Here is a 57,671-nt window from a genome sequence, read left to right as displayed (position 1 = left end):
AAGTTCAGCATCTGTTGGTGTTATTGGAGGGTTTTTTCTTGATCTCCAATCGTGATCTTCTAAATCAATCACCATAAACATTGCTCTGTTTAAGCCTAAATTTGCTGGATCTTGTATACTTTCTTTACGTATTTGATTTACCAATTTTCCATCATAATAAATATCGATTGTAAATGCATCTTTCCAATAAGCACCATAGGTGTGAAATTCGTTTCTCCAAGGAGAGCCATCTGCTAATTTGCTTTTTACAGATTTATTGATGTCTTTTATAATTGAGTTATCACTATCATTTCTTAAAAAAACGTGGGTGTTAGAAGCTGCATTTGCTGCAAACCATTTTTCGCTTTCTCTGTCTCCACCATAAATCTCTAAAACATCTAATTCTCTTTTATCGTCTTTGCTTAAAAACCAAAAGTTTGATGATAAAACCTGATTCGCAACTTTAGCTCTTACTTCTGTATAAACAGGGTATTTTAATTCTTGTTTTGATGTAACTACACCACAATAGACTCTATTTGTATTTGGTTTTCTTGAAGCTGAAATAATTAAATTTCCTTCTTTCACATCAGAATTATTGGATGTCCATTCTGTTAAACCAGGTCCTCTCCAACCATTAAAATAGCTGTCATTCCAGTTCTTTTTAAACTCATCATTTTTGCCTTCGTAATTAAATTCGTCTGAAAAATTGGCTTCTAATTCCCAAGTTTGATTTAATTCTGGGTAACTCTCTGCAATTGCTTTTGCGATAATTCCACGATTAAAATTGGTTTCTAATTTTTGTTTTATTCCGTTTTTTACTGATGTAGATTTTGCTACCTCTTTTTTTTCTGATGTTTCTTTTTTTGCGACTGCACAAGCAGCAAAAAATAGACTTATAGTAGCAAAGAGTAATATATTTTTAAGTTTCATATTTATTGAATATTTATTGTTATCGTTTGTGATGGCAAGTCTTTTGAAGTTGCCGTAATTTTAACTTTCCCTTTTTTGTTTTTTGCTTGGATAATTAATAAGGTTCTACCTTTATATGTTGTTCCTGAATTAGATTGAAATTTCTCAACACTCTTTTTCCAACCATTATCTATTCCTAATAATTTTGCTTCTCCTTCTATGTTAAAAGTAATTTCTCTGTTGTCTGTTTTTACAGGGTTTCCATTATCATCCGTAAGTTGAAGAATGATATGTGCAACATCATAATTATTGGCATTGATATTTTTTTCTTCAGATGAAAGCTGAATTTGAGTTGCTTTTCTTGCAGTGATTAATTCTGATGTAATTTTTTTTCCGTCTTTAATACCTTTAGCAACTAACTTTCCATCAGCAAAAGGAACTCCCCATTTGTAAATGTGATCTTCAAAATCGGATAGTTTCTTTTTTCCTAAAGATGTATCATTTAAAAACAGTTCAATTTCATCACAATTCGAATAGATTTCTACTGAAATCATTTCATTATTATTGTAATTCCAATGCTCATTTACATCTTGCCAAACCCACAACGCTTGTTTCCATTGTTCAGGATTTTTTGCAACAATATTTCCTTTTTTATCAATTATATTTAAAGATTTTTCAATGTTTTGTGTTGCAATATGGATGTGAGGTTCGTCATTCCACAATGTTTTCATCATATGATAAGAACCTTTTTTGAAACCTGCTGAATTCAGCATTCCAGAAGGTTGCACTCTCACTGGCCAAGGATCTCTAATTTCTCCCATATAATCAATTCCTGTCCAGAGAAAAGTTCCTGCAATATGAGGACGTTCCATAATGGCTTTCCATTCGTGAAACTGTGCTAAATTTTCAGTTCCCATAATGGGTTTATCAGGATAATTTTTGTGTCCATAATCGTATAAAACACGTCTATAACTGTACCCTACAACATCTAAAGGATCTGTATAACCAGATAAATGGCTTGCAGAAGGCAAAATTAAATTAGCAGTTACAGGTCTTGTTTTGTCTAATTCTTTTGTCCATTTTGATAGTTTATTGGCAGTTTTTCCAATATCATATTTCCCTTTTGGTAAGGTTTCTAATTGCTTTTTAATTTGGGCAGTTGTAAAAGGTGGTTCAGACCAAAAGTAGTTTCCATCCCAACTCATATTATCGAAAAAGCCTGTTGCTTGAGCGTTTCTAGGATAAGTCCATTCAATCTCATTACCAATACTCCATTGAAAAATCGATGGATGATTTCTATGGCTCAACATCACATTTGTTAAATCTGCTTTTGCCCATTTTTGAAAATGCTCTCCATAACCTCTTGTGATGTAATCTTTACTTTTCGATTCATTTTGATTGAAACGCTTGTCTTTTGGATTGTCCCATTCATCAAAAAATTCATCTTGCACTAAAAATCCCATTTCATCACAGAGTTCTAAAAATTCTTTGGATGCAGGATTATGAGAAACACGAATTGCATTTGCACCTCCATCTTTTAAAATTTGTAAACGCCTTTTCCATACTCCTTTTGGAACTGCAGCACCAACCAAACCACCATCATGATGTAAACAGATACCTTTTATTTTCATATTTTTTCCGTTCAAATAAAAACCTGTGTTTGCATCAAAACGTATGGTTCTTATCCCAAATGTTGTGGTGTAATTTTGAATGGTTTTGTTATTTTTTTGAATAGAAGTGATAGCTTTGTATAAATGAGGATTCTCAACATCCCATAAATCTGGGTTTGCTATATTGATGTTTTGCGTAACTTCTATTGATGAATTTGCTTCGATATTAATTTCGCTTTCTAACTCTGCAACTTGATGGTTATTGTCATCAATAATTATTGTTTTCAGCGTTGCTTTTTCATCCGAAGAAAAATTATTTTGAGCGTTTATTTTTAAATTTACAGTAGCATTCTCTTCTGTGATTTTTGGAGTGGTTATAAAAGTTCCCCAAATAGGAATATGTAATTTATTTACGGTAAATAATTTTACATTTCTATAAATCCCTGCTCCTGTGTACCATCTTGAATCTGCATAACGTGAATGATCAACTTTTACAGAAATGGTATTTTCTTTTCCGTTTTTGTGTAAATACGGAATTAAATTGTAGTAAAAAGGAGAATATCCATAAGGATGAAATCCTAGTTTTTTTCCGTTGATAAACGTTTCTGAATTGTTATAAACTCCATCAAATAGAATGTAGGTTTCTTTGTTTTCATCAGTAGGAACATTAAAAGTTTTCTTGTAAAAACCATATCCTTTACTTGCCAAATAACCAGTTGCATAAGCATCGTTTACTAAAGTAGAGTCAAAAGGTTGTGCTATAACCCAATCGTGAGGTAAATTTACTTTTTTATATTGATTTTCTGAAACTTCATCAATTTCTTTATTTTCTTGAGATAAATAAAACTGCCAATTTTGATTAAAATCTGTTTTGTATTCTTTAATTGCATCATTTTTTGAAGTACAATTTACAAGAAGAAAAGAAGCTAATAGTAAGGTCAATAATATTCTCATTTATACAAATTTGAAACGGAAATTTTTTGATTAAATATCTATTCCAAAATTCGTTTTAAATGAGTAGAAGAAGTGTAACTTATGGATTTTTAAACGTAATAAATGATTTAAATTAAGTTTTTTATCCTGCAAGGTTTCTAAAACCTTGTAGGTATTTATTCTCTTATTACTTTAAAATCCACAAGGAATCCTTGTTCCTCGGAAATACCTTGCAGGATTAGTTCGCATTTGCGTTAGGGATTGAGCGGTTTGTTTGAGCTCTTTTTTCTTTTTCAGAAAAAAAGCGAGTAGCGAAAGCCCGACCTTTTTAGGGAACGCCCAAATAATATTTAAAAAACTACTCTTTATCTTTATCAGATTGATTAGTTTCTGTTTTTCGCCCTTTTAAGACCCAACCATTATCTGTAGTTTCAATATTTGGTTGCACGTACGCATTTTGAGTAATTATAGTGCTAATGTTTCCTCCATAATCTAAAACACCTTCTTTACTGGAACTGTGATACATAGCGTTTTGAGAAATTACACAACCTTCTAAATCTTTAACAATGATGCCATAATATGGATAAGGTGCACTAAATTTTGCTTCTTTTCTACCAAACCAACCCCATAAACTATTACCTGTAACTGAAGTACCTTTGCAGTTTTTTAGAATCAACTGGCTACACATATCTCCATCATTTTCACGTTCTACACCATTAGATCTAAAAATGTTTCCAGTAATTGTGTTGGATGTTGAATTTTTTAACTCAATTCCTGGCCCAAAATTATGATCGATAGAACAACCTGTTATTTGCATAGAATTAGAACCATTTAATACAATTCCACCAGTTTTATTCCACTCTACTCTGTTGGCTGTAAACATAATAGATGCAGTACCAAAAAAACGGATGGCATCAATTTCTGATTGTGGCATATCTTCTGGTGCTGAACCTTTAGCATATAATCCATTTAATTTATTGGCAGTTAATTGACAATCGATAATCCAACCATCATAACCTCCTGTTGCATCAATTCCATGTTGGTTATTAAACATAATTAAACATTTACGGATAGAAAAAACCCAACTGCGTTCAAGTTTAATTCCTGAACCTGAAAAGTAATTAATTCTGCAATCCTCTATACAAATATATTGTTCTGAACCTCTGTTTCTAGCATAAACTCCGTGCATCGATTTTCCTAAATTTTTACCATCTAAAGTCAAACCTAAAATTCTTGTTCCTCTTGAATCGTCTAAATCTAAAAAAGCTCTTGCGTTTCCAGAAAGTGCAGTAATGGTAGTTTTCCCTTTAAAATCTTTGTCTTTACCTCCTTTGTTTTCATAAGACCAAGCAGAATATCCTAAAAGTGTAATATGCGAAGGTAATTTTATAGGATGAATTGCGTAATTTCCGTGAGGAAAATAAACAGTTCCTTCTGTTTTCTGTGCTTTTTTTATGGCTTTTAAAACTGCATTTGTATCGTCTGTTTTACCATCGCCAACTGCTCCAAAATCTTTTACATTTAAAAAAGTTGATGTTTTTATTTCATTAACATAAACATCTTTTAAAATTGTTGCACTTGTATTTATAATCATTAAAAAACTGATTAAAAGTACTAACCTAAAACGATTCATATTTTATTTTTTATTGTGGTTATTAATCATCCCAGTGTTCATCAATCACTTTTTGAATGTGTGGATATTTTGCACCATCTTCTTCATTAATTTCTTTTCTTTTTGCTTTTAGTTGCGTTTTTAAATTGGCAATAGTTTCCTTGTATTCAGGGTTGTTATAGATATTATTCATTTCTTTTGGGTCTTTAGTTAAATCATAAAACTCCCAAGCAACTGGTGTATCCATTGTAAACTTATTACCCCAACTATTCTTATTCCATTTTGCATTTGGATCTTTGGTGTCTACCCAGTATTTTCCATAGAAAAAGATGAGTTTGTATTCTTTGGTTCTGATGCCAAAATGAGCAGGATTTGCATGCTTATGCGCCATATGCATCCAATATCTATAATAGGTAGCTTGTTGCCAATTTTCTGGTTCTTTGCCAGTTTCTAAAATATGTTTAAAGCTATTTCCCTGCATTTTTGCAGGTGCTTTTCCTCCAGCTAAATCTATTAAAGTGGGTGCAAAATCAGTATTATTTATAATAGCATCTGTGTAAGACCCTTTTTTAATAGTTTCTGGGTAACGTACAAAAAATGGCATTCTCATAGATTCATCATACATCCAACGTTTGTCTATATAATCGTGTTCACCCAACATAAAACCTTGGTCTCCTGTATAAACGATTATTGTATTATCATACAAATTTTCTTTTTTCAAATAGGCAATTAATTTGGCAACATTATCGTCTATACCTTTTACACAGCGTAAATATCTTTTTAAATATTCTTGATACGTTTTGTGGGTATATGCTTTATCACTTAAACCTTCAACTTGAGTTATATCAAAATCTGGATTATTTCTTTTGATATACTCATCACTCCAAATTCGCATTCCCATATTTCTGATGGAATTTCTTTTGGAAACTGATGAACCAATTTCATTAATTAATGAATTATTTTTTCCACGAGTTGCAATAGAACCGTTGTTTTCATTATCATATAAACTTGATGGTTCAGGAATTTCGACATCTTTTAAATAATCTTTGTAACGAGGTGCATATTCAAAATCGTCATGTGGTGCTTTAAATTGATGCATTAAAAAAAACGGTTTATTTTTGTCTCTTTTATTCTTTAACCAATCTAAAGTGATGTCTGTAATTACATCAGAACTGTGTCCTTCATACTTTTTTCCTTCGTATTCTGGTGTTCCATATTTTGCATATTTCATTCCAGTTTCTGTTAAATTTGGATCGAAATAAGAACCTTGTTGATGGTGTTCTGTAAAAATATTATAGTAATCGAAATTTGGTTGATATTCTAAATGCCATTTCCCAACCAAGGCTGTTTGGTAGCCCAATTTTTTCATTTCAATTGGTAAATATTGATGTTCCGTTTTAATACTTCCTTCTAAATCTATTACACCATTTGTTTGGCTATATTGGCCAGTAATTATGGTTGCTCTGCTTGGTGTACAAATAGAATTTGTAACAAAACAATTGTTAAAAATCATTCCTTCCTTTGCAACTGCATCTAAAGTAGGAGTGGGATTTAAACTGGATAATCTGCTACCATAGATTCCAAACGCCTGTGTAGTATGATCATCGGACATTATATAAATAATATTCGGTTGTTTTGATGTTGTTTTAGTCTCTTCCTTTTTTGAAGTACAGGAAAAAATAGTTAAAATTATAAAACTAAAAAAAATGTTTTTTTTATTGATGATGATGCTTTTCATTAATCGGTTTTAAGAATATAAAGTTGATGCTTTTTTGAGTAGAAAACTACCACGTATGTTTTTTTTTTAATCAAAGATGTTTTTTTGACCCTTTATTTTTATTCTTATGTGGCTTTAAAAAAAACATTTGTTCTATTTCTTTAATAAGAAAACGTATAATTTTAACTTATAAATAATTGTTTAAAATATGGCATTAAAAAGTAAAGCAGCAATTGCAAAAGGAGATGGTTCATTTAGTATTGACACTATCGAAATTCAAAAACCTAAAGAAGATGAAGTTTTAGTTGCTGTAAAAGCAGCAGGCTTGTGTCATACAGACCACGATTCTTTAAATTGGGGTAAACCAATTGTAATGGGACATGAAGGATCAGGAATTGTAAAAGAAATTGGTGCGAATGTAACTAGCGTAAAAGTAGGAGATTCAGTTATTTTAAACTGGGCAACACCTTGTGGAACTTGCTTTCAATGCGAACACGAAAACGAACATATTTGCGAAAATAATTCGCCAGTAGTTGCTGGTGCAAATGGTTATACACCTGGTCATGCGCATAAAGAAGGTACAACTTGGAATGGAAAACCCATTGAACTTTCTTTTAATATAGGAACTTTATCAGAATATACGTTAGTAAAAGAGTCTGCAGTTGTAAAAAACACCATAAAAGATATGCCTTTTCCTGCTGCAAGTATTGTAAGCTGTGGAGTGATGACAGGTTTTGGTTCAGCTGTAAATACAGCTAAAGTTGTAGAAAATTCTTCTGCTGTTGTTATTGGAACTGGTGGTGTAGGCTTAAATGTTATTCAAGGAATTAAAGTTTCTAAAGCATCAAAAATTATTGCAATTGATATCAATCAAACAAGATTAGATATGGCAATTCAATTTGGTGCAACACACACTATTTTAGCAGATAAAGATGATGAAGGTTTGCTAAAAGCTGCTGAAAAAGTAAAAGAAATGACGAATGGAAGAGGTGCAGATTATGCTTTTGAATGTACTGCAATTCCAGCTTTAGGAGTGGCGCCTTTGGCAATGATTAGAAATGCAGGAACAGCTGTTCAAGTTAGTGGAATTGAAGAAAAAGTACTTGTAGATATGGCTTTGTTTGAATGGGATAAAATATATATCAATCCTTTATATGGCAAATGTAATCCGCAAAAAGATTTTCCAATCATTTTAAATTATTATAAAAATGGAGAGATTATGTTAGATGAAATGATTACAAGAACTTATCCTTTAGACAATTTACAACAAGCTTTTGATGATATGTTATCTGGCAAAAATGCAAAAGGTGTAATTGTTTTTGAATAGAGTTAGTACACAAAGATGCACAGAGAATTTCTGTGAAATCTTTGTGAAGATCTACGAAAAAACACTGCGAATCTCCGTGTAAAAACAAATAAAATAAAATGTCAAAATTTAGAACTACAGAAATATCAGACCCACGTTTTGAGTCTAACAACTTAAGACATATTACTGTAAAAAGTAAATACTTAAAAAACAGAGGAGATATAACTGTATTTGTTCCAGATGGAGAAAGTTTAAACAACTTACCAATTGTAACTCTATTACATGGAGTATATGGAAGTCACTGGATTTGGTCTCAAAAAACAGGAATTCATTTGCAACTGAAAACTTGGATAGAAAATGGAGAAATTGAGCCAATGATTATTGCAATGCCTTCTGATGGACTTTGGGGAGATGGAAGTGGATATGTGCCACATCTAAATGCCAATTTTGAAAAATGGATTGTTGATGATGTTCCAAATGCTGTTATAGAATTGATTCCGCAAGCAAACGAACAATCTAAATTATGTATTGCTGGTTTGTCAATGGGTGGTTTTGGTGCTTTACGATTAGGAATAAAGTATTTTACTAAATTTTCAGCAGTTTCTGGATTGTCTTCCATTACAGTTATAGATGAAATGAAATTGTTTGTTGAAGAAGAATTAGAGAATTATCATCAAAAGGATAAAGAAAACGAATCTGTTTTCGAAACAATTTTAAAAAATCAAGAAAATTTACCCCCTTTTCGATTTGATTGTGGTAAAGATGATGTACTTATCGAAGGAAATAGAAAGTTGCATCAACAATTAAAAAATTTAAAAATCAATCATATTTATAAAGAAAACGAAGGGAAACACGAATGGATGTATTGGGAAACTCATATTAAAGAAACCATTTTGTTTTTTAACGATACTTTAAAAAACTAAAAACACAACTTATGAAAAAAAGTAAACTTCCAGATCCTTTTGCAGCAGCAAGACAAACAACTGGCCTTGGTAAAATGGATGATCAAAATGATCCTGTAACAATGGTTTTAGGTTTAAAAGATGTGCGTAAATGCGCACATGCTTGGAAAGCTTTTCAATCTGGAGCAACTCCAGGACGAATTGTAGTACCCTCCGAAGTTGCCATTCGAACAACACGTCAAATTCCTTTTGAAGTAGACCCTCCTGAACATAAAGACTACAGGAATCTGGTAGAACCTTGGTTTAAAAGACCTTTGGAAGAGGAATATTCTGCAATATTATCACAACAAATAAATGACATTGTAGATGAAGTGCTAACTAAAGATTCAGTAGAAGTTGTAGAAGGTTTTTCTTTACGCCTACAATCTCGAGCGTTAACTTTATTGCTAAACACACCTTTTGAAGAAGCCGAAACTTGGATTTCTTGGGGAACACACGTTTTTAGAAGTCATGGAAATGATTTAGATGGAGATAAAGCAAATATTTTATACGATTATATTGATAAAAGAATTACACAAGCCATCAAAAATCCAAGTAACGATTTGTATTCTATGCTGTTACAAGCAGAAAAAGATGGGAAAAAATTAACTCGTGAAGAAGTAAAAGGTGTAATGATTTTAACTTTTGCTGGTGGTAGAGATACAGTTATTAATGCAGTTACAAATTCAATCGCTTATTTCGCAGAACATCCAAAATCTTTAGAGCAGTTAAAAGAAAGTCCAGAAATGGTGAACAATGCTGTTGAAGAATTAATCCGTTATTTTTCTCCTTTAACACATATGGGACGTGTTGCAACACAAGACACACAAGTTTGCGAACACGCAATAAAAGCGGATTCTAGAATTTCGTTATGTTGGGCATCTGCAAATAGAGATGAAAGAACTTTTGAAAACCCAAATGAAGTTATTTTGGATAGAAAAGTAAACCCTCACGTGGCTTTTGGTTTTGGTACTCATAACTGTTTAGGAGCAACGCATGCAAGACAAATTATGCGAACTTTATTAACAACATTACCAAAAAAAGTAAAATCTATAGATATTTTAGAATACAAAGAAAACATTGAAGAATTAGGAGAATTCAAACGAAAAGTTGGTTATGATAACCTAACTGTTCAGTTTAATAAAAAATAAGAGAAAAGACTCAAAACAAGAAATTCAACACACAGTTTGTCACGCTAAAAGCGTCTCACACAATAAAAATTTCAGAAACGATTCTTTCAGAATGACAAACTGTGAGAGGAAAAAATAAAAATATTAGATAAAAAACTTTGCGTCTCTGCGTCTTTGCGAGACTAAAAAAACAAAAAATTATGGCAAAAATAACTTTTATAACAAGAGATAACGAAACTATAGAATTAGAAGGAACTTCTGGTTCAGTAATGCAATTGGCAGTAGATAATAATGTTGCAGGTATTGATGGAGATTGTGGAGGCGTATGTTCTTGTGCAACCTGTCACGTACACGTAGCTCCAGAACATCAAGCAAAAACAGGCGAAGCTACAGAAATTGAAACAGATATGTTAGAGCTAAATGATTATGCAAATGAACAAAGTAGATTGTGTTGTCAAATGGAAATTAGTGAAGAATTAGATGGAATTGTATTACAAGTTGCAGAATCTGATTAAATAAATCGTCATTACGAAGAACGAAGTAATCTGTAAATTAAAGATGTGATTGCTTCGTACCTCGCAATAACATAGAATATAAAAATAAAAACATTATTCAATGTCAGACAATTCTACTAAAAATTCCATTTGTGTTGTAATTGGCGCAAGTCATGCAGGTGTAAATCTTGCTTTTGCTCTAAGAAAAGAAGGTTGGGAAGGTGAAGTTTTACTTTTTGATAAAGACCCAGAACTTCCATATCATAGACCACCACTTTCAAAAACCTATTTACAAAACGAGGAAGTAAATCTTTTAAAAGCTGAAGATAGCTACCAAAAAGATAATATTAGTTTAAATTTAGGTGTTTCTGTAAATTCGATTAACAGAGAAAATAAAACGATTATTTTAAGTGATGGTTCTCATCAACCTTATCACAAATTGGTTTTGGCAACTGGTGCTCGTCCAATAATTCCGCCAATTCCAAGAATTGAAAACGCTAAAAATTTATACCCTTTAAGAACTGCAGCAGATGTAACAAACATTAGAAATGCCTTTCAGAATAGTATTAATAAACGAGTTGTAATTATTGGTGGAGGTTATATTGGTTTAGAAACAGCTGCTTCTATTAAAAAACTGGGAGGAACTGTTACAGTTTTAGAACGTGAATCAAGAATTTTAGCACGCGTAACAGCTCCAGAAATGTCTGATTTCTTTATGAAATTACATTCAGAAAATGGTGTAGAAATTTTAACTGATAAAAATGTTATTTCTATTGATGTTCAAGATGATGTGAATACTGTAAACTGTGCAGATGGTTCTTTTTATATAGCCGATATTATTGTTGTTGGTGTTGGTATTCGTGTAAATACAGAATTGGCAAAAGAGGCTCAATTAGTTATTGAAAACGGTATTTTAATTGATGAAACTGCTTGTACAAACGACAATGATATTTATGCAATTGGCGATTGTACATTTCATAAAAATCCGCATTATAATCGATTTGTACGTTTGGAATCTGTTCAAAATGCTGTAGATCAAGCAAAAGTTGCAGCTGCTGCTATTTGTGGAAAAAAAATTATTTATAATGCTATTCCCTGGTTTTGGTCAGATCAATTTAATGTAAAACTACAAATGGTTGGTTTATCAGAAGGATATAATCAACTATTTATCAGAAAAGAAGAAAGTGAAACTACAAAAATTTCTCTTTGGTATTTTAAAGATGATACTTTATTGGCTGTGGATGCCATTAACAATCCTAAAGCATTTGTATTGGGAACAAAATTTATTAAAGACGGAAGTAAGATTGATACTACCAAATTAATAGATGCTTCTGTTCTTTTTAAACCATTAAATCTATTGATTTAAAAGTACAAAATTATAGTCTATTATATAAAAAACGCTAACGAAAGTTAGCGTTTTCTCTTTTAATAAATAGTAAAAGTCCTATTAGTTTTTTATAAACTTACCTAACAAACCTGTATCAGTTTTTAAGAAGTAAACTCCTTTAGATAATTCAGCAACATTTAGTTTTTGTTTATTATTAAATGACTTGATTGTTTTTCCTGTTATATCAAAAATTATTACTGATTTAAATTCTTGTTGGGTTTCAATAGTTATTTTGTCTGATGTTGGATTAGGAAATACGGAAACATTAATTAAAGAAAAATCTTTAGTATTTAAGGTAGCATTTTGAGTAATTGTAAAAGTTTGGCTTTTAGTTACAGCTCCAGCAGGACCAGTAGTATTTGAATTCCAATAACCTGTAGTTTCTGACCCATTAAAATCGCCATTAGCTCCAAAAAAACCAGGATTCCAAGTTGTATCTACTCCATTACCAGAAGCATCAGTAGTAATATCTATACTACCACCACCCCATTGTTTTCCATTGGTATCAGTAATTTTGAACTGATTAAAAACTCTGTAAGTTGTGTTAGGTGCAAAATTTTCTAAAGTAATTGATATAGCAGGAGTAGGAACCCAACCTGTAGCTTTCCCATTTTCATCTACCAAAATATCAGCTGTTGTTATAACGCTTTGGGTAATAGTAGGTACTACTGCTTTTGTAATTGTAACCACTTGAGCAGTAGAGATAAAATCTGCAGCTACAGACCTCTTATAAGAAACTACTAATCTGTATTCAAAACCGGCAGCTAAGTCTGCTGTTGGTGTAGCATCAGCAGGAACTGTTATATTTCCTGAAACCACTCCAGAAGCTGTATTTACTCCATCTTGATCTACTCCATTGGAAGCAACAAAACTAAAAGTGTTATCAGAAGTATCATACAACCTTACTAAATAGGTTAAGTTTCCTTCTACACTATCACCTGCTCCTGTATCAAAAGAAGCTGTCATTGTAAATACTTCTGCTTGTTCAAGCGAAGTTGGTGCAGCATCTATGGTTGCAGTTTGTGCAAAAGAGGTTATTGAGATTAAAAAAAATGAGAATAAAAGTAATTGTTTTTTCATAATAAATATGTTTTAAATTGTTTCATCAAATGTATAATCTGATTAGAATTTGTGTAATAAGAAATGTTTAAATTATAATAACAAATGGTTTTAAATTAAAAAAGGCTGATTTATTAAAACAGCCTTTTCAAATTTTATATTTAATTAAAATCCTGTACCAGGATCTGCAGGTGCACTTGCTGCTTGTGCCTTTTGCGGATTTAAAATCATATATGTACCTAAAGCTGTTAAGGCTGCATATTTACCATAATTTCCTATTTTCTTAATTGCGTCTTTTCTTGTTATTTCTTCAGCTTTATTGCTTTTAGTCATATTTTTGTTGCTCATTATTGCTTTTTTTATAAGTTAGATTATTCTAAAATGATTTTCTTGTTCAACTTTCCTTTTTCAGTTTCTAATTGAACTAAATAAACTCCAGTAGCTAAACTTGGTAAAGAAATTTCTTTAACACCATTAGAATTAAAAGAAACATTCATTACTCGTCTTCCCAAAATATTAAATAATCTTACATTCGATTTTCCTTGAGATAAACCAGTAATTTTTAAAGTAGAAGCATTTGTTTTATAAATACTAACATTTTCTAAACTGATGTCATTAGTATTTAATACACTTGATTTTGTATGCAAATAGAATCTTCCAGTTCCATTTAAAGCTTCGTTTAAAGTAATTTTTAAATTATTATTTAATCCATCTAAACGTGTAAAAGTATTATTTGCTCTATCCTCTAAATAAACATTAGTTCCACTAGGTAAGTTTGAAGCAGATGCAGAAAAAGTAATTTCTTTTCCAACTTCTGCTTTTACGCCAACTGGAACTATCATTGATTCAAAACCTGAATTTGGTAAAGATTGTACTTGATATTTTTTTCCAATATTATCTGATAATAACTCTGTATAAATAGAAAAGCTATCATTAGATGCACTAAACCTTTCTCCTTCATAACCAACATCAAAACCTTTAGTTGCATTTTCTAAATAATAAAGTTTTGTGTAATTATTATAACCATCTACAGAAATTTGAAGTTTAACTTCTGTTTTTGTTGTTTTTTGAAAAGTATCAGCATTATGACTCTGATTTGCTTCAGTAAAATTAACTGTACCACCAGCAACGTTTGCCTTTACAAAGAAACCTTGACCTGGAGCTATTATAAAATTATCTCCAAAAGTTTTTACCTCATACTCTCCATTTGTACCCAATGTTTGATTGTAAACCCAAATTGTTTGAGTTTCTGAAAGTGCAGCATTACCTAATAAAGTTGCACTACTTATATAGGATGCATAAGGATTTCCTAGTGCATTAAAACGATCATCTGCATTAGAAAGTACAAAATCTACACCTGAATTACTAGTATTTATTGTACCTGTAAATGAAACAGTTCCTGTATTTGTTTGCCTTTTTACTGAATATCCTTGACCAGAATTGAAAGTACCACTTGCAGCTCCTTGTAAATAAGACCAAGTATTACCAGAAGTATTATATGTTGATATACCTCTATTTGATCCACTCACAGCAATATCATTTGCTGTAACATAAGCATCGTTAAATTCTTGCCCAGCTACTGGAGAAGCCATTAAGTACCAACCTTTTAAGTTACCTGAAACAAAATTTACTGTTCTGTTGTAAGTTACATTCCCAGAAGATTCACCAGCAACGATTAAGCTACTACCTGCATTCATAGTTAAAGAACTATTTTCTTGAACTGTTAGATCTAAAACATCTGCTGATCCTGCAATAATTGGCTCATTTGCCACGTCAGTTAGTACAGCTTTTAAAGAAGCAGTTGGCACACCATTGTCCCAGTTTCCAGTGGTTGCCCAATCTGTATCTGTACCTCCAAACCATCTTGTAATTGTATTAACTACTGGTATATTCTCTTGTTGTATGCTTGATACTCCAGAATATTGAGAATAAATATTTGCAACATTTCCTGCTACTAACGTTCCACCACCAAAATAGCCCCAGTTAAGTTCGGCAGAACCATTAGCAGTCCCAACCGCTACTGTAAAGCCACCAACTTGAGTTCCTGTATGATCTCTTAATTGATTAAATAGTGTAGACCCTGGAGTTACATTAGTCCAAGTAACAATAGTTTTTAATGCTCCCTTACCTAAGCCACCACCAACAACAGAAGAAACTTCTGTTGGTAAACTGGTATATTTAATATTAGGACCTTCTGTAATAGTTACTGCTTGAAGTGTAGATATAAAGTTACCTGCAACTGTTCTTTGGTAAGAAATTACCAGTCTATATTCCATATTTGCAGCTAAATCTGCAGATGGCGTTAACGTAGCAGGTACAGTAATATTTGGTGATGTTACATCATTTTCAGCTTGGATACCATTTTTATTTACGGTAGCATTAGCCACAAAAGAAAATGTTTCATCAGTTGTATTGTATAATCTTAATACAAAAGCAAGATTACCATTTACACTATCACCTGCTCCTGCATCAAAGTCACCTTGCATAGTAAAAACTTCTCCTTGTTCTAAAGTTGTAGGTGTAGGAGGTGTATCAATTGATGCTGTTTGTGCAACAGAAATAGTTGTAATTAACAAACATAAACATAAAAGTAATTGTTTTTTCATTTTTTAAATTTTAATAATTTTTTCGAAAGTATATCCTTGTTACTTTTTTAATAGAAAGAAATGTCTAAAAAGAGAGAACAAATGGTTTTAGTTATTAAAAAAGGCTAATTCAATAAGGAAATAGCCTTTTTATTTTAGATATTGAGTTTTACTAACTTAATTTGTCAAAACGTAATTATCTACATAATACGTGTCTCCTTCACCTTTTTTACCTTCATTAAAATGAAGTCTAATTTGTGAATTCCACTTTCCATAATTATCAGAATTCACTTTTGAATTTTTAGCTGAAAAATCAAAAACAACTTCTGTCCAAGTATTTTGGGTGGTGTTAACGGTTTTTGTTTGAGAAAAATTAGCAGTATCACCTGATCCGATTTCTAAAAGAATATCAAAAGTGGTTTGGTTTTCTGAATATACCATTAGCTTTACAACCTTGTTATCTCCTGCAAAACTATGACCGGTTTTAGCTGTTGAATTATTAAAAGCTAATTGTAGCGAATTTCCTTTATTAGAGCCTTTCGTTTCTACAAACTTTACAACATTTGCTGATGTATTTATACCAGATGGATTGGGGTTTGCAACTATAGCTACTTCTGGTAGTTTAGGGTCTCCAGTCCATTCTGCAGTAGCGTTTGTATCTGGTTTTCCTTTACCATCATCTTCAAAATCTACAATAGTGTATTGTGCATTTATTGTAACTGTTAATAACAGTACAAAACATAAAATAATTTGGTTTTTCATCTTAATACATTTTAAATAATTTGTTTTTCAAAAATATATGCTTGTCCATATTAATTGAGAAAGAGATGTTTAAAATGAAAGCATATATGGTTTTAAATAAAAAAAAAGGCTGTTTTAATGAAAAACAGCCTTTTAAAAAAATAAAAGTTCTAATTTAATTTTTTACAACCTTTACATTATCCAAATGTAAATCTATATTTTGTCCTGGACTAAACCCTGGATTGAATATAGCCAAACGAACAAAATATTTACCTACTGGTAGATTTTTTGTAACAGATGCATTATTCCATGTATCTGCATTATATCTCCCTTTGAATTCTCTTAAACCCGTTTCGAATACATTTCTTTTATCAACATTTACAAAACCTAAATTAAATACGTATTCTGTACCACCAGTAATAACACCATAATGATCTAAAGTTAAGGTATAAGAACCAGCTGTTGTAACATCTATCTCTGCTTCATAATTTATATTTACGTCAGTAAAACCAGCTACTCCTGGACCTGCTTCATCATACTTGTATTTTACACTACCTGAACCTCCTCCAGGAGCAAAAATAGTATTTGAAACAGATAAATTTGCACTTCTATCTGTTGTGAAATCTTTAAATACTGCTGACCATTTTGATAAATCTGCTGTTTCTCCATTAAAATTACCACAACTTACCAAATTTGTTGCAGAAGGTACACAAGGAACAATAGCGTCTTGTATAGTAATAAAATCTTCTATTGTGGTTATACCTGTGTTATTAGGAACGCTTCTTTTTACAGTAGATTTTACTGAATATTTACCAGCAGTAGCATATTTTACTCTAGGGTTTCTTAAAGTACTTGTGGCTGGTGTGCCTCCTTCAAACTCCCAAAAAATGGTATCTTCTTCTTTAGCCTCTGCAAATGATGATTGTCCCTCAATAGTTGTATCTGTATATTGAACTTCGGTATTTACTTCTGCAACTGGTAAATCTACTTTAAAACTAGGTTCTACTTTAGGGTAAACTTTAACTTTAAAAGTATTACTTTCGGTAGTATTATCATCATAAACAACCTTAAGAGTAGTAGGAAAACCATAAGTGCCTCTAGTTCCATTAATGTTTAAAAATGGAGAAGGATTAGGGTATGTTACTGAAACTTCTTCTTGATCTGAACCAGTAATACTTCCTCCTTCAAAAATCCATTCTCTAGATGCAACATGTATAGAGGAATCTTTATAAACTGCTGTTTCTCCTTCTGTAAGTAGTATTCTATTTACTGTTGCTTTAAACTTAACGTCTCTTATACCTTCTAAAAGATTAGATTCAGTACAACTGTATATAACAACAGTTAAAGCAATAAAACGTAATAAATTCTTTGTAAACTTATATGATGTTCTTTTTTTCATTTTCTATGTTTTATTAATTATAACCAGGGTTTTGTACTAAATTAGGATTCAATTTAATTTCTGGATCTGGTATTGGCCATCTAATTTCATAATCTTGGTAATTTGAGCCTGGGTTTCCAGAAGTTGTCCAACCTGACTGATTAATGGCTTTGATAGTTGATTCATATTTTCCAAATCGAATTAAATCGTTACGTCTCCAACCTTCTATAAACAATTCTCTGTATCGTTCATCTAAAATTTCATCTGCTATTTGAGTTTGATTTTTACCTGCAATGTCTAAATTATTACTTGCAGGAAGTGCAGCTCTAGCTCTTAAAGTATTAATTGTTGCATCTACATGAGCTTGTGTTAATTTGCCTGATTGACCATTTAGTGCTTCTGCGTACATTAATAGAACATCTGCATAACGAATATAAGGGTTATCAAAAGGAGTATCATTGGTATAAGCATTTGGTTTAGATGCGTGCCATTTCCAAGGTTTCCATTGCCAGTCCGTATTTCCCCAAGTTGAAGGGTCGTTCATACCTTCTTCTGGAGATGCTTGATTAGCATTGTGTTTTGCAATATTATTTAACAAACGAATGTCATTAGCATCATATTTAGTAACGCTAGTTGCATTTACCCAACATGTTCCAAATCCTGCACCATTACTTACAAAACCTAGAGGACCGTAAAAAGAACTTAAAATACCACCCTCATTACTTCCAGGTCCATCCATTCCAATAGAAAAGACCATTTCACTGCTTTGTTCATTGTTTAAATCAAAAACTTCTGGATAGTTTGGCAATAAGCTATACACGCCACTATTTATTACTTTTAGTAATTCAGCTTCAGCCAAAGCAAATTTATCTGATTGATTTAATGGGTGTCCTGTCATCTGTAGATAAACTTTACCTAACAACGCTTGTGCAGCACCTTTTGTAGCTCTACCTCCACCTTGTTTTGCTTCTAAATTAGATTCAGCAAATTTTAAATCTTCAACAATAAAGTCGTAAACTTCTTGTGGTGTAGATTGTGCAGGCATATCTATATTTTTCAAATCTTTTGTTTCATTTTTAATTAAAGGAACGTTTTCCCAAGTAGAAACTATGGCAAAATAAATAGTAGCTCTTAAAAATTTTGCCTCACCAATCATTTCATCTCTTCTAGCAATATCTATTTGATCTTCTGTAAGTGCTGATATTCTATCTACAACACTATTTACTTTATTTAAATTTACAAATAAATTTACCCACATATTTCTAACAGTAGCATTGTTTGGAGTAACTTGTTGTAAGAAAATTAATTTTCTATCTCCTGCCCAACCAGGTACTACAACTTCGTCAGTTGCCATTGTACCCCAATGTACGCCCCATCCAAGGTTAGATTTTGCACCTGTACCAGAACTTACAGATTCTTGTACAGCATCGTAGGCACCTACCAAATAAAGTTCTGCTCCAGCTTCGTCTACTACTAATCTAGTAGCATCAATAAAAGATGTAGGATTCTCTTTTAAATAATCTTCACTACAAGAAGAGACTACTGAAATAAAAATTATCGCAAGGAATAATTTTATCATTAATTTTTGTGTTTTCATAATTGTTATTTTTAAATTTTTATTACAAACCAACATTTAAACCAATTCTAAATGCTCTTGATCGAGGATAAGAATCTGAATCTAAACCAGGTGTTAATTGATTTCTACCAACACTAACATCTGGGTCATATCCAGAATAATTGGTAAATACATATAAATTATCTATTGAACCGTAGATTCTTAAAGATTTTAACCCTAATACCTCTAAAGTGCTTTTAGAAAGTCTATATCCTAATGTTACATTAGCTATTCTTATAAAAGAACCATCTTCTATGTAGCTTGAATTGGCAAGACCTGTAAAACCTCCATCTCCATTACCCCAAATTCCTGGAACGTCTGTATTTGGATTTGTTGGCGTCCATCTGTCCCTTACAAAACCTCCTTTATTAAAGAAAGGTACTTCTTGGAAGCCTAATCTCACTCTATTTTTATTGTAAATTTCATTACCATAAGACCAAGAAGTTAGTATTGATAAGTCAAAATTTTTGTAGGTAAAATTATTTGTAAAACCACCAAAGTGAATGGGTTGTGAATTACCTAATATAACTCTATCTTCAGAATTTACAATATTATCTTCTCCTGGATTTTGGTTTTGAAATTTTGGTAATCCTGGTCTGTATTGTGTCACACCCTGTGTGGTTACAGTTCCATTTTTAAGTGTATAAAAAACATCATAATAAGGCACATTTTGTGCTACACCATCTTGTATAATTTTAGCTGCAGCTTCTGCATCTGTTAGCCCATCAAACTCAACAAAATCACTATAATTATATACTCCATCAGTTTTTACTCCATAAAAAGAGCCTAAAGCCTCGCCAACTCTAATTATATAATCATTTGTAATTTGATTGTCTCCAATAGCGGTTGTAAAAAATTCATTGGCTCCCCCTAAATTTAAAACTCTATTTTTATTAAAACTTATATTAAAATTACTGTTCCAAGTAAAGTTTTCTGTATCAATATTTGTAGAGTTTATAGAAATTTCTAATCCTTTATTGCTAACAGCACCTAAATTTTTAAAAGCGAATTCAAAACCAGAAGTAGCAGGAATAGGTACTTCTAATAATAAATCGCGAGTTTCTTTGCTGTAATAATCTATTTCTAGATTTACTCTATTATTAAACATAGCCAAATTAAGTCCCACATCATATTGTCTTGTAGTTTCCCAAGTTAAATCTGGGTTTGCTAATTGATTTATGGAAAGACCAGAAGTAAAAGTAGAACCTCCAAAAACATAAGCCCCTAACTGCGTAGCTTCTAAAGATCTAAACGAACCTATTTGGTTATTTCCTGTTTCTCCATAACTAGCTCTAATTTTTGCATTATCAATAAATTTAACATCTTTAAAAAATTCTTCATTAGATATTTTCCAAGCTACACCTGCAGATGGGAAAAAACCCCATCTATTTTCTTCTGCAAATCTAGAAGAGCCATCATAACGTCCACTTAAATTCACAGTAAATCTATTTGAAAAATCGTATTGAATTCTGGCTAAATATGAACGAAGTGTATTTTTTACAAAGTCTGATCTTGTAGGTAAAGTTTCTGCTGCTGTACCTAAATTATCTAAATTTACGCCAGGTATGGCAAAACCAGTAGCGTTTAATGCTGCAAATTCAAATGAACCTTCTTGCTGCTCAAAAACGGCTGTAATATTTAATCGATGGTTACCAAAAGATTTATTATAATTTAAATTTTGTTCAGTAATAACTCCTGAACCTTGAGAAAAATTAGTAAATATTCTTCCATTGGTAAATTGACCCCAACCAAACTTTCCAGAGAAATAAGCTTGTCCTTTATTATTGTATGCATTACCCCTTAAAGAAGTTTTAAACTTAAGACCATCAGCTATTTTATATTCTAAATAAACGCTTCCAAAAACATTAGACCCTTTTCCTCTATTTATATTTTCTTCTAATGTTCTGTTTGGATTTACGATATCTCCATCTCTTAAAGCCAGTAGTCTACCTTCATCATCATATTGAGCACCAGGTAACCTTGTTAAACCTTGTACAGGACTAAATAAAATAGAATTGGTAACAATACCAGCTCTACCATTTGCATTTTCATTAGCTGCAGAAACAACCCCATTTCTTTTATTATATCCAAAATTTAAATTCATTCCACCTTTTAGATTTTCAGTAATATTTTGATCTAACCTTAAATTAAGGTTGTATCGCTCATAATTTGAGGTTCTAATAATACCTTGTTGGTCTAAATGTGAAAAAGAAGCTGCATAAGAAGATTTATCTGAACCTCCTGTTATAGATATTTTGTTATTTTTAATGATTGCTGTTCTAGAGATTTCATCTTGCCAATCTGTTAAAATAACTCTTGGATCTCTTAAATCTACATTATTACCAAACTGATCCCTAAATGCTCTACCAAACTGATCATTTGGATTGTTAGGATCCCAAGGAGTGTACTCATATCTCCAATCTACAAATTCTTGTGCATTTAACAAATCTATCTTATTTGATAACACAGAAAACCCAGTAAAAGTCTCAAAATTTACATCTACACGCCCTTTTTTTCCTTTTTTTGTAGTAATAATAATTACTCCATTTGCACCTCTTGATCCATAAATTGCAGTTGCAGAAGCATCTTTTAATACTTCTATAGATTCTATTGTACTAGGATCTATTGATGCTAAAGGACTTGTTGTACTATTTCCTAAACCAATACTGGAGGATTCGCTTTCTCCAGAAATAGCAAAACCATCTATAACATATAAAGGATCATTACTTGCATTGATTGAAGTTCCTCCACGAACTCGAACTTTAAAACCAGCACCTGGACCACCTTCAGAAGCAATAACTTGTACTCCAGAAGCTTTTGCTGCTAAAGCCCCTTCAAAAGAAACATTTTGAACCTTATCTAAATCTTCCGCTTTTAATGATACTACAGAGCCTGTTAAATCTTTTCGCTTAACACTACCATAACCTATAACAACAATTTCATCTAATGTTGAAGAATCTGCTTTGAGAATGATATTAAAAGTTGTTTTGTTACCTATTAAAATTTCTTGTGCAACATACCCAAGGTAACTTACAACCAAAGTTTCATTTTCTGATGCTGTAATTTCAAAATTACCATCAAAATCTGTTACTACACCTCTGCTTGTTCCTTTTATTAAAACACTAGCAGCTGGTAGAGGCTCATTTTTATCTGATACAGTACCATTTATTTTAGTTTGCGATTGTGCAAAGCCACAACAAAACATACAAAATACAGAGAGCATAAATACTTTAATTTTCATTCTTTTAAGTTTTTTTAAATTCATCTTTTTGGGTTGATTAAGATTATACTACAAAGATTTTTGTTTTATACTAAATCTGACGCAACAGATGATTTATTTGAGAGTACAAATGTTCTAAATGTTAAATAAATGTAAACTTTACAAGCTTTTTAATGTTATAGTCTTATTATATGACTTTTCTTTTAAAGTAAAACATACGTTCTAAAAAAACACCCATTTGTAATAATGTTTTTGTTTTTTATTGATGACCTTTGTTTATCTCTTAATTGAGACTTGAAAGCGTTATCCATTATGAAAAAACTCATATTCTTTGTCATCACTTTGCTTCCTTTTCTGTTTTTTGCACAACAAAATGATTGGGAGAATCCGAAAGTAAATCAAATTAACAGATTAGAAGCACACACAACCTTTTATTCTTATGAGAGCAAAAGTTTGGCAATTAATAATCAACGAGAAAAATCTGATAATTTTAAATTGCTAAATGGCGATTGGAAATTTCATTGGGTAGCAAAACCTGCTGATGCTATTGATCGTTTTCAAAAAAATGATTACAACTCATCAAATTGGAAAACGATTGATGTGCCTTCTAACTGGGAAATGAGAGGTTATGGAATACCTATTTATACCAATTCTACCTATCCTTTTTTTAGTGATTTCCCTTTTATAAATCATAATGATAATCCTGTTGGTCATTATATAAAAACGTTTACTATTGATGATCCTTGGATAGAAAAAGATGTAATTCTACATTTTGGCGGCGTTTCTTCTGCTTTTTATGTTTGGATAAATGGCGAATTCGTTGGCTATTCTGAAGACACAAGGTTACCAAGTGAGTTTAATATTACAAACCACCTTAAAAAAGGCAAAAATAAAATTGCTGTAAAAGTTTTTAGATGGAGTGATGGGAGCTATTTAGAAGCACAAGATCATTGGAGAATGAGTGGAATAGAGCGTGAAGTATTTTTACAAGCAGTACCAAAAGTGAGATTGTCTGATTTTACAATTAGAACTAAATTAGACAAAGATTATAAAGATGCTGTACTACAAATAAGACCTGAATTTATAGCGAATATTAAAAATAAATACATAGAAAAAGTGGGGTATTTTGGTGATGCACCACTTAAAACTACTGTGGATAATTGGACATTAACTTCGCAATTATTTAACGCTGATGGAAATTCTATTGGAGAACAAAATACCATCAAACTAAAAAAATATTTTGGTGAGTTTTATCCTCAAAGAGACAATGTAGCTTTTGAAATGATTGAAATTACTATAAAATCTCCTAAAAAATGGTCTTCAGAAACCCCTTATTTATATACCTTATTATTCACTTTGAAAAATGATAAAGGTGAAAACATTCAGTTTACGAGTACAAAAGTTGGTTTTAGAACCTTACAAATTGATAAAAAAGGGAGGTTTTTAGTTAATGGAAATCCAGTAAAAATGATTGGTGTTAACAGGCACGATCATCATCAAAAAAATGGAAAAGTAGTTTCTAGAGCAGATATGAAAGCAGATGTTTTGTTAATGAAACAATTCAATTTTAATGCGGTTAGAACGTCTCACTATCCAAATGACCCCTATTTTTATGATTTATGTGACAAATATGGTTTGTACGTAATGGATGAAGCGAATTTAGAAACCCATGGATTACGTGGAAAATTAGCCAATGTTCCTGCTTGGGGAAATGCTTTTTTAGAGCGTGGAATTAGAATGGTTGAGCGTGATAAAAACCACCCAAGTATTGTATTTTGGAGTTTAGGAAACGAATCTGGAATGGGCCCAAATCACGCAGCAATGGCAGGTTGGATTAAAGAAATGGATCCTACAAGATTTATTCATTATGAAGGTGCACAAGGAGATGCAACAGATGCTCGTTACAAAAACAACTATTTTGAACACGGAAAAGGAAACCCTACAGACCCTAAATGGGTAGATATGATTAGTAGAATGTACCCAAGTCCTACTGATTATCAATCTTTAATTGATGATACTAGTTTTGATAAAAGACCTGTTATTATGTGCGAATATGCACATGCTATGGGAAATTCGCTTGGAAATATGGAAGAATATTGGAACATAGTCTATAATAATGACAGAGCTTTAGGAGGTTATATTTGGGATTGGATAGATCAAGGAATCTTAAAAAAGGATAAAAATGGAACAGCATTTTTAGCTTATGGAGGCGATTTTGGAGACACACCAAACTCTGGCAGTTTTTGTTTAAATGGAATTATTGCATCTGATAGAACCCCAAAACCAGAAATCTATGAAGCTAAAAAAGTAAATCAACCTGTTGTTATTTCTGAAATTGATGCCAAAAATGGCAATTTTAAAATTTTAAACAGACATCATACAATTGATTTATCAATTTATGATTTAGCTTGGCAGCTAGAAGAAAATGGAAAAGTCATTTGCAATGGAATTGTAACTAATTTGACAACAAAGCCTTTTGAAAATTCAACATTTAATATCAACATTAAAAAAGCAAAATTAAAGCCTGGTAAAAATTATTATATCAACTTTACAGGAAAATTAAAAGAAGATAACCTTTGGGCAAAAAAAGGATTTGTTGTTTTTGAAGAGCAGTTTAAAATTCCTGTTAATATTGATAAAAAAAAATCAAAACCCAAAAAGCAGACTTCTTTAGTTGTTGATGAAAACGATAAAAACATTACAATAAAAAACAAAAAAATTATTGTTTCTATTGATAAAACTACTGGTTACGTAACAAATTTTATATCCAAAGGAAAAGAGATAATGCAATCTCCATTAAAACTGAATTTTTGGCGACCAGAAACAGAAAATGATGCAGCTTACAGAAGAGCAAAAAAGCAAATTAATGAAAGAGATTGGATGAATGCTGGCGATAATTTTATTGTGAAAAACACTAACGTAGATCAATCTAAAAAAGGAATTGTAATTGTTTCTGTGTTTGGAGAAATCGCAAATCCAAAAACTGCTGTAACTTTAAAATATACCGTTTTTGGAAATGGAAAAATAACGATTGATTATGGAGTAGATATTGATAAAACAGCACCAAATATTCCTAAAATAGGGATGCAATTTGATATTTCCAATCAATATAAAAACGTTACTTATTTAGGAAAAGGGCCACAAGCAAATTATCAAGATAGAAATACAGGTGCTTTATTTGGTTTGTATAAAACTGATGTTTTGAGTATGAATTACAAATATGCAGTTCCTCAAGAATATGGAAACAGAATGCAAACAGATTGGTTTCTATTGGAAAATTCTTCGAAAAATGGAGTTAAAATTACAGGAAATCAACCTTTAAATTTTAGTGTTTTAGAATATAGCACAGAAAATATTGAAAGTGCAAAACACACCAATGAACTATTTGAAAGAGCAATTTTTACTGTAAATATAGATTTAATTCAAATGGGTGTTGGAGGTGATAATACATGGTCTGCAAAAGCAGAACCTCATCAACAATATCTTGTTAAGCCCAAAAAATATAGTTATAGTTTTTCTATAAATACATTTTAAGTTAAATCATTTATCGTTTAAAAAGAATCATTCGTGTTTCTAAAACAACTAGTTAAAATATATTTTTGAAACACGTTTAAAATATTGATTGTTACCAATAACTAACCATATTTATCATAAAACCAAACTATGCAATTTTTAACATTTATAGGATTTACAGCATTAGTGGCAATTATAGCCTACTTAAAAACCAGAAATACAGAAGAATCTTCTTCTGATGGTTATTTTTTAGGAGGACGAAGTTTAACAGCAGGTGTAATTGCTGGTTCTTTGCTATTAACAAATCTTTCTACAGAACAAATTGTAGGTTTAAATGGTGCTGCTTATGAAAGTGGTTTATCTGTTATGGTTTGGGAAACTTTAGCAGCAATTGCGATGGTTGTCACAGCAATGTTTTTATTACCAAGATATTTAAAAGGTGGTTTAACTACTGTGCCTGGTTTTTTAGCAAAAAGATTTGATGTTACTACAAAAACCTTAACATCTGGCTTATTCCTTACTGGTTATGTAGTGGTTTTACTGCCTGTAATTTTATATTCTGGATCGTTGGCAATTAGTGGAATGTTTGATGTGCCAGAATTATTAGGTATAACTCATAAACAATCTATTTGGGTTTGTGTTTGGGGAATTGGAATAATAGGTTCTATTTACGCAGTTTTTGGCGGATTAAAAGCAGTTGCAGTATCAGACTCTATCAATGCAGTTGGTTTATTAATTGGTGGTGTTTTAATTCCAATTTTTGGATTAATGATGATTGGAGATGGAAATATATTAGATGGTTTATCAATTTTAACAACAGAAAATCCTGATAAATTTAAGTCTATGGGAGGAGAAAATGATCCTGTGCCATTTTATACCATTTTTACAGGAATGATGTTGGTACAATTATTTTATTGGGGAACCAATCAGCAAATAATACAAAGAGCTTTAGGCGCAAAAAACTTAAAAGAAGGTCAAAAAGGATTATTATTGGCTTCTTTTATTAAAATTTTGGGGCCAATCATTGTGGTTTTACCAGGATTAATTGCGTTTCATTTATTTGAAGGAAATTTAGAATCCGCAGATAGTGCATACCCAATGGTTGTAAAAAAAGTATTACCTGAAGCTTGGGTTGGTTTCTTTGCAGCTGTTTTATTTGGCGCTATTTTAAGTTCTTTTAATAGTGTTTTAAACAGTTCTGTAACTTTATTTGGTATTGATATTTACAAGCAACATATCAACAAAGATGCAGATGAAAAAACAGTTGTAAAATACGGAAAAACTTTTGGTGTTATTTTAGCAATTGCTGCAATGTTTGTAGCACCCTTAATTGCTGATGCAGGTAGTTTATTCGATTATTTACAAAAAGTGAATGGTATTTACAGTATCCCTATTTTAACGATTATAATTGTGGGTTATTTAACAAAATATGTACCTGCAATTGCTGCAAAAATAGGTCTTATTTCTGGTTGTGGATTATATATTGCTTACTTAATAATTGATGTTTATTATCCATCAGTATTTGCTAGTTTACACTTTTTAGACATTTGTGCTATTCTATTTGTTTTAAATGTGATCATTATGTTGATTATTGGAAAAATCTATCCAAGAAAAGAACCATATATTCAAGAATATACAAAACAAGTAGATATTACGCCCTGGAAATATACTAGATGTGCAGGATTTGTAATTTGTTTTATTGTTGTTTGGGTTTATGTTTATTTTGCTTAAAAAGACATAAAGAATCATCTTTAGGGAATAGATTAGAGGGCTCAATCTCATACATCAAAACATAACAAATTTTACTGAAGAATAATAAGAATTGTACTTTTTCATTTCACAAATAAAAGTGATTTTTAGCTGAAAATAGAATTATTTTCATTTTTAAAAGTTTTTCAAAAATTCGAAAAACATTCACAAAAACAGTGTGGCTCGATGTGCAAAAGGGAACTCAAATCACACTAAATCAATGATAAACAAATGCAATGATTCGATAGTACTACATAAGACGGAGCTTTGTAAAGGGTTGGTAATTATATTTTTTTAATTTATTAGCACTTCAAAATATTGAGCATCGAAAACATTTTTATTAATAAGTCTTTGGTCTATTAAATTCATCAATTCTTGATAAAAAACATTTCCTAAAACTGGCTTAAACTTTTCTACTTCTTGAATTTCAATACCATAATTTTTGTTTTCAGTAAACTCAATTAAGCTGTCCATTAACATTATTTTTGCCCCTGTTTCTTTGCTTAATTTAGTGTTTATATCTAATTTTATTAAGAAATTTTTATATTTAGGATTGTAAAAGTCAAAGAGGACATAGGCTAATAAATAATCAACAGGGGTTAAGTCAATAACTTTATAATTGCAAAAATTTAAAATATTTTTATTTTCTAATAGTTTTTCAACCAACTGTAATGTTTTATGCTTTAATTTCTGGCTTTCAAACTGTTTTAAACACATTAATATATTACTAATAAAAACTAAAACATAACCTCCTTCATCTGAAAGTGCTTTTTCAGAAAGGTTAGTTTTATTTTCAAATAAATTAATAAAAATATTCACTAATTGAATATGATTCGATTTAAATAAAAACAATTCTTCGTGAGCTACAAATGGTAGAACTGTATTTAAGTTCCAATTATTATCCTTTAAAAAAACTGTAAATAACTCCCAATATTTATCTTCATAAAAAATAAAATTTGTTGCTATTGCTTTTAATACAATTCCATCTTCAAATTTATAAACGAAAGAAAGGTTGTTCTTTTCTATTTGTTCAAGAAAATATTTTTTATCGTAATTCTTTTCAAATAGTTCTGTAATCTCTACTAAAATAGAGATAACTTCATTGTTATTTTCATATTTTACATATTCATTTTCTAATAAAGTTTTGTTCTTTTCTACTAATTGTTTGAATACTTGAAAAAGCGATTTTCTATAATTAAAAAAATAAAGTTTTGAATTTGGAGAAGATTTCAGAACAATTATTAACTTACCTATTAATTTTAAATCCAAAGTTTTAAAGGTTTCTTTAAAAATACGGGTGATATAATTATTGAAGATAGACTGACTTGGTATTCTTTTAAAAATAATAGCATTATGTTTTCCTACCAAATTGAAGAGTAAATCGTATAATTTAGGACTATCTGTTTGGACAATAGCTTCAATTAAAACATTAATAAAATACTCAAAAAAGTAGTTGCTAATATTGTTTAAATCAATACTATCTAATAAGTCATTTGAAGTAAATTCAATAAAATATAATATTCGCTCTAACTCCCTTTTAGAAAAAGATTCTTTATTATTTATTACTATATATAAGTTTTCTGAAAACTGTAGTAGTTTATTAAAATATACTTTATGGGTTTCTTTATTAACTGTGAGAGTATTTTTAAGTTCTATTAAAGTTGTAAAATGCTCCTCTATTTCAATTAAATTATATGTCGGAGCGATTTTAAAAATTATTTTTCTTAAATTTTGAATAGTAGTATATTCTTCTTTATAAATAGTTGAAATTTCATTTTTGTATACGTCTAATTTTTCAGCAGAGAAAAATTCTAATTCGTCATATAAATTATGCAAATTACCTCTGAACCATTCTTCTTTTTCTGTTAAAGTATCGTATTTATTAATCAAACTAATATCATCAGTATCATCATCAAAATTATTTTCAATAAATAAAACTTCATCACTTAATTTACTCACATTATTTTTTAGATGAATTAAAACAGGAATAAGTGAGTTAAGTAAAGAAACTTCATTATAATTGATACCGATTTTTAGTAGGTCTGCTATATAAAAGAAATTTTGCTGAATTTTAAAAGTTTTTGAAATTTTTGTTATTTCAGTAGTTAGCTTATCAATATATTCCGTTTGAATCAGATATGTTGACTTATAAATAATTTTACGAATAGATTCATAAACAATAGAATTCCAAAAATTATCAAAATAAGCTTTCTTATAAAACTCGAATATTAGTTCTAAATCTTGTTTCTTAACAATTTTCTCAATGATTTTCTCATTACATTCTGCCAAAAGCATGTAGTAAGCATATCCGTAATATTGCTGCTGCTGTTTAGAATAAAATTGATATAAGAACTTTAAAACATTTATTAATAAATCTGAATGTTTGTTTTGCTTTTGAAAACCTGAAGCATTATTGGACAACATTCCAACTAACATAATACATAAGTTCCAGAAAAATGAATCGGTAACTAAATAAACGATAGCTTCGACATTTAATTTTTGCTGTTTTAAATAACGAGCAGACAGAAACTCTTGAAATGTAATCGTATGGAAACTAAACAGCCATGAAAATGGATCCTCAAAATTTCTTTTTTGACTTCCTAAACCTATTGCCGATAAAGTTTCAACAGCGCTAGAATGTTTGTCATCTAACTTTCCAGAATAAACAAATTGTTTATTTATTTGCATTTGGTAAGCAAATTTCTCAATAAGTTTACTTGTTTTTTTTAATAATTTAGGCTTTATACTTCCTTTTTTAAAGGAATAATCTAAAATCCAACTGTAAACTTTTTCTTGTAAATCATATATCGATTTAATCGAAGATAAATCTTTTTCAATCGACTTACTAGTTACATATATTAATGTAATATAGGACAACATTAAAGGGTTGCTGGAATAATCCTTTAAAACTCTGTTCTTATCAATTAATCTAAGTAGTTTTTTCTTTTTTTGTTGGTTGTTAAGAACAGCATCTAAATATTGTTCAATACAGACGTCATTAAAACCGTCTATTTGCAACGAAACATCGTAGTTTAATTCGTGATTAATTAATCCATAAGGACGTGACAAAACGATATAATTATGGTGTATTATTTGTGATGAGAGTTTTATTCGGTTTTCAAATGATAATTCATCAAAACCATCTAGCATTAGTTGAAAATCATTTAAATTTTGCAACGAGGTCAATTCACTTTCTAATACAGAAAAATACTGATTATTGATGTAACTTAAAATAAAATCATCTTTATTAAAATTGACATCTCTTAATTGAATATAAATTAGAAGCTTTTCGTTTTTAATGCTAATAGTATCTTTTGCCCATTTGTAGCACAACCATTTAGCGTAGGTAGATTTTCCTACTCCTGGGTTTCCACTAACGATTATTTTATTATTAGTAAGAATACTCTCAGAAATATAATCTTTTGATAAATCTCTACTATTGACTTTATTTTTGTAAACCTTAAAATGCGCATACTCTTTTTCAAGTTTTAATAAACTATCTCGTCTATAAATGTCTTCATAGGAAGTGTAAGAAAGTTGGATGTAATAATCGGCCATTGATAAAATACCTAATTTATTATCAATATCACCATTTACATTAATGCTGTTAAAATTAGAATCATTTAAATAGAATTCACTTATATGTTTTGTTATACTAGTATTTGATATCGAATTATTAAAATTTTCTTTATTAAATTTTGTAGACTTTTTAGCATGAGTAATATCATACTCTAATAATAATTTAGTCAATTTAAATGCACCATGTCTGTTCGGGCTAGTTCCTTCTTTTAAAAAGTTGACTACAGCTTTAAAATCGTCTGGCTTACAATTAGTTTTTATTTCTTCTATACTCTTTTCATTTGGAAAATAAAGGATGATAATTTTTTGGTGTTCGATATTAATTTCTTGACTATTTAAAAAGTCTAAAAGACAATTCATAATCTGTCCTTTATGTAAATCTTTAAAATAAATTAACAAGCCATCTTCTTTTGCTTTCTGGTATGTAACAATAATTGGGTTTTTGTTCATTTTACTTTTTATTTTTTATCGTTCTTGGGACTAAAAAAGACAAAAAAGGAATCTTTAGGTCTTTTTAAGCCGCAATATTTAAAAAACTAAAATCTCCCCAGATATTTGACTTGTGTTACAAAAGGTAACATCCTCTGTACAAGGAAATCGTCTATATAAACCTTAGTCTTCTGGCGATTGCAAGACTAAGCTCGATCGAGGCAAGAACGTTTAAATATGATACACTTCTTTCCTTTCATTTTAATAGCTTTGGCTATTGGAATGAAAACATCTGACTCAATCAATAATGATAAAGTAACAGATGCCGAGCAAATTCATTATTCTTCAACTGATACCCCTCCATCTGAAGGAGCAGGTGAAGAAGATGAATTAGAACCAAACAACTAATGTGTTTTTTCCAGCAGCGATATAATTATATCGCTGCTTTTTTATCCCAAAGATTTAAAAGGTGATGTACTTTCATCTATGTTTTCTCTATTTGCATTTTTATATCTAATATATTTACTTACCAATTCGGTTGTGTTCTTAACGTTAAACTTATGAAATAAATTTCTAATATGAACTTCAACTGTTTTAGGAGATATGAAAAGTTTGTCTGCAATTTCTTTTTGTGTAAGTCCTTTCATTAACTGCACAATAACTTCTTGTTCTCGCATAGAAGCTTGCATCCAGTGTTCAATGTCTAACATCTCAGAAATATTTTTGTCTATATAATGTTGTCCCTTCATAACTGTTCCAATGGCGGCATACGTTTCTTCTATTCCCAACTGTTTATCAAGATAAGCATCTATATTACATTCATTTAAAAGCCTGTTGTAATGATGTTTTCTAGTGTGCTGCGTTAAAATCATAATTTTAATAGCGGGATATTGCTGTTTTACTTTTTTTGCAATCATAAAACCATCAAATTGTTTGGTTTCAAAATTTAAATCTAAAATTATAATATCTATACTATTTATTTTTAATGCATCCAATGTGGCTTCATAATTTATTGTATGCAATACCTTTTCTATTTTAGGATGTTGTAAAAGAAGTAACTCCATTCCTTGTGCAAAAGAAACAGAATCTTCAACTAATAAAATTTTGAGTTTATTTTTCATGGTAAGTTTTGTTTGATCGGAAAATTGATGTTTATAGATGTTCCGTTTTCTGTCTCTTTTATAATAAAATCTCCACCAAGTAATTTGGTACGTTGTTTAATATTCATCAGCCCTATTCCTTTAACTTGTCCATTTTTAAATCCAATACCATTGTCATAAAATTCAAATAACAACGTTTTATTATCTTTAATGCGGTGTTTAATTTGAACCTCTGTTGCCTTAGAATGCTTTTCAATATTATTTAATATTTCCAATAGGATTCCATAAAAATTAGTTTGCGCCTCCAGAATCATTTGGTTTAATACTTCAGGTAATGGCAATTGTACAGCAACAAAAATTTGCCTGTAATGTTGGAATTCTGATAATTGAGAAATGATAACATCATTTAGAGACGCATCTTTTATTTTATTTCCAAGTGGTGATAAACGATGTGAAATCAAACGGATTTCATGATTGATGGTTTTAATATCATTAATGATTGTTTTTCGAATTTCTTTAGGGTTTTTAGCTTTTTCTAAAGCTAAAATTTTAAGTCGAATACCATCATAGGAAGTGGTAATAATATCATGTAAATCTTTACTAATATGATTTTTAACTAACTCCTGACTTTTGAGGATTTCCTCTAATTTTTTATTTTCCAATTTTTGCAATTTTTCTTTCTGCTTTTGCTCTATAAAAAAGTAAATACCTATAAAAATTAGAATTAGTGAACCAAACAGTAAGAGTAATAAGTTTTTATTCTTTAAGGTTTGGTTTTGAATTGTTATAATAGATTTTTTTTGCTCATTTTTTGTTTGTAATTCTGAAATTTCTTGCAATTTTAATTGGTTTTCAAATTTTTCTTGAAGTGCTTGTATCGTTTTAGATTGTTTTTCATCAAACAGTTCTTTATACAATTGATATTGTTTTTCTTTAAATTCAAAAGCCACTTTATAACCATATCTACTTTTATGATATTCAGATTGAATCTCATAATAACGCAGCCAAACTTCTTTTTTGGAGATGGTAGATAGGTATAACTTTGAAGAATCTAAATAGGATTTCGCTTTTTTATAGCTTTTGCTTCTTATTGCTGACAATGCCAATTCATTAAAGGAATAGGCTATCGATAAAGTATCTTGCTCCAGTTTTTTCTCTTTAAGAGCTTCTTTATATGTTTTTAAGGCTAATTCATATTTATTAGTTAAAAAATAAACTGTAGCTAAATTATTAAGCATTTTTCCAATCTCTTTTTTCTTTTTTAAGCCATTTTGAGTTTTTATTGCATCTCTATAATTTACTATTGCCGATTTATAATTCTTTTCACTCTTATATAAGTTCGCAAGATTATTATAAGCGTAAGATGTCTTTAATGTATCAGAGAGTTGTTTTCTAATATTAAGGCTTTCAATCAAATATTTTCTAGCGATTTCTAAATTACCAAGTAATCTTTGTGTCTCTCCAATTGTATAACAAACACTTGCTTTTTTTGATTGATTTTTTTGTTTTGAAAATCCATCATAAGCTAATAATAAATAAGTAATTGCTGTATTAAAATGTCCCGCTTGTTTAAATAGAATTCCTGCTTTTGAATATGTTGAGAATTTATCTAAACTATCATCTAAATTCTTATAAATATTTAATGAATTATTTAAAGCCCAAAACAGACTATCTTTCTCTTTTTCTTTTCTATAAATTAACCCAAGATTAAAATAAGAGTCTGCTGCATTTTTAGATGTTGAATATCTTAAAATACTTTTTTTAAAGTGAATTTTAGAATTTCTATATTGTTTTTGTTTGTAATAAATTAAAGCTATTTTTTTATAAATATAACTTGCATCTGAACTTTTTAATTTTTTTGAAGCAAAAGATAGTACTTCATTGTATATATAAATAGCTTTAATGTAGTTTTTTGAATTTGATAAGCTGTCTGCACTTTTCAACAACTTTTCAATTTTATTATTAGGCAGTATTTCTTTTGCATATAGGTTTGAACAACTTATCAATATAAAATAAAGCATTATCCAGTAAGTAAAAAACACTTTTCTCATGATTTCTTTTATAGAGTCAACTAATGTACTTTAAATTTTAGAAGTCAAAAAACACTTTAAGAAAATTAAGGAAAAACCCTTATTGATATAACTATAACTTAATAATAGTTTTGTAGAGAATAAAACCTAAAAAGTTATCAATGCAAGTATTGACTAAAAAAGAATGGGCTCCTTATATCTCTAATTATCTGTCTCTTGGTTGGAAAGAAGACAACTATGAGATTACATCAATCGAGTATAGTAGTGAGAAAATTATTAGCTACATAAGTTTGTCTTCTTATTTCTTGCCAAAGACAGGTGTATACCACTTTTCTATACCATTAGCATTTAACATTATTGCTCAATTAGGAATAATACATGGGTGCTTAGATAATAATATTAAAAAAAAATCAAAAGAGATTTACTTAAGAGAAATTCAATTAAAATGTAAGCATATTATTAGCTCAACAAAGGATATTAAGATAGAAATAAAAGTAACAGTCAAGCGATCAGTTAAAAATGGATTTTTCTATATAGGAAATATCTCAATAGGAAACAATTCATTTTCTGGCGAAGCTAAATATATACTACCTATAGAATAAAACGATGAGAGAAATTACATTTGAAGAAAAACTAAAAACAATTGTAGGACAGAAAATTAATAGTATTTCACTTCTTAAAAATTTAAAAACTGGTAAAATCCCTAAGAAGGAGTTAAAAAATTACACAGTATTGTTATATGGGGAGGCAAGATCATCACTTAGGATTAAAATACCTGAAAGAATTAAAATGTGCCCCTTAAGGTTAGTTTCTGTAAGAAAATTTTGGTGTAAAATGCTAAAAGAAGAATCTGGTGGATTTTTAATAAATAAAGATCATGCATCATTAATAGTACCAACCTGCATTTCATTAGGTGCTACTAATAAAGAATTGGAAAACGCATATTTGAGTGCATGTAAAAAATTAAAAAACTATAATCAAGAACGATTTTATGAAGCTTTTTCTCTAGAAGATATTTTAAAAGAATTAACACAAATGTGGATTGATGAGTATATACTTGCCTTGGAGTCAACCAATATAGCAAATGCTTTAATTAAATACTATGGTCTGAATGAAGATGATGTTTTTTATTTCAGATTACACGCCATTGAAGATATAAAGCATAGTAAAGCAGGTTTAAGAGAGATTTTGAAGATAGCCACTGATCAGAAACTTCAAGCATATGTAATTAAAAGAACAAATGAAGCATTAGAAAAATTTCCAATATGGATGACGTAAAAAATAAAAATGGAAAAAGATGAAAGAGATTTATTTTCAGATGCAAAAATAAATTACCGATATTTTGAAGTTGAAGAAAATATTTGGATTAAAGTATATTTTTTTAACCCTAACACTCCAAAGTTTAATCATTCTATGGTGTTTATTCCTGGATGGACTTCAACTATTTATAGTTGGCGTTATTTTTTACCAGTTATATCAAAAAATATAAATATTATTTATATTGAAACTAGAGAAAAAAGTTCTTCTAAAACTTATAAAAATTGCTCATATTCAATAAATGACATTTCTAACGATATCATCTCAATTATAAAAGCATTAGGATTAAAAGATAAAACATATTCTTTTTCTGGAAGTTCATTAGGAGCAACCTCAATTTTAGAAGTTTTAATTAAATCAGAACTAAATCCATTATCTATAGCATTAATTTTACCTAATCAATATTTCAATATTCCTTTATTAATATATCTAGTTCAATATATTCCAAATTCATTTTTTGGGATTCTTAAGAGTTTTGTTAAATATTATATGGTTTATTTTAAAATTGATAAAAATGATTCTGATCATAGAATATCATTCCTAAGGTCAATCAATAAAATAGACGGAGAAAAGATAAAAAAAAGCGCTCTTTCATTTAGGAAGTATAGAATGAAAAATGAAATGGTTTCAAAAATTAAAATAGAAACGTTAGTTATTGGTGCGTCAGATGATCCCTTACATGACCATAAACAAATCATTAATATTTCTAAAACTCTTCCAAATTGTAAATTTATTGATTTTATTAGTTTTTCAAGAAGTCACAGTAGTAAAGCAGCAGAGAGTATTTTACTTTTTCTACAAAAGGTTATACTAGAAACTAATGAATGATTACTTATCAGAAGTATTTGGATTGCTTCAAACTTACGGATATACATTTTTATTTTTAGGCGTCATGCTTGAAAGTGTCTTTTTAATAGGAATAATTTTCCCTGGTATTTTTATAATGATTGCTGGTGGTTTTTTTGCTGGAATTGGAGAATTGAATATATATTATACTTTATTAATTGCTTTTCTAGGAATGTTGTTGGGGGATAATATTAGTTTCTTTTTAGGAAGACTTGAAATTATAAAAATGAATCGAATAAAGTCTATTTTAAAAGGTAAAATTAACATTGATAAAATTATTAACAATTCAAAAGGAAACTTATTTATTATGTTTTACCATTTTCCAGTTTATGCTCGAATGGTAGTACCTACTATATTAGGAAATTTAAACTATAGTCTAAAAAAATGGATATTATTAAACACCATAGGAACACTTATTTTTACTGTCACTTTTATTCTAATTGGTTATTTTGTTGGCTTACAATCTAAATCAATTGAAAGTGCTATTTCAATAAGTAGTTATATTCAATTAGGTTTTTTGATTATTTTCTCAATATTTATTGTTTTAGGTATATTAAGTTTCTTAAAAATATTTAAAAAGAAATAAGTTTCAATTTAAGGGAAAATCAGTATTGATTTTAATTCTGTTTGGTTTTAATTTAACAAACTAAAACTAAATAATTATGAATGATTTTCTATTTTACCTAACACGCTATGGAATCTACTTAATCCAAATATTAGTAGCATTCCTAATTTTAAAATCTATTTTTAGTACTACACTAAAAAGTCATCATTCAAAATGGAATACCTTAATTGATAATTTCAATTTTTCAACACAAGAATTTTATAAATTACTCAAAGAAGAATTGCAAAACCAAGGGATAAAACGCATTAAAATTGAACAAGTTTCTTTAAAAGAAGGCAATACCTTTTCATCAAGAAGAAGCTATTTAAGAGCCACTTGGAAAGAATATCAATATGATATTTGTGCTGCACCATTTGGGAAAGGTTTTTTTATTTCTTGGTGGTTGTTGTATAAAAATTCTTTAGGACAACTCATCATTTCAAAAATTCCATTTGTTGGAGGATGGTTAGCAAGAAAACTATATCCAGTAACATATTATAAAATAGATACAGCCTCAATGTTTATATCCTATGCTCAAGCTGCTGTTTTAAAAGTAATTGATGACATTACAAAATCACAAGGCGTAAGAGCCTTATCAGAACAAGAACGCAAACCTACACTACAAGATATCTTCAAACGATAATGGGATGAAGCTTTCATTAGCAGAACAGGCAACAATTAATTTTTATGAATTTGATTATAAGGGACGTGGTTATTACCACTTCCCTTTTTGTGTGGATATAGAACCACCATTCACCAATTTTTCTCATCATCAACTTTTAAAATCCTACCCACAAGAATATGATGACGGAAGAGCACCATCCTATTTTAAGCAGCTAACAGCATTTTTTACTCCCAAAGTTCAAGAGGAAAAGAAAGAAATAGAAAAACCTTTTTTACCAAAAGAAGTACTCTCAAAACCTGTATTGGTTGGTTTGGAAATTTCCTTTCCAAAACGCCCTTATATTGATAAAACATTGTTTGTCCAATTGTTGAATATGTTTGGCTATTCCGAAAATTCTATTTCTTTTGAGATTATTGGCACTTTTGAGAAGATTACCATTCAGATAGTTTGCAGTGAAAAGGATAAAATGAGAATAACCTCACATTGTAAAGCCTATTTTTCATCCATTTTATTTAAAGAAGTAAATGCCTTAAATCTCCCTTTTAATGGTTATGATGATATCGCAGTTTGTGATTTCGGTTTGGAAGAAGAATCTATGCGATCAATTCATACTCCTCAAAACTTTAGTATTGATACTTTTACAAGTATTTTTGTAACGCTTGAAAACTTACAACAAGGAGATGTTATTGTCTATCAGGTTTTATTTAAAGGGGTTGTAAATCCTTGGTCAAAAAGTATGATGAATGCAGTTTCTGACGCTAATGGAAATTCATTCTTTGTTGATGCTCCAGAAATGCTTCAGTTGGCAAAAAACAAGGTTTCAAAGCCCTTGTTTGCAGTTGTGGTTCGTTTGGCTGCACAATCACTTTTCAAGGAACGTACTCAATATTTAGCTTCAGAAATAATCCGAACCATTTCTACTTTTTCAAAATCTGAATTTAATCGATTGATTCCATTATCTAATGAAGGATATGAATATCAACACCATATAGAAAATCTGTTTTACCGACAAACAAACAGATTAGGAATGCTCTTAAATACGGATGAATTAGTTTCATTGGCTCATTATCCAAACGAAAGTATTGTATCTTCTAAATTAGGTTTTAATAATAAAAAGACGAAAAAAGCACCTCAAATGGTTTTGCAAAAAGCTGATGGTTGTTATGTCGGTATTAACTCGCATCAACAAGAAGAATACATTATTCATTTAGGTAAAGAACAACGCCTAAAACATATTCATATTGTTGGTGCAACTGGGGTTGGAAAATCAACATTGATTGCCAATATGGTCTTGGATGATATTGAAAAAGGCAATGGTATCGCTCTTTTTGATCCTCATGGTGATATTTGTGAAGATATTTTACTTCGGATTCCAAATCATAGAAAAGAAGATGTGATTGTTATTGATCCTTCAGACAGTGAATTTCCAATCGGATTTAATTTATTACACGCAACTACCGATGCAGAAAAAATTGTATTGAGTTCAGATTTAGTTTCCGCATTCAAACGTCACGCAACAGCTTGGGGAGATAATATGACTGCTGTATTATCCAATGCCATCAATGCTTTTTTAGAAAGTAGTTGTGGAGGAACATTAATTGAACTCAAACGTTTTTTAATTGAAGAGAAATTTAGGAACACTTTTTTAGAAAAAATCGATGATAATTCTATTCATTATTATTGGAAAAACGAGTACCCGCTTGTAAAAAAAGGGATTGCTCCTTTATTAACAAGAATTGATACTTTTTTACGTCCCAAGATTATTAGGTATATGTTGGCTCAAAAAAATGGAATTGATTTTAAAGAATGTATCGAAAAAAAGAAAATCGTTTTATTCAAATTATCGCAAGGACTTATTGGAGAATATAATTCGTATTTATTAGGCTCATTGTTTATTTCTAAATTCAATCAAGTAGCATTATCAAGACAACAAATCTCTAAAGAAAAAAGACATCCCTTTTATATTTATATGGATGAATTTCAGAATTTTATAACACCCTCGATAACAGCAATGCTCTCAGGGGTTCGCAAGTATGGAGTTGGACTTGTTTTAGCTCATCAAGAACTCTCTCAAATTGAAGAACAAAAAGTATTGAATTCTGTGATTTCAAATCCTTTTACACGAATCTGTTTTAGATTGGGAGATAATGATGCAAGTAAATTAGAAGCTGGGTTTTCTTTTTTTGAACAAAATGATTTGCAAAGTTTAGGTACAGGAGAAGTAATTATGCGTGTTGGAAGTAGTTCAAATGATTTTAGTCTCTCTACACCAAAATTAGCTAATCAAACGAATTCTGAAATCAGAGATTATATCATTCAAAATACACGAAGAAGATACACCAAAAATCGTTCTGAAATAAAAACCTTGTTAGATAGTTTATTACCCAAGCCAAAACCAAAAATATTCAAAGAAAAAGAAAAACCAGTTTCTACTAAAATCTTTGAAGAATCATCTGAAGATAAAATAGATAAAACTATAAAAATTCTTCCTAAAATTGTAAAAGAAGAGAAGAAGTTTATTCCAAAGAAAGAGGAAAAGGCATCCACTAACTTTGAAAAACAAAAGGAAGTTTATCTCCAGCAAGCTCATGAGCAGGAAATACTTCGCAAACATCGTTCATTGCAATACTTTGTTCGCACTATGGCAGTGCAACGTGGTTTTAAAGCGACTCTTGAAGAAGAAGCAAACAATGGTGGGCGTGTTGATGTTGGATTGTTAAAAGATGAGATTCGTATTGCTATTGAAATTTCAGTAACCAATACTGTAGAGTATGAAATTCAAAATATTCAGAAATGTATTGATAGTAATTATTCTCTAGTATATATGATTTCTGATGACGAAAAACATCTGCAAAATATTAAAGAACAAACCTTAAAAGTTATTCCAAAAAAGTTACATCCAAAAATCCATTTTTTCCCTTCCAAAGAATTATCTCTATACTTGGATGCACTAACTCCAACTTCAATTGTTAAAGAGAAACGTGTTCGTGGCTATCGCGTAAAAGTAAATTACAAAACTGAAGATGGGGATATGAATAAGCAAAAATCTATTACCAATATTATTATGGATGCCTTACGGAAAAAGTAGTGTTGCTTTTCAAAAATGAATTGATTTTTAAAGCTACTTTTTTATCCACCTTACAATACCTGGCTTGTTCTATTTTTAGTATTTCTTCTTTTGGAGTATTTATCATTGATAAAAAATCATCCATTGAAACCGAATGCTGTTTTCTCCATAATTTTGTTCTCATCCCAATTTTATCAAAGTTTGATGTTAGTTTTGGCATGAAACCTAAAAACTCAATTATAGATTCTAAATATTTTGGATGAATTGTTTTTTTGTTTATTTCCCAACTTGATAAACACATACCATTTACTCCAAAGAATTTTGCTGCTGTGGCTTGAGATAGTTTTCTTCGTTGTCTTTCTCTTTTTATAAACTCTCCTAAAGTTTTAGGTTTTATTTTTGGTGTGATTTTTTTAGGTATTTTAGCTTTCAGAGTAAAACTGCATTTGGGTATCATTGAGTATAATTAATGGCTGGTTCTCGCTTACTTACGAAAGTCCTCGCGGACTTTCTATCTGTGATTTATTTGCTAAATTTAGTGCTTAAACACGCAACGAAATCATACACACACACGTTGGCAATAATTAAATTGAAAGTTAATATGAAAAAAATCATTCTAATAATCTTAATCATATTGGTCTCTTGTGAAAAAGAAAACTCTGAAAGTAATAATTTCTCAACTTATGAATTTGTTAAATTATTTCCAACTTATTCAGTAATTTCGAATTTAGAATTAGAAAATAATGAATCAATATTTATTTATAGTGAATGGAATTCAAATGAATTTAAAATGTCATTACTGAATCAAAATGGAGAAATAACTTGGACAAAATCTCACGAAAATTCACTTCTTGGTCATATATTTTTTATAAATGAAAAATTAATTTATTCTTATACTAGCAATTCAAAAGGTATTTTTGAAAACACATTTAGTTTTACTGGAAACTTTCTTTCAAGTAAAATCATTTCAAATGAACCTTGGTATTCTATAAAAAAACAAAATAATGATTTATATGCTATTAGACAGAGTAGGTTCGGAAATGCATCTAAATTAAAAATAGATATAATTCAATTTTCAAAGAATGGTGTACTAGAAAAAAAAATAAGTCTTGAAACAAGCAGAAATTACAGTGATTTAATCGAAGTAATTGTTCAAAAAAATAGAATATATTTTTTTGGTGAAAATAATTTTGAATCTTCTATTGGTTCTTACTCAAACCATTTTTGTGAAATTTATGATTTTTCAGGAAATCTAATAAAACTAATTAATACAGAGACTTCAGGAAGAAAATCAGCGTACCAGAGTTTAGTTTTTGAAAATGGTAATATTTTAATGACAGTAATTAACTTTAATAAAAGACCAATAGATTATGATTTTAGATTATTTAATTCCGAAGGTAAATTAATTAATTCTCAAATTTTTAATTCTCCTGGAAACTCTTTAAAATTATCCTTATTTGAAAACGATAGAATAGGAATTGCAGGTAGTAATAGTTATTCTTCTTCTGTTAATAACAGAAAAAAATCTCAATTCGTAATCCTTGATGAAAATTTAGATGAGTTATTTGAAAGGGAGATAGGCAGCATAGATGATGGAGAAGTATTTTTCTTTCTACAAGAATTTAATAATTATTATTATCTAATAGGAAATACAAATGGCACTGATGGAGATTTTAACATTCCTAATAATACTGGTGGGACAGATTTGTTTTATATGAAGTTAGAAAAATAACTATTGCCAACAAAGAACTGAGTTAAAAACCAAATAAATTCTTTGTTAAATTTAGGCACTATTTTTCCTTGCATTGTTGAAGTAGAACAAATCTCCTTTGGTCGATTTATCTCCAATTCAACAAGCTATAATTATTCGTATTTCTTTTTAGTTTTTATTTCATTTTTAAAATTGAAACGTGACCTGCATCATAAGGAATACCTGATTTTGCAATCGCGAAACATTGTTTTAATAGTTTATTGGAAACCGCTATTAAAGTCAACTTCTTACTCTTTCCTTTGTTGGTTATTCACTCAAAAATCGCTGCACAACCTTTATTATACTTGTAAGCACTAAAAGAACATAAGAAAAGTAAGTTTCGTAATTTTCTATTGCCTACTTTACTTATTCTTGCTCTTCCTCTTACGCTACTTCCACTTTCTCTAATTGTGGGTGTTATTCCTGCATAACTACACAATTGTGAAGCAGTTTCAAACTTTTTAAATCCCAATTCATTATTTTTGAATTGTAAATGACCTTGTGTACTACCATAACAATCAAAGACATTTTTACTAATGTCTATTCCAAAAGTTTCACTATATTCATTCATAAGAAAATGTTTTATGAAAGAATAATCTACTGGAATCACAACAATACTGAATCAAGTTCGGCACAGGCTTTAAAATCGAAATCTAAAGTCTTACAGAACTGAACGTAATTGTAGTAGAAAAGAGAGAGGATTATCAGTGTTGTCTGAGTCTAGGCTCAACCGTGTAAACTAACCTTAATTCTCTCTTTTATTCTTTCTGATTATTTATCAAAATTATTAAAAAACAAACTTAAGAGGTGTATAATTTATTGCTTGCAAAGTTTTTCCTACGAAAAACCTCGCACAGATAAAAGTCTATAACTGTTGGTTATTTTTAGCTAAATTTACGCTACAAATCATACACAACAAAACGTTGGCAACAAGTAAAAACTGAAAACAAAATGAAAAAGGAAATTAAGTTTTTTATTAGAAGTTACATCATAATTTTATTTTTGGGAATAATTTCCTGTGAAGATGATTGTGGACCTTTTCCGAATAAATTTAAAATATCTTCTCTAAATTCAGAAACATTACAAATTGAAGTTTTAAATGAAAAATATAAAATAAAATTATCAGAAATAGAAAATAATTCTGTTTCTTACGAAGAATATTCATTAAGAATAACTGCTGAAATTGAAACATATTTTGCTTACGAAGAAAATAAAATAAAAAATATTTTTGTTGAAAATTCTTATGCTTGTAGTCCTGCTCCACCAAAGACTGACGAAAAAATAACAAATATTGAAATATATACTAACAATGATTATAATTCAATGAATAAGTCAGGTCAAAATATAAATCAACTTTTTGATGTTTTAATCTTGAACCACTTCAGCAGTTTTCCATATTATGAAAAGTTTGACTTAATAGAATATATAAACACGAATCCAAGTGTTGCTAATGAACTTATTTTTGTTTTAAAAGAAGCCCCTGAAAATAATGACAATTTTATATTTGAAATCAAATACTATCAAAATGGAATTGACTTAAATGAATATAGCTTTGTTACAAATGAAATACAAATAAGGAAAGAATAAAAAACCAGTTACCAACAAAGAACTGAGTTAAAAACCAAATAAATTCTTCGTTAAATTTAGGCACTATTTTTCCTTGCATTGTTGAAGTAGAACAAATCTCCTTTGGTCGATTTATTTCCAATTCAACAAGCTATAATTATTCATATTTCTTTTTAGTTTTTATTTCACTTTTAAAATTGAAACGTGACCTGCATCATAAGGAATACCTGGTTTTGCAATCGCAAAACATTGTTTTAATAGTTTATTGGAAACCGCTATTAAAGCCAACTTTTTACTCTTTCCTTTGTTTGTTATTCGATCAAAAATTGCTGCACAACCTTTATTATGTTTGTAAGCACTAAAAGAACATAAGAAAAGTAAGTTCCGTAATTTTCTATTGCCTACTTTACTTATTCTTGCTCTTCCTCTTACGTTGCTTCCACTTTCTCTAATTGTGGGAGTTATTCCTGCATAACTACACAATTGTGAAGCAGTTTCAAACTTCTTAAAACCCAGTTCATCATTTTTGAATTGTAAATGACCTTGTGTACTACCATAACAATCAAAGACATTTTTACTAATGTCAATTCCAAAAGTTTCACTATATTTATTCATAAGAAAATGTTTTAGGAAAGAACAATCTACTTTACTCACAACAATACCGAATCAAGTTCGGCACAGGCTTTAAAATCGAGAGCTAAAGTCTCACAGAACTGAACGTAATTGTAGTAGAAAAGAGAGAGGATTATCAGTGTTGTCTGAGTCTAGGCTCAACCGTGTAAACTAACCTTAATTCTCTCTTTTATTCTTTCTGATTATTTATCAAAATTATTAAAAAACAAACTTAAGCTGTATAAACTTTATTGCTGGCTTCTTGCCTACTTTCGAAAGTCCTCTCGAACTTTTTTAGTTTATATTTTATTTACTAAATTCATCACTTAAAACATGCAACAAAGCTTATACAACAACGTTGTACACAATTTGACCAAAAATGACATTTGAAGATATAAAAGCAAAATATTCCGACCGAGAACCAGCGTTCCCAGCGAATTGTCCTGAACCGAATAAAAAGGACTTGAATGAATTAATTGAAAAATATAATTGTAAATTTCCCAAATCATTTGTTGAATTTCAGCTTAAATATTGCAAAGAAATTCCACTTGGAGATTTCGCTTTTGACGGATTTGGTTTTGCGAATAAAGAACTTGAACCTTATATGAATTTGGAGGAGGTTCTAAAAGATTACGCGGAATTAGGATTCCCTGAATATCTAACACCTTTTAGACAAGATAATGGCGATTTTTATTGTTTTGACAATCGGAGTTCTGAAAGTGAATTTCCCATAGTGATTTTTGACCATAACTCGAACGGAATTGAATCTGACCCGAATTATAAATGGAAAAATTTCATAGATTGGATTGATAAAACTATGGAAGATGAATATTAAAAAACTGTGTACAACAAATAACTGAGTTAAAAACCAAATAAATTCTTCGTTAAATTTTCACAATATTATTCTAGGCTCAAAATTATAATGATTCGTTTTTTGAGTTTTTATCATTCTTTATATTTTTTGCATTTACAAAAGAATTTAACTATTTACAAACTCACATAAATCAATCTTAAAATTGATTTTAGTATAAAATTAATTTCTTAATAAATCATAAAAAAACTAAAGTAAAATGTAACTCTTTTTTGTTCATTTTATATCTTACAAATAAAAAATATGGGTTTATTTTCAAAAGATTCTTTACAAATAATAGTATTTCAAAGTTATGGAACGCATAATCATTTTTATACTAGAGGAAGAGCTTTAGAAGATGAAAAAATAAATTTAGAAAGTAGAAATTTCTTTCGATTATTGATTAATTCTTGGAAACGTTTTGAAAGTGATGAAATAAAAAACACAGCACTAACCATAACATTACCCAACAACTTTAAAATACATACAGCCACAGATAAAGATGGTTATTTTCTAGTTGATGAAACTATTGAAGGTTTAGATAAATTAGCAAATAGTGAGGGTTGGCTATACTTTGAAGTTTCTTATACCAATGAAAATATCAAAAGAAAAATTAATAATGATAATCGATTTTCTGGAGAATTATTAATCCCATCAAAAAATGCAGAATTTGGTGTGGCAAGTGATATCGATGATACTATTTTACATACTGGAGTTGTGTCAAAATTAAAATGGAAATTATTGATAAACACTTTTTTTAAGTCGCCATTTAAAAGAAAAGCATTAGAGGGTTCTTCTGATTTTTATAGTTTGTTGCATTTAGGCAAATCTGGTAAAAATGCAAATCCTTTATTTTATGTTAGCCATAGTCCATGGAACTTGTATAGATATTTGGAGTTCTTTTTAACTAAAAATGATTTCCCAAAAGGTGCTATTTTATTAAGAACTATGAAAAACATCTTCATCAAAGGAAAAGGTGAAAAACCTCAAAAGCAAAAAGAAATCATCAATCTTTTAAAAACATATCAAAAACTTCCATTTATATTGATTGGTGATGCAGGTGAACACGATGCAGATATTTATATGGAAATTGCAAAAAATCATCCAAATAGAATAAAAGCAATTTTTTTAAGAAGTGTAAAAAGTGAAAAGAGAATTACTAGAATAAAAAAATTAATTGAAAATTATACTGATGTTCCTTTTTATATGGTAGATTCTAGTAAAGAAGCAATCGAAATTGCTAAAAAGTATAATTTTATTGCATAAAAAAAATCGTTAGTTACCTAACGATTTTTAGATATATATTGTCTAGCTTAACTAGTTGCTTTTCCTCTAATTAATGAGATTACAAATAATACTAAAAATACAAAGAATAAGATTTTAGCAATTCCAGCAGCTGCTCCTGCTAATCCTCCAAATCCTAATACTGCTGCAATTAATGCGATTATTATAAATGTGATTGTCCAACGTAACATAATTTTTTTTTTTAAAGTTAATAATTTGAATAGTGATAGTCTCTATTCCTTCCATGTCAAAATTACTACAATTAGGAGTGTAAACTTAACTTATATAGATTTTACATTGACTCATTTAAAATTATCTATAGCTATTAAACAATATCTTCTAATAACTTAATTGGGCTTAAATAATTTTCTAACTTATTCATAAATGATAGTTGAATTTCTTGAGTATGGAATTAGATTAAATTTTATTAGAATAATACTATTTTTAATAATCATTATATCTAAATTTGACTAAATTTACATGAGTTTGTAAAGCTATATGCAAAAACTGAAAATAACTATGATAAATATTGAAATTATTGCTGATAGCCCAAAAGATTTTTTATCTCAAATGCAAGATGAGATTGGTGGGAATATCACTGAAAAATGGAATGAATTTAACTTATTTGTTAATAATGGAAATGCTTTTGGAAATATAAAATATATCCCTTTTGATTGGGGGGTAAACCTTTTAGATTTTCAGATTAAATTTCATAAAGAAATTGAATTAAAAATAAAATCTCACGAAGAGTTTAATCCCATTCGTTTTATTTACCCTTCATTAGGTAATTTAAAGCATAGGTTTGGCGTTCATAATGAAGAGAAGATGGTTGAGCAATTTCAATCTTTAATCTTTACTAATAAAGATGGTGGTTACAACTTTATCAGTTTTCCTAAAGACATCGATTTAGATGTTAATGTAATTCAAATTGTAAGAAAACATTTTTTAAAGAAGAGAACTACAAACGTTTCTACATTAAATAAAAAATTATATGAAGTTTTTGTAGACACAGATCATGACAATCGTTTTTCTCATTATGGAACCTTAAACCTTAAAATGGCTGATTTTATTAAAGGTTTGCATAAAATAAAAGCGAAAGGGATGTTGCGTATCTTAAAAATAGAAGCTAAAGTTTATGAAATTTTATCACTTCATATTCAGCAACATAATAGACTTTTATCGGGCGAAACGATACCAGATTCTTTAAACAAAACTGAACTAAAGATTATTCGAAAAGTTAGCAACTCAATTATTAAGAACCCTGCTAAAGAGTATTCTTTAGAGCAACTCTCTTTTAAATCTGGTTTAACTCAAGCAAAATTGCAAGATGGTTTTAAGTTCTTGTACAATAGAACTGTAACTGAATATATTAGACATTTACGTTTAGAATCTGCTAGAGACATGTTAAAAACAACTGATTTAAACATTTCTCAAATTGTATATAGTATTGGTTTTAGTAGTAGAAGTTATTTTTCTAAAATCTTTAAAGAAAAATATGGTTTAACACCAAATCAATTTAAAAAACAACTTAAACAAGTAGCATAGAAAAACCCTAATATTTCATTGAAATACTAGGGTTAAAAATCAACCAACCACTATAAATTCTTTATTCTAAACAATTTTATTTAAAAATTCTTTTTATCATTAATAAAACACCATATTTACTTATGGCTTTTAAAATTGTTGTAACCCAGTTAACTGGTTTCAAAAAATCTTCAAAATTATGTTTTACAATTTTTAATTCTTCTTTAGCAATATCTCTTTCAAGTTCTAACTTTCTTAAATCTTTTTCAATTTCAATAAATGAAGTATACGTTTTCATAATGGTTTTATTTTTTAGAATCAAAAAATTGAGCGGACATCTTAATAATTATTTTTTTATCTATTCTTTTTCTTAAAATATAAATTAAAAGTCCAATAATCATTAAAAAAAGCCCTGTAAACAAGTATCCTAAAGACATGTTATTTAAATAATCCCCAAGTGCTACAGCTCCAGCTACAGACAAGAAAATCAATCCTGTTGAAAGTAAACCTCCTATTAAAAAAAGTTTACTTAAAGTACTTAAAGAATAAGTTAAAATCTGAAATGTTTTTAGTTTACTATATTCATAAGAAGCATCTATATACTTTTTACCAATATCAACTCCATCTTCAGAAGTACTTTTTATAGATTCTAAAATACTCATATTTTAGGCTGTCTTTTGTAATTTCTTGTTTTTCTCTTTCAAGTCTTTCAACTTTTTCTCTAAAGTGGTAATAACATCTTCAGTTTTGTGACTCATATTAGAGACAACAGATTCTAATTGCGAATCTAAAGTTTCCTTTTTATCTGTATATGTAGAAGCTACTTTTTCTTTAACTTCTGATGCTTTTTCAACTATCTTATCTTTTGCATTATTGGCTTCATCTGCAATTTTTTGTCTTGTATTTACACCTTTATCTGGTGCAAATAGTACACCTAAAGTTGCTCCAATTGCTGTTCCTGCTAATAATCCTAATATTGTGTTGCTACTCTTACTCATTTTATAATGTTTTAATGGTTAAACTTTTTAGTTGTAAATTAAGATGTACTTAATAATTACAATACAAAACTACATTAAGAGTTGAGTTTAGCTTAACTCAAATAAAATGAATGTTAACTCAAATGCCAACAATCGAAAATTGAAGTGAAGTATTTGTTGTTTTTTGAGCTAATTTGTTTACAGATGCTTCTGTTAATTGCAATATTCTTGGGTAACCACCTGTAACTTGGCAATCTCTCATTAGCACAATCAATTTTCCTGAAGGTGTTAATTGAACAGTGCCAGCTAAAACCGCAGATGTTAATATTTGATTTAAATCATTGGCAACTACCTCATTCAATTTATACCCCATTCTATTATTGTCATTAGAAATAGTAAATGTTTGCTTTGTAATTTTTTGATGTTGACTAGAATTTAGCAAATCAAATTCTGAACCTTTGTAACATTCTAATACCTCTGATTCAAAATGATTTTTATTGACTTTGACAGATAATTTTGAAGTATTTAAATTATTCGTAAAAGACTTATAAGGTATCTCATCATTTTTTCTAATGATAAAATCTTTAGTGATGTTTGGATAAAAACTTCTACTTTTTAATTTTACTTCTGATTGAAATCCGTCTTTTACTGCTACATAACAACGAACACCATAATTGACTTTACCAAAGGATAAAATTGAATTTTTCTCTATATAGATTCTTTTATTTAATTGAATTCTATGATTATTAACTTTTGGAGAAAAATCACCTCCAGAAATAGCAATAACAACAGGTTCAAAAAACTGAAATTGACAAGCTCCTAAAGTGATTTCAATAACAGCATCGTTTAATGAATTGTTTAAAATACTATTAGCTAAATCAGCTGAATACGAATCCATAGCACCAGAAATAGGAATACCTTTTGATGCAAAACCCACTCGCCCTTTGTCTTGGATAGTTGTATAAAAACCTGATTTTAAAACTTTAAGCATTCAGTAAAGTTTTAAAAAGTTGATATTTCTTCTCTTTGATTTCTGTTGCTATGCAACGAAATTCATCCAAAGAAATAGAATTAAATTTTATAGAATCTCCAGCTTTTACAAAGCATGGATGCTGTTTTTCAACATCAAAAAAATTAATTGGAGTTTTACCGATAATATTCCAACCTCCTGCAGAATTGTTAGGATATACTCCTGTTTGCTTACCTCCTATTGCAACAGAACCTTTTTGAACATTTAATCTAGGATTGGGTTTTCTATCAAAAAAAAGTTTTTTACTTAAACCACCTAAATATAAAAACCCTGGTAAAAAACCAATAAAGAAAATTTTGTAAATAGATTTTGTATGTAATTTTACAATTTCATGGATTTGTAGATTTGATTTCTGTGAGATTTCTTCTAAATCAATTCCGAATTCTAAATCGTAACATACAGGAATTTCCCATTGATAATAATTTTGTTTTTTTACTTCTAAAAGTGATGTATAAATAATTTTTAAAAGTTGAACTTCTTTTTCAAAATCAGTAATAAAATTCTTATATATAATGGTTAATGAATTATAACCTTGAATTAAATCATAAAATTCTATATTTTTTTTGAATCTTATTTTTTCTTCGAATAGCAGAATATCGTTCAGAATTTCATCACTTATAATAGGGTGCCATTCAATTAGAATTGCCTTTTCTCCAAATTTTTTATATGTAAGATTTTTATTACTCAATTTTAAAACCTTCTTTTTCTAAATTTTGATGCAGATATTTCACAATTTCTAGTGCATTTTTAGTATCACTGTGTATACAAAAAGTATCTACTTTTATCAATTTTTCTAAACCTGAAATTGTCTTTACTTTTTGATATTTTACCATATTTAATACATGATTAAAAACATCATTTTTATCAATCAATAAAGCATTTTTATGGTTTCTGGAAACTAAAGTTAAACTATCAGTATAGTTTCTATCAGCAAAAGCCTCATATTTAATTTTGATATTCATTTTTAAAGCAACTTTCTCAATAACAGAATTATATGATACATATAAAAAAACATCATTTAAATATTCTTTAGTAATCTCTATAAATTTTGTGGCTAATTTTTCATCTATAGCAATTGCATTGTATAAAGCTCCATGAGGTTTTATATGGTGTAATTTCACATCAACTTTAGAAAGTCTTTCTAAAAACAAATCTAATTGGCTACAAATACTATCTCGTAAATCATTATCTGAAATTTGCATCAATTTTCTACCAAAATTCTCTTTATCAGGATAAGAAGGATGAGCTCCAATTTTTACATTATTTTCAATAGCAAGTTTGATTGTTTTATCAATAGAATTTTTATCTCCAAAATGTCCTCCACAAGCAATGTTACAAGATGAGATATATTGCATTATTAAATGTTCATTTAATATTCCTTCTCCAACATCACAATTGATATCTATCTTCATTTTATAATAAATTGAACACTTTTAAAATTACTTTGGCTCCTAAAAAGATAGTAATTGCTAAAATGATAAAACCGAAAATGTTCTGCATTTTCGTATTTCTAAAGTTTTCTAAAACATTCTTTTTATTCATAATCCATAATAGAATACCTGCAATAACGGGCAACAGCATTCCATTTGCAACTTGGGCAAATTTTATAATTTCAATGGGTTTTATACCTATTGAAGAAAACAAAACACCTAAAAATAAAATAATCATCCAAACTGCTCTAAAAGATTTAGATTGTAAATTACCATTAAAACCTAAACATCCTTTTGCTACATAAGCTGCTGCCAAAGGTGCTGTAATCGCTGAAGTTATTCCTGCAGCAAATAAACCTAAAGCTAAAAAGTATTTAGCAAATTCACCATACAAAGGTGCTAAACCTTCAGCCAAATCTGCAGCATTTAAAATATCTTTTGATGGAATTGAAGCTGCTGAAACTATAATTGCCATAGAAACTAATCCTCCTAAAATAATTGAAACAATAGTATCTTTTTTTGCTAATTTTAAATCTTCTTTTTTATGCCATCGTTCTTTTACCAATGAAGCATGCAAAAACAGATTATATGGAACAACAGTAGTACCTATCAAACCAATAATAGTTAATAAACTTTTCTCTGGAAATTTAGGCACAAACATTCCTTTAAAAATTTCTAGAATGTTAGGCTTGGTTACGATTGCTGTTATAATAAATGAAAAACTCATAAGTAAAACCAATGTAACAAGAGCTCTTTCTAGGAATTTATAATTACCAATATACAGTAATGCAAATGCAATAACTCCTATAATAATACTCATTAAATTGATTGAAAAATCGTCAAAATTGTATTTGAATTCACCGAAAACAGTTTCTAACCCTAAAATTCCACCACTAATATTTCCTGCTTCATAAGAAGCATTACCAACTACAATTGCTGCTAAAATTAAAATGGTTATAAATTGTTTTAAAAATGGGATTTTAATTTCTTCTCTAATAACTTGTGACAATCCTTTTTGAGAAATAATACCCAGTCTTGCAGCCATTTCTTGTAAAACAATAGTTGCAATTATAGATAGTAACATTGCCCACAATAAATTGAAGCCAAAATTTACACCAGCCAAGGTACACAATGTTACTGTACCTGGGCCAATGAATGCTGCTGCTACCAAAGTACCTGGACCAATATTTTGAAACCATTTTTTTATCATTTTGTTAAAATATGATTTAAATATAGTTGATAAAAACAAGAAACAATCCTAATGAATTAAAACTTATAGTTTAGTTCAAACAAAAAGACTCTTGGTAAGGTAAATACTTGGTTAGAGATAAATAAATTATTTCCAAAAGTATTTCTAACAATAACACCATTATTGTAAATATTCTTAAAATTTATATTGTAAGAAATAGGACTATTTGGTTTTGAATACCCTAAAAATAAGTTTTGTATAGTATAGTTTTGAGTGCCTTCATCAAAATTAGTGACAAAATTTGTAGAAAAATCAGTTCTAAAAATTACGTTTTTAAAGAGTTTTGTATCAAAGTTTAGTGAAAACGTATGCTCACTTGAGTTATTGTCTCCTTCAGCAACAACATCATAACCAGAATATTTGTACTGTAAGTTAAGTTGTGATGCTTTACTTAACTTATACAACCATTTTGTTTTTAAGTAATATTCATAAGAATTTATTTGTGTAACGTTATTATTGATAACCTGATTAGTTTTAAACCAATCAAAACTAAAAGTAAAATCTAAACTCGATTTATTGAATACTAAACCAAACTCATTAAAAGAACTCAAGCTTTGTTCTGCTAAACTCAATAAAACAGGTGCATTTAGTTGATTTATACCATCTTGAAAAACTCCATTATTTCGTACAGGATTGTTTATACTAAAATCTAAAGATGAACTAAAAAAGTAATCATCAACATTTTTATAATTGCTGTAAAATATACCAAAATTGTGAGAACGTTCATCTACGAGATTAGGATTACCCTGCAAAACAGCATTGAAACTCAATATTTTTAAATTTTCTAAATAGTCTAAATCATTCAAAAAATTATTGCTATAATTATAATCGAAATCTAATTCAATATCATCATCTATTTTATAAGAGAGTGTAAGTTTGGGCTCTATAAAAAAAGTAGCATTGTCTAATTGTACTCTACTAAAATTATAAAAGTGTGGTCTGCCTTCTAGAGTAAACTCCAACTTTCCTATAAGTGATTTTATACCAATCCCGAAATTTACATCAGAAAGTTTTAAAATGTTATTATTATCAAAATTTATAAATTTCACAATGGTTTCATCAGGTAATGCTTGACTTATGTTAGTTCGGATTGTAGAGTTTTTTTTAGAATATCTTACATCATAAAACAAATGAAAATACCTGCTCGCTAACCAATAATCTTTGGCTAAAAAACTAACTTGTTGTGCATCTATACTATTGTTTTGAAGTATTTGATAACTAGAAGTATTTTGCAAGGGTAAAAAATTATCTAAAAAAATATTATTACTTGACCAACTATCAATTGAGTTGGATTTGATTACATTTTGATAAAAAGCAATACCCATTGTGTGCTTTTTACTCACTCTAAAATACCCTTCTAAATTGTGTGAAAAATTATAGTTATCACCATTAGTATCTGTAAGAAATTGGTTTGCATCCTCTAAAGTTGATATTGATTCTTTATCGAAAAGAGAACTATTGGTTAAGTAGTTGGCATTATACAGCCACTTTTGATTGCTACTTGGGTCGTAGTCTAATTTTATAGTAAACATGGAAGATTTATTAGCTGTATTGCTAAAATCTTCTCTATTTTCTTCTATAGAAGTATCATCAACTATATATTCTCTTAAAGAGTTCGCTTTGTTTTGAATATCATTGTTAGAGTACACAGCATACCCAGAAATGGTAAATTTATCACTAATTTCTTTTTGAAAGTTAAAAGCAGAAAAACGTGTTAAAGATTGAAAACGTTCTTCATTACCAGTTGCAAGACTTAGTAAACTATTAGCAGAACTTCCTTGTCTCAACAAATTACTTGTATTACCAACTAATCTTGAAAGGTCACTAAAACTTAAACTATTGTCATTAAAATTATTTACATCAGCAATAAAACTAAAGTTTGATTTTGGATTGTACTTAAACAATGCAGGATGCAATTTATAAAACTCATCTAAAGCAACTCCAGAACCTGTTTCAATATCGCCAAACATAAAGTTCTTTTTATCTTCTTTTAGCACTACATTTAATGCCAAATCTTCATTATCGGCTAAGTTCCTCAAGAGTTCACTTTCTTTGTAGTTGGATATGATTTCAATCTTATCCATAACATCAGCAGGTATGTTTTCTATGGCAAGTTTTGTGCTACCATCAAAAAAAGGTTTGCCTTCTACGAGTAATTTTGTTACAGTTTTTCCTTGTACTTTAACTGTGCTATTTTCTACTTTAACACCAGGTAACTTTTCCAAGACATCTTTCATCTTAAACTCATTACCATTGGTAAATGCCTTTAAATTATAAGTAATTGTATCTTTCTTCTTTTCAATAGGTTTATATTTATAATTAATAATAACTTCATCTAAACTTTCTGCTTTAATTTTTAAAACAACTGAATAATGAGCATCATTTTCTAAAAATGTAACTTCTTTTTGTAAAGTTTTATATGAAAGGTGTGATATACTTAATTGATAGGTTACCCCTTTCTGTAATTTAAGTTTATAATACCCATTAACATCTGTAATAGAATAATTTGTTTTAACATTTGCTTGTTTAGATTTAGCAATTAAAGTAGCTTTTACTATAGGTTGTGCTAAACTATCTAAAACTCTACCAGAAATGATTATAGTATTTTTTTGCGCAACAAGTATAGCCGTAAAAAATATAAAACAGAAAACCGTTAGTTTTTTAAAAACCATTATCTATTTGGGAGAAAGCATTAATCATTACGCTTTCGCCAACGTTTTTCGTCCTCTGCAGCCAATTTTTCAAACTCATCTTCTGTAATACGTTTTAGCCTTTTTAACCTTGGCATTTTATTTTTTTTACTTTTTTCCCCATCTTTATAAAATTCAATCTTTTTTACACCATAGGTAAATTTATCACCTTGTAATTCTATGATTAAACCTGGTAAATTTCCATACCCTATGGGACCAAATTTATAAGGCAATTGTGGTGTGTACCATGCTGTAAAATTCCATTTAAATATTTTACCTTTTGGATTAGTAGTAGTGTGAAATGTAGTGGCTTTAAAGCACAAATACTCTCCTATCTGTTTGGTTTCTTTGTGTAGCTCCCATTTTTGATAAGAACGCGATACCAAAAATCTACCAAAGCTTTCTTGTAGTTCTTCTGTAAGGAAGTTATCTGCTTTTTGTTTAACACGTCCATAATAACCAGCATCTATAATTGCAAAACTTGCTGCATTATTATCTGAGAATAATTTTTTTTCTAAAAAAAATATAGAAATAGAATCGTTTAACATTAATGAGAAGTCAAATTCTGAGGCTATTGTTTCTATCTTCTTTACAAATTCGGGCATTCTAGTTAACATTAATTTATAGCTTTTTTTTGTTTTATCCATATGTGTTTTTACCTCATAGCTAACTTTAGCTTTGGCATAATGTTTTTTATTTTGTGATAGTAACACATTAGATATGAACAATAAGGGAAGAAATACTAATAATATTTTACTTTTCATTTTTTTTAATTTAACAAAAAAAGTCTATTGAATTAACAATAAACTTTTACAAAATAAAAATTAATATAATTTTATAAACCTATAGTATCAAAGGTATAAACACCAAAAACCCATTTCCATCCTCCTCCTCTACATTTTCTTACAAATGCTCTTCTTTTAGCTCTAGCCTCTCTATGAGAATCTCCTTGCTCTCTATATATATCATACCAATCATTTCCTTCACTTCCACAGCCAAAAAACATGGCTTCTTCAATTTCAAAATTTTTAAATTCCGTACTTTTAATTTCTTTTTCAACAGTAGTACTAGACATAAATACTAAACTGAACAATGCAATAAAGAATAAATTTTTCATAGTGTAAATATTTTATAATTAATTTACATCAAATTAATAAATAAATAATTAATTAATTATGCAAGAAATATTAATAATTAATTTTATAAACATATCTATTATTAATTTTCTTTATTA

Annotated in this window: 45 protein-coding genes and 2 pseudogenes (1 of these 47 running past the window's edge); 19 read left to right on the top strand and 28 right to left on the bottom strand. The window is 29.2% G+C overall.

What is annotated here, in order from left to right; genetic code table 11:
• From BTO18_RS16300 to BTO18_RS16285, 4 genes are all read right to left on the bottom strand, one after another.
• On the bottom strand, positions 1 to 909 hold the 5' portion of the coding sequence (locus BTO18_RS16300; protein ID WP_105017248.1) for a LamG domain-containing protein. 69 nt of this gene lie to the left of the window's left edge; 909 of the gene's 978 nt are visible here — the first part of the coding sequence; the start codon lies at positions 907 to 909; the stop codon falls past the left edge of the window.
• A 2-nt stretch (positions 910 to 911) separates the two neighbouring features.
• Positions 912 to 3,452: a glycoside hydrolase family 2 TIM barrel-domain containing protein gene (locus BTO18_RS16295; protein WP_105017247.1), complete on the bottom strand. Its 2,541-nt coding sequence runs from the start codon at positions 3,450 to 3,452 to the stop codon at positions 912 to 914.
• Positions 3,453 to 3,789: 337 nt separating this feature from the next.
• Positions 3,790 to 5,025: a right-handed parallel beta-helix repeat-containing protein gene (locus BTO18_RS16290; RefSeq protein ID WP_170063302.1), complete on the bottom strand. Its 1,236-nt coding sequence runs from the start codon at positions 5,023 to 5,025 to the stop codon at positions 3,790 to 3,792.
• 61 nt (positions 5,026 to 5,086) lie between these two features.
• Positions 5,087 to 6,655: a sulfatase family protein gene (locus tag BTO18_RS16285; protein ID WP_437438435.1), complete on the bottom strand. Its 1,569-nt coding sequence runs from the start codon at positions 6,653 to 6,655 to the stop codon at positions 5,087 to 5,089.
• Positions 6,656 to 6,968: 313 nt separating this feature from the next.
• Between BTO18_RS16285 and BTO18_RS16280 the strand changes: the two genes are divergently transcribed.
• The 5 genes from BTO18_RS16280 (at position 6,969) to BTO18_RS16260 (ending at position 11,997) form a co-directional block, all read left to right on the top strand.
• The gene (locus tag BTO18_RS16280; protein ID WP_105017244.1) at positions 6,969 to 8,087 is read left to right on the top strand and encodes a Zn-dependent alcohol dehydrogenase; all 1,119 of its coding nucleotides are present in this window, start codon (positions 6,969 to 6,971) and stop codon (positions 8,085 to 8,087) included.
• 98 nt (positions 8,088 to 8,185) lie between these two features.
• Entirely contained in the window at positions 8,186 to 8,989 is an 804-nt protein-coding gene (locus BTO18_RS16275) for an alpha/beta hydrolase (RefSeq protein WP_105017243.1), read from the top strand.
• Positions 8,990 to 9,000: 11 nt separating this feature from the next.
• A complete protein-coding gene (locus BTO18_RS16270; protein WP_105017242.1) occupies positions 9,001 to 10,158 on the top strand; it encodes a cytochrome P450 in 1,158 nt (385 codons plus the stop codon).
• Positions 10,159 to 10,337: 179 nt separating this feature from the next.
• Complete coding sequence (locus BTO18_RS16265) at positions 10,338 to 10,652, top strand: 2Fe-2S iron-sulfur cluster-binding protein (RefSeq protein ID WP_105017241.1); 315 nt, start codon at positions 10,338 to 10,340, stop codon at positions 10,650 to 10,652.
• A gap of 100 nt (positions 10,653 to 10,752) precedes the next feature.
• Positions 10,753 to 11,997: an NAD(P)/FAD-dependent oxidoreductase gene (locus BTO18_RS16260; RefSeq protein WP_105017240.1), complete on the top strand. Its 1,245-nt coding sequence runs from the start codon at positions 10,753 to 10,755 to the stop codon at positions 11,995 to 11,997.
• Between the two features lie 81 nt (positions 11,998 to 12,078).
• Here the strand turns inward: BTO18_RS16260 and BTO18_RS16255 are convergent, their stop codons facing one another.
• The 7 genes from BTO18_RS16255 to BTO18_RS16225 all read right to left on the bottom strand — a co-directional run bounded on the left by BTO18_RS16255 (position 12,079) and on the right by BTO18_RS16225 (position 22,637).
• Entirely contained in the window at positions 12,079 to 13,098 is a 1,020-nt protein-coding gene (locus BTO18_RS16255; RefSeq protein WP_105017239.1) for a T9SS type A sorting domain-containing protein, read from the bottom strand.
• A gap of 144 nt (positions 13,099 to 13,242) precedes the next feature.
• Positions 13,243 to 13,425: a hypothetical protein gene (locus BTO18_RS16250; RefSeq protein ID WP_105017238.1), complete on the bottom strand. Its 183-nt coding sequence runs from the start codon at positions 13,423 to 13,425 to the stop codon at positions 13,243 to 13,245.
• Positions 13,426 to 13,448: 23 nt separating this feature from the next.
• Positions 13,449 to 15,683, bottom strand: coding sequence for a T9SS type A sorting domain-containing protein (locus BTO18_RS16245; RefSeq protein ID WP_105017237.1), 2,235 nt, complete (start codon positions 15,681 to 15,683; stop codon positions 13,449 to 13,451).
• A gap of 156 nt (positions 15,684 to 15,839) precedes the next feature.
• The gene (locus tag BTO18_RS16240; RefSeq protein WP_105017236.1) at positions 15,840 to 16,424 is read right to left on the bottom strand and encodes a hypothetical protein; all 585 of its coding nucleotides are present in this window, start codon (positions 16,422 to 16,424) and stop codon (positions 15,840 to 15,842) included.
• Between the two features lie 154 nt (positions 16,425 to 16,578).
• Entirely contained in the window at positions 16,579 to 17,802 is a 1,224-nt protein-coding gene (locus BTO18_RS16235) for a hypothetical protein (RefSeq protein WP_105017235.1), read from the bottom strand.
• Between the two features lie 13 nt (positions 17,803 to 17,815).
• Positions 17,816 to 19,378, bottom strand: a complete 1,563-nt coding sequence (locus BTO18_RS16230; protein WP_105017234.1) for a RagB/SusD family nutrient uptake outer membrane protein — start codon at positions 19,376 to 19,378, stop codon at positions 17,816 to 17,818.
• A 22-nt stretch (positions 19,379 to 19,400) separates the two neighbouring features.
• Positions 19,401 to 22,637 carry a SusC/RagA family TonB-linked outer membrane protein gene (locus BTO18_RS16225; RefSeq protein ID WP_226789021.1) on the bottom strand — a complete coding sequence of 1,079 codons (3,237 nt, stop codon included), beginning with the start codon at positions 22,635 to 22,637 and terminating at the stop codon, positions 19,401 to 19,403.
• 291 nt (positions 22,638 to 22,928) lie between these two features.
• On the opposite strand from BTO18_RS16225, the gene lacZ reads away from it, so the two are divergent.
• Complete coding sequence (gene lacZ, locus BTO18_RS16220) at positions 22,929 to 26,150, top strand: beta-galactosidase, LacZ type (protein WP_105017232.1); 3,222 nt, start codon at positions 22,929 to 22,931, stop codon at positions 26,148 to 26,150.
• A gap of 129 nt (positions 26,151 to 26,279) precedes the next feature.
• Positions 26,280 to 27,860, top strand: coding sequence for a solute:sodium symporter family transporter (locus BTO18_RS16215; RefSeq protein WP_105017231.1), 1,581 nt, complete (start codon positions 26,280 to 26,282; stop codon positions 27,858 to 27,860).
• Between the two features lie 312 nt (positions 27,861 to 28,172).
• Here the strand turns inward: BTO18_RS16215 and BTO18_RS16210 are convergent, their stop codons facing one another.
• Entirely contained in the window at positions 28,173 to 31,907 is a 3,735-nt protein-coding gene (locus BTO18_RS16210; RefSeq protein ID WP_105017230.1) for an NACHT domain-containing protein, read from the bottom strand.
• A gap of 216 nt (positions 31,908 to 32,123) precedes the next feature.
• Between BTO18_RS16210 and BTO18_RS17750 the strand changes: the two genes are divergently transcribed.
• Positions 32,124 to 32,294: a hypothetical protein gene (locus tag BTO18_RS17750; protein WP_170063301.1), complete on the top strand. Its 171-nt coding sequence runs from the start codon at positions 32,124 to 32,126 to the stop codon at positions 32,292 to 32,294.
• Between the two features lie 41 nt (positions 32,295 to 32,335).
• On the opposite strand, the gene BTO18_RS16205 is transcribed toward BTO18_RS17750, so the two are convergent.
• Positions 32,336 to 33,007, bottom strand: coding sequence for a response regulator transcription factor (locus BTO18_RS16205; protein WP_105017229.1), 672 nt, complete (start codon positions 33,005 to 33,007; stop codon positions 32,336 to 32,338).
• Positions 33,004 to 35,037 (bottom strand): tetratricopeptide repeat-containing sensor histidine kinase, encoded by a 2,034-nt coding sequence (locus BTO18_RS16200; RefSeq protein ID WP_105017228.1) that lies wholly within the window; start codon positions 35,035 to 35,037, stop codon positions 33,004 to 33,006. Before BTO18_RS16200 ends, BTO18_RS16205 begins: the two co-directional genes overlap by 4 nt.
• 140 nt (positions 35,038 to 35,177) lie before the next feature.
• Between BTO18_RS16200 and BTO18_RS16195 the strand changes: the two genes are divergently transcribed.
• From BTO18_RS16195 to BTO18_RS16170, 6 genes are all read left to right on the top strand, one after another.
• Positions 35,178 to 35,618 (top strand): hypothetical protein, encoded by a 441-nt coding sequence (locus BTO18_RS16195; protein ID WP_105017227.1) that lies wholly within the window; start codon positions 35,178 to 35,180, stop codon positions 35,616 to 35,618.
• 4 nt (positions 35,619 to 35,622) lie between these two features.
• Positions 35,623 to 36,294 carry an iron-containing redox enzyme family protein gene (locus tag BTO18_RS16190; protein ID WP_105017226.1) on the top strand — a complete coding sequence of 224 codons (672 nt, stop codon included), beginning with the start codon at positions 35,623 to 35,625 and terminating at the stop codon, positions 36,292 to 36,294.
• Between the two features lie 9 nt (positions 36,295 to 36,303).
• Positions 36,304 to 37,161, top strand: a complete 858-nt coding sequence (locus tag BTO18_RS16185; protein ID WP_105017225.1) for an alpha/beta hydrolase — start codon at positions 36,304 to 36,306, stop codon at positions 37,159 to 37,161.
• Positions 37,154 to 37,765 (top strand): DedA family protein, encoded by a 612-nt coding sequence (locus BTO18_RS16180; protein WP_105017224.1) that lies wholly within the window; start codon positions 37,154 to 37,156, stop codon positions 37,763 to 37,765. Before BTO18_RS16185 ends, BTO18_RS16180 begins: the two co-directional genes overlap by 8 nt.
• Positions 37,766 to 37,841: 76 nt before the next feature.
• Entirely contained in the window at positions 37,842 to 38,426 is a 585-nt protein-coding gene (locus BTO18_RS16175; protein WP_105017223.1) for a hypothetical protein, read from the top strand.
• A gap of 4 nt (positions 38,427 to 38,430) precedes the next feature.
• Positions 38,431 to 41,496 carry a type IV secretory system conjugative DNA transfer family protein gene (locus BTO18_RS16170; protein WP_105017222.1) on the top strand — a complete coding sequence of 1,022 codons (3,066 nt, stop codon included), beginning with the start codon at positions 38,431 to 38,433 and terminating at the stop codon, positions 41,494 to 41,496.
• On the opposite strand, the gene BTO18_RS16165 is transcribed toward BTO18_RS16170, so the two are convergent.
• Complete coding sequence (locus BTO18_RS16165; RefSeq protein ID WP_105017221.1) at positions 41,471 to 41,932, bottom strand: helix-turn-helix domain-containing protein; 462 nt, start codon at positions 41,930 to 41,932, stop codon at positions 41,471 to 41,473. The genes BTO18_RS16170 and BTO18_RS16165 overlap by 26 nt on opposite strands.
• A gap of 144 nt (positions 41,933 to 42,076) precedes the next feature.
• Between BTO18_RS16165 and BTO18_RS16160 the strand changes: the two genes are divergently transcribed.
• The gene (locus BTO18_RS16160; RefSeq protein ID WP_146106970.1) at positions 42,077 to 43,207 is read left to right on the top strand and encodes a hypothetical protein; all 1,131 of its coding nucleotides are present in this window, start codon (positions 42,077 to 42,079) and stop codon (positions 43,205 to 43,207) included.
• A 154-nt stretch (positions 43,208 to 43,361) separates the two neighbouring features.
• On the opposite strand, the pseudogene BTO18_RS16155 reads toward BTO18_RS16160, so the two are convergent.
• Positions 43,362 to 43,694: pseudogene (locus BTO18_RS16155) on the bottom strand (transposase); the annotation flags it as partial.
• A 482-nt stretch (positions 43,695 to 44,176) separates the two neighbouring features.
• Between BTO18_RS16155 and BTO18_RS16150 the strand changes: the two are divergent.
• Positions 44,177 to 44,812: a hypothetical protein gene (locus BTO18_RS16150; RefSeq protein WP_146106969.1), complete on the top strand. Its 636-nt coding sequence runs from the start codon at positions 44,177 to 44,179 to the stop codon at positions 44,810 to 44,812.
• Between the two features lie 159 nt (positions 44,813 to 44,971).
• On the opposite strand, the pseudogene BTO18_RS16145 reads toward BTO18_RS16150, so the two are convergent.
• Positions 44,972 to 45,304 (bottom strand): annotated as a pseudogene (locus BTO18_RS16145) (transposase); the annotation flags it as partial.
• A gap of 478 nt (positions 45,305 to 45,782) precedes the next feature.
• Between BTO18_RS16145 and BTO18_RS16140 the strand changes: the two are divergent.
• Together BTO18_RS16140 and BTO18_RS16135 are read left to right on the top strand one after the other, a co-directional pair.
• Positions 45,783 to 46,238 carry an SMI1/KNR4 family protein gene (locus BTO18_RS16140; protein WP_105017218.1) on the top strand — a complete coding sequence of 152 codons (456 nt, stop codon included), beginning with the start codon at positions 45,783 to 45,785 and terminating at the stop codon, positions 46,236 to 46,238.
• A 279-nt stretch (positions 46,239 to 46,517) separates the two neighbouring features.
• Positions 46,518 to 47,519 (top strand): App1 family protein phosphatidate phosphatase, encoded by a 1,002-nt coding sequence (locus BTO18_RS16135; protein ID WP_105017217.1) that lies wholly within the window; start codon positions 46,518 to 46,520, stop codon positions 47,517 to 47,519.
• A gap of 47 nt (positions 47,520 to 47,566) precedes the next feature.
• Here BTO18_RS16135 and BTO18_RS16130 read toward each other — a convergent pair whose 3' ends face one another.
• Positions 47,567 to 47,728, bottom strand: a complete 162-nt coding sequence (locus BTO18_RS16130) for a DUF1328 family protein (protein WP_105017216.1) — start codon at positions 47,726 to 47,728, stop codon at positions 47,567 to 47,569.
• Positions 47,729 to 48,056: 328 nt separating this feature from the next.
• Here BTO18_RS16130 and BTO18_RS16125 point away from each other — a divergent pair, with 328 nt between their 5' ends.
• Positions 48,057 to 49,082 (top strand): helix-turn-helix domain-containing protein, encoded by a 1,026-nt coding sequence (locus tag BTO18_RS16125; protein ID WP_105017215.1) that lies wholly within the window; start codon positions 48,057 to 48,059, stop codon positions 49,080 to 49,082.
• 76 nt (positions 49,083 to 49,158) lie between these two features.
• Here BTO18_RS16125 and BTO18_RS16120 read toward each other — a convergent pair whose 3' ends face one another.
• The 10 genes from BTO18_RS16120 to BTO18_RS16075 form a co-directional block, all read right to left on the bottom strand.
• On the bottom strand, positions 49,159 to 49,359 hold the full coding sequence (locus BTO18_RS16120) for a DUF6327 family protein (protein WP_105017611.1): 201 nt from the start codon (positions 49,357 to 49,359) through the stop codon (positions 49,159 to 49,161).
• 7 nt (positions 49,360 to 49,366) lie between these two features.
• Positions 49,367 to 49,723 (bottom strand): hypothetical protein, encoded by a 357-nt coding sequence (locus BTO18_RS16115; RefSeq protein WP_105017214.1) that lies wholly within the window; start codon positions 49,721 to 49,723, stop codon positions 49,367 to 49,369.
• Positions 49,724 to 49,726: 3 nt separating this feature from the next.
• Positions 49,727 to 50,059 carry a YtxH domain-containing protein gene (locus BTO18_RS16110; RefSeq protein WP_105017213.1) on the bottom strand — a complete coding sequence of 111 codons (333 nt, stop codon included), beginning with the start codon at positions 50,057 to 50,059 and terminating at the stop codon, positions 49,727 to 49,729.
• A gap of 118 nt (positions 50,060 to 50,177) precedes the next feature.
• Positions 50,178 to 51,029 (bottom strand): 5-oxoprolinase subunit C family protein, encoded by an 852-nt coding sequence (locus BTO18_RS16105; protein ID WP_105017212.1) that lies wholly within the window; start codon positions 51,027 to 51,029, stop codon positions 50,178 to 50,180.
• Positions 51,022 to 51,756 carry a 5-oxoprolinase subunit PxpB gene (gene pxpB, locus BTO18_RS16100; protein ID WP_105017211.1) on the bottom strand — a complete coding sequence of 245 codons (735 nt, stop codon included), beginning with the start codon at positions 51,754 to 51,756 and terminating at the stop codon, positions 51,022 to 51,024. Before pxpB ends, BTO18_RS16105 begins: the two co-directional genes overlap by 8 nt.
• Entirely contained in the window at positions 51,749 to 52,480 is a 732-nt protein-coding gene (gene pxpA, locus BTO18_RS16095; protein WP_105017210.1) for a 5-oxoprolinase subunit PxpA, read from the bottom strand. Before pxpA ends, pxpB begins: the two co-directional genes overlap by 8 nt.
• A gap of 1 nt (position 52,481) precedes the next feature.
• The gene (locus BTO18_RS16090) at positions 52,482 to 53,708 is read right to left on the bottom strand and encodes an Nramp family divalent metal transporter (RefSeq protein ID WP_105017209.1); all 1,227 of its coding nucleotides are present in this window, start codon (positions 53,706 to 53,708) and stop codon (positions 52,482 to 52,484) included.
• A gap of 56 nt (positions 53,709 to 53,764) precedes the next feature.
• Complete coding sequence (locus tag BTO18_RS16085; RefSeq protein ID WP_105017208.1) at positions 53,765 to 56,419, bottom strand: carboxypeptidase-like regulatory domain-containing protein; 2,655 nt, start codon at positions 56,417 to 56,419, stop codon at positions 53,765 to 53,767.
• 20 nt (positions 56,420 to 56,439) lie between these two features.
• Positions 56,440 to 57,201, bottom strand: a complete 762-nt coding sequence (locus BTO18_RS16080) for a GLPGLI family protein (protein WP_105017207.1) — start codon at positions 57,199 to 57,201, stop codon at positions 56,440 to 56,442.
• 71 nt (positions 57,202 to 57,272) lie between these two features.
• Complete coding sequence (locus BTO18_RS16075; protein ID WP_105017206.1) at positions 57,273 to 57,554, bottom strand: hypothetical protein; 282 nt, start codon at positions 57,552 to 57,554, stop codon at positions 57,273 to 57,275.
• Positions 57,555 to 57,671: the final 117 nt, after the last annotated feature.

The sequence above is a fragment of the Polaribacter porphyrae genome (genome assembly GCF_002954685.1).
Classification (GTDB): Bacteria; Bacteroidota; Bacteroidia; order Flavobacteriales; family Flavobacteriaceae; genus Polaribacter; species Polaribacter porphyrae.
The sequence above is the reverse complement of the archived record's forward strand: the minus strand, read 5'-3'. Positions and strand labels throughout refer to the sequence as shown.

Coding starts and splice junctions, on each gene's coding strand:
- BTO18_RS16295 (WP_105017247.1), bottom strand. CDS start 3,452: ATGAGAATATTATTGACCTTACTATTAGCTTCTTTTCTTCTTGTAAAT.
- BTO18_RS16290 (WP_170063302.1), bottom strand. CDS start 5,025: ATGATTATAAATACAAGTGCAACAATTTTAAAAGATGTTTATGTTAAT.
- BTO18_RS16285 (WP_437438435.1), bottom strand. CDS start 6,655: ATGTCCGATGATCATACTACACAGGCGTTTGGAATCTATGGTAGCAGA.
- BTO18_RS16280 (WP_105017244.1), top strand. CDS start 6,969: ATGGCATTAAAAAGTAAAGCAGCAATTGCAAAAGGAGATGGTTCATTT.
- BTO18_RS16275 (WP_105017243.1), top strand. CDS start 8,186: ATGTCAAAATTTAGAACTACAGAAATATCAGACCCACGTTTTGAGTCT.
- BTO18_RS16270 (WP_105017242.1), top strand. CDS start 9,001: ATGAAAAAAAGTAAACTTCCAGATCCTTTTGCAGCAGCAAGACAAACA.
- BTO18_RS16265 (WP_105017241.1), top strand. CDS start 10,338: ATGGCAAAAATAACTTTTATAACAAGAGATAACGAAACTATAGAATTA.
- BTO18_RS16260 (WP_105017240.1), top strand. CDS start 10,753: ATGTCAGACAATTCTACTAAAAATTCCATTTGTGTTGTAATTGGCGCA.
- BTO18_RS16255 (WP_105017239.1), bottom strand. CDS start 13,098: ATGAAAAAACAATTACTTTTATTCTCATTTTTTTTAATCTCAATAACC.
- BTO18_RS16250 (WP_105017238.1), bottom strand. CDS start 13,425: ATGAGCAACAAAAATATGACTAAAAGCAATAAAGCTGAAGAAATAACA.
- BTO18_RS16245 (WP_105017237.1), bottom strand. CDS start 15,683: ATGAAAAAACAATTACTTTTATGTTTATGTTTGTTAATTACAACTATT.
- BTO18_RS16240 (WP_105017236.1), bottom strand. CDS start 16,424: ATGAAAAACCAAATTATTTTATGTTTTGTACTGTTATTAACAGTTACA.
- BTO18_RS16235 (WP_105017235.1), bottom strand. CDS start 17,802: ATGAAAAAAAGAACATCATATAAGTTTACAAAGAATTTATTACGTTTT.
- BTO18_RS16230 (WP_105017234.1), bottom strand. CDS start 19,378: ATGAAAACACAAAAATTAATGATAAAATTATTCCTTGCGATAATTTTT.
- BTO18_RS16225 (WP_226789021.1), bottom strand. CDS start 22,637: ATGAAAATTAAAGTATTTATGCTCTCTGTATTTTGTATGTTTTGTTGT.
- lacZ (WP_105017232.1), top strand. CDS start 22,929: ATGAAAAAACTCATATTCTTTGTCATCACTTTGCTTCCTTTTCTGTTT.
- BTO18_RS16215 (WP_105017231.1), top strand. CDS start 26,280: ATGCAATTTTTAACATTTATAGGATTTACAGCATTAGTGGCAATTATA.
- BTO18_RS16210 (WP_105017230.1), bottom strand. CDS start 31,907: ATGAACAAAAACCCAATTATTGTTACATACCAGAAAGCAAAAGAAGAT.
- BTO18_RS17750 (WP_170063301.1), top strand. CDS start 32,124: ATGATACACTTCTTTCCTTTCATTTTAATAGCTTTGGCTATTGGAATG.
- BTO18_RS16205 (WP_105017229.1), bottom strand. CDS start 33,007: ATGAAAAATAAACTCAAAATTTTATTAGTTGAAGATTCTGTTTCTTTT.
- BTO18_RS16200 (WP_105017228.1), bottom strand. CDS start 35,037: ATGAGAAAAGTGTTTTTTACTTACTGGATAATGCTTTATTTTATATTG.
- BTO18_RS16195 (WP_105017227.1), top strand. CDS start 35,178: ATGCAAGTATTGACTAAAAAAGAATGGGCTCCTTATATCTCTAATTAT.
- BTO18_RS16190 (WP_105017226.1), top strand. CDS start 35,623: ATGAGAGAAATTACATTTGAAGAAAAACTAAAAACAATTGTAGGACAG.
- BTO18_RS16185 (WP_105017225.1), top strand. CDS start 36,304: ATGGAAAAAGATGAAAGAGATTTATTTTCAGATGCAAAAATAAATTAC.
- BTO18_RS16180 (WP_105017224.1), top strand. CDS start 37,154: ATGAATGATTACTTATCAGAAGTATTTGGATTGCTTCAAACTTACGGA.
- BTO18_RS16175 (WP_105017223.1), top strand. CDS start 37,842: ATGAATGATTTTCTATTTTACCTAACACGCTATGGAATCTACTTAATC.
- BTO18_RS16170 (WP_105017222.1), top strand. CDS start 38,431: ATGAAGCTTTCATTAGCAGAACAGGCAACAATTAATTTTTATGAATTT.
- BTO18_RS16165 (WP_105017221.1), bottom strand. CDS start 41,932: ATGATACCCAAATGCAGTTTTACTCTGAAAGCTAAAATACCTAAAAAA.
- BTO18_RS16160 (WP_146106970.1), top strand. CDS start 42,077: ATGAAAAAAATCATTCTAATAATCTTAATCATATTGGTCTCTTGTGAA.
- BTO18_RS16150 (WP_146106969.1), top strand. CDS start 44,177: ATGAAAAAGGAAATTAAGTTTTTTATTAGAAGTTACATCATAATTTTA.
- BTO18_RS16140 (WP_105017218.1), top strand. CDS start 45,783: ATGACATTTGAAGATATAAAAGCAAAATATTCCGACCGAGAACCAGCG.
- BTO18_RS16135 (WP_105017217.1), top strand. CDS start 46,518: ATGGGTTTATTTTCAAAAGATTCTTTACAAATAATAGTATTTCAAAGT.
- BTO18_RS16130 (WP_105017216.1), bottom strand. CDS start 47,728: ATGTTACGTTGGACAATCACATTTATAATAATCGCATTAATTGCAGCA.
- BTO18_RS16125 (WP_105017215.1), top strand. CDS start 48,057: ATGATAAATATTGAAATTATTGCTGATAGCCCAAAAGATTTTTTATCT.
- BTO18_RS16120 (WP_105017611.1), bottom strand. CDS start 49,359: ATGAAAACGTATACTTCATTTATTGAAATTGAAAAAGATTTAAGAAAG.
- BTO18_RS16115 (WP_105017214.1), bottom strand. CDS start 49,723: ATGAGTATTTTAGAATCTATAAAAAGTACTTCTGAAGATGGAGTTGAT.
- BTO18_RS16110 (WP_105017213.1), bottom strand. CDS start 50,059: ATGAGTAAGAGTAGCAACACAATATTAGGATTATTAGCAGGAACAGCA.
- BTO18_RS16105 (WP_105017212.1), bottom strand. CDS start 51,029: ATGCTTAAAGTTTTAAAATCAGGTTTTTATACAACTATCCAAGACAAA.
- pxpA (WP_105017210.1), bottom strand. CDS start 52,480: ATGAAGATAGATATCAATTGTGATGTTGGAGAAGGAATATTAAATGAA.
- BTO18_RS16090 (WP_105017209.1), bottom strand. CDS start 53,708: ATGATAAAAAAATGGTTTCAAAATATTGGTCCAGGTACTTTGGTAGCA.
- BTO18_RS16085 (WP_105017208.1), bottom strand. CDS start 56,419: ATGGTTTTTAAAAAACTAACGGTTTTCTGTTTTATATTTTTTACGGCT.
- BTO18_RS16080 (WP_105017207.1), bottom strand. CDS start 57,201: ATGAAAAGTAAAATATTATTAGTATTTCTTCCCTTATTGTTCATATCT.
- BTO18_RS16075 (WP_105017206.1), bottom strand. CDS start 57,554: ATGAAAAATTTATTCTTTATTGCATTGTTCAGTTTAGTATTTATGTCT.